At 68.6% G+C, this 56,884-nt stretch carries 53 protein-coding genes (1 of these 53 cut by a window edge); 24 read left to right on the top strand and 29 right to left on the bottom strand.

What is annotated here, in order from left to right; all coding sequences use genetic code 11:
- On the bottom strand, positions 1-1,362 hold the 5' portion of the coding sequence (locus F6W70_RS11035; protein WP_151486735.1) for a beta-galactosidase. The gene continues 753 nt to the left of window position 1, outside the view; 1,362 of the gene's 2,115 nt are visible here — the first part of the coding sequence; it begins with the start codon at positions 1,360-1,362; the stop codon falls past the left edge of the window.
- Between the two features lie 149 nt (positions 1,363-1,511).
- Between F6W70_RS11035 and F6W70_RS11030 the strand changes: the two genes are divergently transcribed.
- Positions 1,512-2,168: a GntR family transcriptional regulator gene (locus F6W70_RS11030; protein ID WP_055869235.1), complete on the top strand. Its 657-nt coding sequence runs from the start codon at positions 1,512-1,514 to the stop codon at positions 2,166-2,168.
- A 17-nt stretch (positions 2,169-2,185) separates the two neighbouring features.
- Here the strand turns inward: F6W70_RS11030 and F6W70_RS11025 are convergent, their stop codons facing one another.
- The 7 genes from F6W70_RS11025 to F6W70_RS10995 form a co-directional block, all read right to left on the bottom strand.
- Positions 2,186-3,082 (bottom strand): carbohydrate ABC transporter permease, encoded by an 897-nt coding sequence (locus tag F6W70_RS11025; RefSeq protein ID WP_127481620.1) that lies wholly within the window; start codon positions 3,080-3,082, stop codon positions 2,186-2,188.
- Positions 3,079-3,972, bottom strand: coding sequence for a carbohydrate ABC transporter permease (locus F6W70_RS11020; protein ID WP_151486734.1), 894 nt, complete (start codon positions 3,970-3,972; stop codon positions 3,079-3,081). Before F6W70_RS11020 ends, F6W70_RS11025 begins: the two co-directional genes overlap by 4 nt.
- Before the next feature lie 2 nt (positions 3,973-3,974).
- On the bottom strand, positions 3,975-5,288 hold the full coding sequence (locus F6W70_RS11015) for an ABC transporter substrate-binding protein (RefSeq protein WP_151486733.1): 1,314 nt from the start codon (positions 5,286-5,288) through the stop codon (positions 3,975-3,977).
- Positions 5,289-5,367: 79 nt separating this feature from the next.
- On the bottom strand, positions 5,368-7,005 hold the full coding sequence (locus tag F6W70_RS11010) for an amylo-alpha-1,6-glucosidase (protein ID WP_151486732.1): 1,638 nt from the start codon (positions 7,003-7,005) through the stop codon (positions 5,368-5,370).
- Positions 7,002-7,946 (bottom strand): carbohydrate ABC transporter permease, encoded by a 945-nt coding sequence (locus F6W70_RS11005; protein ID WP_017831192.1) that lies wholly within the window; start codon positions 7,944-7,946, stop codon positions 7,002-7,004. Before F6W70_RS11005 ends, F6W70_RS11010 begins: the two co-directional genes overlap by 4 nt.
- A complete protein-coding gene (locus F6W70_RS11000) occupies positions 7,943-8,905 on the bottom strand; it encodes a carbohydrate ABC transporter permease (RefSeq protein ID WP_017831191.1) in 963 nt (320 codons plus the stop codon). Before F6W70_RS11000 ends, F6W70_RS11005 begins: the two co-directional genes overlap by 4 nt.
- 5 nt (positions 8,906-8,910) lie before the next feature.
- Positions 8,911-10,224, bottom strand: a complete 1,314-nt coding sequence (locus tag F6W70_RS10995) for an ABC transporter substrate-binding protein (RefSeq protein WP_055869232.1) — start codon at positions 10,222-10,224, stop codon at positions 8,911-8,913.
- 163 nt (positions 10,225-10,387) lie between these two features.
- Between F6W70_RS10995 and F6W70_RS10990 the strand changes: the two genes are divergently transcribed.
- The 8 genes from F6W70_RS10990 to F6W70_RS10955 all read left to right on the top strand — a co-directional run bounded on the left by F6W70_RS10990 (position 10,388) and on the right by F6W70_RS10955 (position 15,124).
- Entirely contained in the window at positions 10,388-10,831 is a 444-nt protein-coding gene (locus tag F6W70_RS10990) for a hypothetical protein (protein ID WP_141387264.1), read from the top strand.
- A 79-nt stretch (positions 10,832-10,910) separates the two neighbouring features.
- Positions 10,911-11,981 (top strand): M4 family metallopeptidase, encoded by a 1,071-nt coding sequence (locus F6W70_RS10985; protein ID WP_151486731.1) that lies wholly within the window; start codon positions 10,911-10,913, stop codon positions 11,979-11,981.
- On the top strand, positions 11,956-12,261 hold the full coding sequence (locus F6W70_RS10980; RefSeq protein WP_151486730.1) for a protealysin inhibitor emfourin: 306 nt from the start codon (positions 11,956-11,958) through the stop codon (positions 12,259-12,261). Before F6W70_RS10985 ends, F6W70_RS10980 begins: the two co-directional genes overlap by 26 nt.
- 56 nt (positions 12,262-12,317) lie before the next feature.
- Positions 12,318-12,653 carry a hypothetical protein gene (locus F6W70_RS10975; RefSeq protein ID WP_151486729.1) on the top strand — a complete coding sequence of 112 codons (336 nt, stop codon included), beginning with the start codon at positions 12,318-12,320 and terminating at the stop codon, positions 12,651-12,653.
- Between the two features lie 83 nt (positions 12,654-12,736).
- A complete protein-coding gene (locus tag F6W70_RS10970; protein ID WP_151486728.1) occupies positions 12,737-12,982 on the top strand; it encodes a hypothetical protein in 246 nt (81 codons plus the stop codon).
- Positions 12,983-13,093: 111 nt separating this feature from the next.
- Positions 13,094-13,876, top strand: a complete 783-nt coding sequence (locus F6W70_RS10965; protein ID WP_151486727.1) for a ribonuclease H family protein — start codon at positions 13,094-13,096, stop codon at positions 13,874-13,876.
- Positions 13,877-13,905: 29 nt separating this feature from the next.
- Positions 13,906-14,295: a DoxX family protein gene (locus F6W70_RS10960; protein WP_151486726.1), complete on the top strand. Its 390-nt coding sequence runs from the start codon at positions 13,906-13,908 to the stop codon at positions 14,293-14,295.
- 121 nt (positions 14,296-14,416) lie between these two features.
- Positions 14,417-15,124: a Pr6Pr family membrane protein gene (locus F6W70_RS10955; protein WP_318278871.1), complete on the top strand. Its 708-nt coding sequence runs from the start codon at positions 14,417-14,419 to the stop codon at positions 15,122-15,124.
- Here the strand turns inward: F6W70_RS10955 and F6W70_RS10950 are convergent.
- From F6W70_RS10950 to F6W70_RS10915, 8 genes are all read right to left on the bottom strand, one after another.
- Positions 15,115-16,467, bottom strand: a complete 1,353-nt coding sequence (locus F6W70_RS10950; RefSeq protein WP_151486725.1) for a flavin monoamine oxidase family protein — start codon at positions 16,465-16,467, stop codon at positions 15,115-15,117. The two genes, F6W70_RS10955 and F6W70_RS10950, sit on opposite strands and share 10 nt — an antisense overlap.
- 146 nt (positions 16,468-16,613) lie before the next feature.
- The gene (locus F6W70_RS10945) at positions 16,614-17,591 is read right to left on the bottom strand and encodes an SRPBCC family protein (RefSeq protein ID WP_151486724.1); all 978 of its coding nucleotides are present in this window, start codon (positions 17,589-17,591) and stop codon (positions 16,614-16,616) included.
- A gap of 2 nt (positions 17,592-17,593) precedes the next feature.
- A complete protein-coding gene (locus tag F6W70_RS10940) occupies positions 17,594-17,983 on the bottom strand; it encodes an ArsR/SmtB family transcription factor (protein ID WP_151486723.1) in 390 nt (129 codons plus the stop codon).
- Positions 17,984-18,065: 82 nt separating this feature from the next.
- Positions 18,066-19,004: a carbohydrate kinase family protein gene (locus F6W70_RS10935; protein ID WP_151486722.1), complete on the bottom strand. Its 939-nt coding sequence runs from the start codon at positions 19,002-19,004 to the stop codon at positions 18,066-18,068.
- A complete protein-coding gene (locus F6W70_RS10930) occupies positions 18,998-20,509 on the bottom strand; it encodes a glycoside hydrolase family 32 protein (RefSeq protein ID WP_318278870.1) in 1,512 nt (503 codons plus the stop codon). The genes F6W70_RS10935 and F6W70_RS10930 overlap by 7 nt, the downstream gene beginning before the upstream one ends.
- A 36-nt stretch (positions 20,510-20,545) precedes the next feature.
- On the bottom strand, positions 20,546-21,379 hold the full coding sequence (locus F6W70_RS10925; RefSeq protein WP_055876214.1) for a carbohydrate ABC transporter permease: 834 nt from the start codon (positions 21,377-21,379) through the stop codon (positions 20,546-20,548).
- Positions 21,380-21,386: 7 nt separating this feature from the next.
- Positions 21,387-22,322 carry a carbohydrate ABC transporter permease gene (locus F6W70_RS10920; RefSeq protein WP_318278869.1) on the bottom strand — a complete coding sequence of 312 codons (936 nt, stop codon included), beginning with the start codon at positions 22,320-22,322 and terminating at the stop codon, positions 21,387-21,389.
- Positions 22,322-23,704, bottom strand: coding sequence for an extracellular solute-binding protein (locus tag F6W70_RS10915; RefSeq protein WP_151486721.1), 1,383 nt, complete (start codon positions 23,702-23,704; stop codon positions 22,322-22,324). The genes F6W70_RS10920 and F6W70_RS10915 overlap by 1 nt, the downstream gene beginning before the upstream one ends.
- 195 nt (positions 23,705-23,899) lie before the next feature.
- Between F6W70_RS10915 and F6W70_RS10910 the strand changes: the two genes are divergently transcribed.
- Positions 23,900-24,925 carry a LacI family DNA-binding transcriptional regulator gene (locus F6W70_RS10910; RefSeq protein WP_151486720.1) on the top strand — a complete coding sequence of 342 codons (1,026 nt, stop codon included), beginning with the start codon at positions 23,900-23,902 and terminating at the stop codon, positions 24,923-24,925.
- A 130-nt stretch (positions 24,926-25,055) separates the two neighbouring features.
- On the top strand, positions 25,056-25,808 hold the full coding sequence (locus tag F6W70_RS10905) for an SDR family NAD(P)-dependent oxidoreductase (RefSeq protein ID WP_055869213.1): 753 nt from the start codon (positions 25,056-25,058) through the stop codon (positions 25,806-25,808).
- 3 nt (positions 25,809-25,811) lie between these two features.
- Here F6W70_RS10905 and F6W70_RS10900 read toward each other — a convergent pair whose 3' ends face one another.
- A complete protein-coding gene (locus tag F6W70_RS10900; RefSeq protein ID WP_318278868.1) occupies positions 25,812-25,964 on the bottom strand; it encodes a hypothetical protein in 153 nt (50 codons plus the stop codon).
- 381 nt (positions 25,965-26,345) lie between these two features.
- On the opposite strand from F6W70_RS10900, the gene F6W70_RS10895 reads away from it, so the two are divergent.
- Positions 26,346-27,890: an SDR family oxidoreductase gene (locus F6W70_RS10895; protein ID WP_151486719.1), complete on the top strand. Its 1,545-nt coding sequence runs from the start codon at positions 26,346-26,348 to the stop codon at positions 27,888-27,890.
- Between the two features lie 3 nt (positions 27,891-27,893).
- On the opposite strand, the gene F6W70_RS10890 is transcribed toward F6W70_RS10895, so the two are convergent.
- The 3 genes from F6W70_RS10890 to F6W70_RS10880 form a co-directional block, all read right to left on the bottom strand.
- On the bottom strand, positions 27,894-29,894 hold the full coding sequence (locus tag F6W70_RS10890; RefSeq protein WP_151486718.1) for a BCCT family transporter: 2,001 nt from the start codon (positions 29,892-29,894) through the stop codon (positions 27,894-27,896).
- A 135-nt stretch (positions 29,895-30,029) separates the two neighbouring features.
- Positions 30,030-31,745: an ABC1 kinase family protein gene (locus F6W70_RS10885; protein WP_151486717.1), complete on the bottom strand. Its 1,716-nt coding sequence runs from the start codon at positions 31,743-31,745 to the stop codon at positions 30,030-30,032.
- A gap of 48 nt (positions 31,746-31,793) precedes the next feature.
- Complete coding sequence (locus F6W70_RS10880; protein ID WP_127481584.1) at positions 31,794-32,429, bottom strand: PadR family transcriptional regulator; 636 nt, start codon at positions 32,427-32,429, stop codon at positions 31,794-31,796.
- A gap of 225 nt (positions 32,430-32,654) precedes the next feature.
- Between F6W70_RS10880 and F6W70_RS10875 the strand changes: the two genes are divergently transcribed.
- The 3 genes from F6W70_RS10875 to F6W70_RS10865 all read left to right on the top strand — a co-directional run bounded on the left by F6W70_RS10875 (position 32,655) and on the right by F6W70_RS10865 (position 35,140).
- Positions 32,655-34,310, top strand: coding sequence for a glycosyltransferase family 2 protein (locus F6W70_RS10875; RefSeq protein WP_170287900.1), 1,656 nt, complete (start codon positions 32,655-32,657; stop codon positions 34,308-34,310).
- Between the two features lie 114 nt (positions 34,311-34,424).
- Positions 34,425-34,913, top strand: coding sequence for a DUF2975 domain-containing protein (locus F6W70_RS10870; protein ID WP_055869207.1), 489 nt, complete (start codon positions 34,425-34,427; stop codon positions 34,911-34,913).
- The gene (locus F6W70_RS10865; RefSeq protein ID WP_151486715.1) at positions 34,913-35,140 is read left to right on the top strand and encodes a helix-turn-helix domain-containing protein; all 228 of its coding nucleotides are present in this window, start codon (positions 34,913-34,915) and stop codon (positions 35,138-35,140) included. The genes F6W70_RS10870 and F6W70_RS10865 overlap by 1 nt, the downstream gene beginning before the upstream one ends.
- Positions 35,141-35,211: 71 nt before the next feature.
- Here the strand turns inward: F6W70_RS10865 and F6W70_RS10860 are convergent, their stop codons facing one another.
- From F6W70_RS10860 to F6W70_RS10835, 6 genes are all read right to left on the bottom strand, one after another.
- Complete coding sequence (locus F6W70_RS10860) at positions 35,212-36,468, bottom strand: hypothetical protein (RefSeq protein WP_151486714.1); 1,257 nt, start codon at positions 36,466-36,468, stop codon at positions 35,212-35,214.
- 187 nt (positions 36,469-36,655) lie between these two features.
- Positions 36,656-38,863, bottom strand: coding sequence for a chitobiase/beta-hexosaminidase C-terminal domain-containing protein (locus tag F6W70_RS10855; RefSeq protein ID WP_151486713.1), 2,208 nt, complete (start codon positions 38,861-38,863; stop codon positions 36,656-36,658).
- Positions 38,864-39,032: 169 nt separating this feature from the next.
- Entirely contained in the window at positions 39,033-39,902 is an 870-nt protein-coding gene (panB, locus tag F6W70_RS10850; RefSeq protein ID WP_151486712.1) for a 3-methyl-2-oxobutanoate hydroxymethyltransferase, read from the bottom strand.
- Complete coding sequence (gene panC, locus F6W70_RS10845) at positions 39,899-40,783, bottom strand: pantoate--beta-alanine ligase (protein ID WP_151486711.1); 885 nt, start codon at positions 40,781-40,783, stop codon at positions 39,899-39,901. The genes panB and panC overlap by 4 nt, the downstream gene beginning before the upstream one ends.
- Positions 40,780-41,541, bottom strand: coding sequence for a Rossmann-like and DUF2520 domain-containing protein (locus F6W70_RS10840; protein ID WP_151486710.1), 762 nt, complete (start codon positions 41,539-41,541; stop codon positions 40,780-40,782). Before F6W70_RS10840 ends, panC begins: the two co-directional genes overlap by 4 nt.
- A 197-nt stretch (positions 41,542-41,738) precedes the next feature.
- The gene (locus F6W70_RS10835) at positions 41,739-42,743 is read right to left on the bottom strand and encodes a LacI family DNA-binding transcriptional regulator (RefSeq protein ID WP_151486709.1); all 1,005 of its coding nucleotides are present in this window, start codon (positions 42,741-42,743) and stop codon (positions 41,739-41,741) included.
- Positions 42,744-42,896: 153 nt separating this feature from the next.
- Between F6W70_RS10835 and F6W70_RS10830 the strand changes: the two genes are divergently transcribed.
- From F6W70_RS10830 to F6W70_RS10815, 4 genes are read left to right on the top strand one after another with little or no spacing between them, the layout of a single operon-like run.
- Positions 42,897-44,147, top strand: coding sequence for a sugar ABC transporter substrate-binding protein (locus tag F6W70_RS10830; protein WP_151486708.1), 1,251 nt, complete (start codon positions 42,897-42,899; stop codon positions 44,145-44,147).
- 2 nt (positions 44,148-44,149) lie between these two features.
- Positions 44,150-45,247 carry a carbohydrate ABC transporter permease gene (locus F6W70_RS10825; protein ID WP_127481575.1) on the top strand — a complete coding sequence of 366 codons (1,098 nt, stop codon included), beginning with the start codon at positions 44,150-44,152 and terminating at the stop codon, positions 45,245-45,247.
- Positions 45,244-46,086, top strand: a complete 843-nt coding sequence (locus tag F6W70_RS10820; protein ID WP_017831150.1) for a carbohydrate ABC transporter permease — start codon at positions 45,244-45,246, stop codon at positions 46,084-46,086. Before F6W70_RS10825 ends, F6W70_RS10820 begins: the two co-directional genes overlap by 4 nt.
- Entirely contained in the window at positions 46,083-47,948 is a 1,866-nt protein-coding gene (locus F6W70_RS10815; protein ID WP_151486707.1) for a glycogen debranching N-terminal domain-containing protein, read from the top strand. Before F6W70_RS10820 ends, F6W70_RS10815 begins: the two co-directional genes overlap by 4 nt.
- 31 nt (positions 47,949-47,979) lie before the next feature.
- On the opposite strand, the gene hutI is transcribed toward F6W70_RS10815, so the two are convergent.
- The 3 genes from hutI to hutH are packed head-to-tail and all read right to left on the bottom strand — an operon-like array spanning position 47,980 to position 52,354.
- The gene (hutI, locus tag F6W70_RS10810; RefSeq protein WP_151486706.1) at positions 47,980-49,143 is read right to left on the bottom strand and encodes an imidazolonepropionase; all 1,164 of its coding nucleotides are present in this window, start codon (positions 49,141-49,143) and stop codon (positions 47,980-47,982) included.
- Positions 49,144-49,155: 12 nt separating this feature from the next.
- On the bottom strand, positions 49,156-50,820 hold the full coding sequence (gene hutU, locus F6W70_RS10805) for a urocanate hydratase (protein WP_055869199.1): 1,665 nt from the start codon (positions 50,818-50,820) through the stop codon (positions 49,156-49,158).
- Positions 50,813-52,354: a histidine ammonia-lyase gene (hutH, locus tag F6W70_RS10800; RefSeq protein ID WP_151486705.1), complete on the bottom strand. Its 1,542-nt coding sequence runs from the start codon at positions 52,352-52,354 to the stop codon at positions 50,813-50,815. The genes hutU and hutH overlap by 8 nt, the downstream gene beginning before the upstream one ends.
- A 58-nt stretch (positions 52,355-52,412) precedes the next feature.
- Here hutH and F6W70_RS10795 point away from each other — a divergent pair, with 58 nt between their 5' ends.
- The 5 genes from F6W70_RS10795 (at position 52,413) to F6W70_RS10775 (ending at position 56,684) form a co-directional block, all read left to right on the top strand.
- A complete protein-coding gene (locus tag F6W70_RS10795) occupies positions 52,413-53,195 on the top strand; it encodes an IclR family transcriptional regulator (protein ID WP_151486704.1) in 783 nt (260 codons plus the stop codon).
- 68 nt (positions 53,196-53,263) lie between these two features.
- Complete coding sequence (locus tag F6W70_RS10790) at positions 53,264-54,472, top strand: OmpA family protein (protein WP_151486703.1); 1,209 nt, start codon at positions 53,264-53,266, stop codon at positions 54,470-54,472.
- Positions 54,473-54,490: 18 nt separating this feature from the next.
- Positions 54,491-55,027, top strand: a complete 537-nt coding sequence (locus tag F6W70_RS10785) for a DUF3060 domain-containing protein (RefSeq protein WP_151486702.1) — start codon at positions 54,491-54,493, stop codon at positions 55,025-55,027.
- Complete coding sequence (locus F6W70_RS10780) at positions 55,027-55,752, top strand: response regulator transcription factor (protein ID WP_151486701.1); 726 nt, start codon at positions 55,027-55,029, stop codon at positions 55,750-55,752. The genes F6W70_RS10785 and F6W70_RS10780 overlap by 1 nt, the downstream gene beginning before the upstream one ends.
- Positions 55,749-56,684 (top strand): sensor histidine kinase, encoded by a 936-nt coding sequence (locus F6W70_RS10775; protein ID WP_151486700.1) that lies wholly within the window; start codon positions 55,749-55,751, stop codon positions 56,682-56,684. The genes F6W70_RS10780 and F6W70_RS10775 overlap by 4 nt, the downstream gene beginning before the upstream one ends.
- The last annotated feature ends 200 nt before the right edge of the window (positions 56,685-56,884 follow it).

Raw genomic sequence — 56,884 nt, 5'->3', positions numbered from 1 at the left:
GGTCGCCCTGACGGCGTCCACCGGCTGGCCGAGCGTGTACAGCGCCCGGTGCCAGGCTCGGGCCTGCTGCGCCCACTGCAGACGCTGCGAGGGCAGCGACTCGACGGCGCTGGTGCCCCACCACGAGTCCCAGTCCACCACCAGCGCCACGCGCGAGCGCACCCGGGTGCCGCGCACGGGTTCGAGCTTCTTCAGCTCGTTGCCCAGCGCCTTGGTCTCCCGGAAGCTGCGCGAGCGCTCTCCGCGATGACCGAGCATCGAGGAGTGGAACTTCTCCTGGCCGTACTTGGCCTGACGCCACTGGAAGAACATCACGGCGTCGGAGCCGTGCGCGACCGCCTGCAGGCTCTCGATGCGGATCTTGCCCGGCGCCTTGGGCACGTTCACGTCGCGCCAGCTGGTCGCACTGGCCGAGGATTCCAGCAGCAGCCACGGCTGCCCGCCCTTGAGCGAGCGCATGAGGCCGTAGTTGAGGGCCGCGCCGACGTGCGAGGTCGGGTCGGCGGGCTCGGGGTAGGCGTCATCGGTCACGACGTCTTCGACAGCGGCGAAGTCCCAGTAGTCCAGGTCGCGGAACATGCTCATGAAGTTCGTGGTCACCGCGATGTCGGGTGTGACCTCGCGCAGCACGTCGATCTCGACCTGGAAGAGCTCCAGCAGGGCGTCGGACGAGAAGCGCTCGAAGTCGAGCAGCTTGGTGGGGTTGACCGGCCCCGGCGCCTTCTTCGGCGTCTCGATGTGCTCCCACGACGTGTAGCGCTGACCCCACACGTTCACGCCCCACGCCTCGTTCAGTCCGTCGAGGTCGCCGTAGCGGTCCTGCAGCCAGCGACGGAAGTGCCGTGCCGACTCGGGGCACCAGCAGCGCGAGGTGTGATCGCCGTACTCGTTGGAGATGTGCCACATGGCGAGACCCGGATGGTCTCCGTACCGTTCTGCCATCGCCCGGGTCATCCGCGCGACGTTCTCACGCCAGATCGGCGACGACGGGCAGTAGGTCTGACGGGATCCGAACTCCAGGCGGTGACCGTCGGCATCCCACGGTGCCATCTCGGGATGAGCGCGCAGCAGCCACGACGGCGGGGTCGCGGTCGCTGTGGCGAGGTCGATCGCGATGCCCGCCTTCCAGAGCAGCTCGATGATGCGGTCGAGCCACGCCCAGTCGTAGACGCCGGGCTCCGGTTCCAGCTGGGGCCAGCTGAAGATCGGCAGGCTCACCATGTTCACGCCGGCTTCGCGCATCAGACGGATGTCTTCGTGCCAGGTCTCTTCCGACCACTGGTCGGGGTTGTAGTCGCCACCGTAGGCGAGGGCATCGAGGCGGACGCGTCGGGTGGGCTGGTCGCCATCGGGTGCGGGCACGAAGTCTCCTCTCTGAGTCGTCACCGGCCGATCCGGCGGTGCACTGGTGCGAATCCCGGATCAGCTGTATTCTGTATACAACACACTAGGACGTCGTCCGAGGCCCGTCAACCCATAGGCTGACGGGCAGGCGGCAGAAGAGGGGACGCATGGCGATCGAACGCAAGAACCTGCGCTCGCAGGTTCGGCAGGAGCTGCTGAACCGCATGCGCGCCGGACTCGTGCAGCCCGGCGAGGGCATCAACGAGGTCCAGCTCGCCACCGAACTCGGCGTGAGCCGCACGCCCCTGCGTGAGGCGCTCATCGCCCTCGAGTCGGAGGGGCAGATCGAGAGCGAGAACGGCAAGGGCTTCCGGTTCGTGCCGCTCAGCGCCTCCGAGTTCCGCGATCTGGCTCCTGTCCTGGCGGCGCTCGAGAGCCTCGCGATCGAGCTCAGCCCGCCCGACGAGCTGCGTCGCATCGGCGGACGGCTCAAGGAGATGGCCGACGCCTTCGCCGATGAGCTCGTGGAGCATCAGCTCGTCATCACCAAGGACGACGAGTGGCACAGCGTGATGCTGTCGGCCTGCCCGAACGCCCGGCTCCTGGCGGTGATCGACAACGTGCGCAGCTCGTTCCACCGCTACGAGTCGCTGCTCGTGCCCGAAGACGTCAAGGTCGAACGCGTCGCCGCCGAGCACGTCGAGATCGCCCGCCACCTCGCCGACGGCGACATCCCCGGCGCCGTCGAGGCCCTCAAGCTGAACTGGATGCACGGCATGCAGCGCATCCTCGACAACGCCACGAGCTCGTACTTCACGGCGTAGACCGCCCCCGTATCCCCTCACCCCTTCACCGCGCCACCGAGGAGACCTGCGACGAACTGCTTCTGGAAGATCAGGAACAGCAGGAGCAGAGGCAGGGTGGCCAGCAGCGACCCCAGCATCAGACCCGAGTAGTCGACGCGGCTCATGCCGATCATCGTGTTCAGCGCGACCGGAACCGTGTAGTTCGCCTCGGTGTTGAGCATGAGCAGCGGCCAGATGAACGCGTTCCACTGGCTGATGAACGTGTAGATCACGAGCGCCGCGATCTGCGGCTTCGCGACTGGCAGCACGATCCGATAGAACGTGCGCAGCTCGCTCGCGCCGTCGATCCTGGCCGCCTCGATCAGGCTCGGCGGGAAGTCGAGGAAGCCCTGGCGCATCAGGAAGATCCCGAACGCGTTCGCCAGGAACGGCAGGATCACGGCCTGATAGGTGTCGATCCACCCCATGCCGGCCATGATCTGGAACAGCGGCACCAGCAGCACCTGCATCGGGATCATCATCGTCACGAGCACGAGAGCGAGCAGCACGCCGCGGCCACGGAATCGATAGGTGGCGAGCCCATAGCCGCACATGATGCTGACGATCGAGCTGAAGACCGTGTAGATCACCGCGATCAGGAGGCTGTTGAGCATCACGCGACTGAAGCCGATGCTCTCCTCCAGGCGGGCGAGGTTCTCCCACAGTGCGTCGCCGGGGAGCACCGGGAGCGGCGTGCCGAACAGCTCAGAACTCGGATGGGTGGAGGCGATGACCATCCACAGGAACGGGATGATCGACACCACCGAGGCGGCGATCAGCAGCAGGTAGAGCGGCAGCCGCAGCATGCGCGAACGGGCGCCGCGCTCCCCCGCGCCGAGGCTGCGGGTTTCGCGGCCGGAGGTGACCAGGGTGCGGGTGGCGAGATCTGTCATGGCTTCTCCCTCATGACCCGGAATTGCACGACGGCGATGATCGCGGTGATCAGCACCAGCATCCAGGCGATGGCTGATGCATAGCCGAAGTCGAACTGTCGGAACCCGACCTTGTACAGGTAGAGCACCGGGGTGAGCGTGGCGTCGTTGGGGCCGCCGCCGGTGAGGATGAAGTTCTCGTCGAACAGCTGCAGTGCGCCGATCGTCGAGGTGATCCCCGTGAAGATCAGCACCGGTCGCAGCTGCGGCAGCACGACGCTCCAGAACGTCTGCCAGCGTCCGGCGCCGTCGACCTTGGCCGCCTCGTAGAGCTCCGGGGGGATCGACTGCAGGCCGGCGAGGATGATGACCATGTTGTAGCCGGTCCACCGCCAGGTCACCGCCGCGATCACCGAGACCCGTGCCCACCACTCGTTGTTCAGCCAGTCGATCGGGGCGACGCCGAGCACACCCAGCATCTGGTTCACGGCGCCGCCGTCGGTGGCGAGCAGCACCCGGAACACCACCGCGTACGCGACGAGAGTGGTCACCGCCGGGAGGAACGTGAGAAGACGGAATCCCGATCGCCAGCGCAGCCACGACTGGTTGAGCAGGTAGGCGAGACCCACGGCGAGCGCCATCATCAGCGGCACCTGGACGATGAGGATCAGTCCGGCGTTGAGCAGGCTCTTCGCGATCAGCGGATCGGAGAACAGCCGCTCGTACTGACCCAGTCCGACGAAGCTCGTGACGCCGCCCTCGGTGCGGAACAGGCTCTGCCAGAGCGAGGCGCCCAGCGGATAGGCGAAGAAGAACAGGAGCAGGGCGGCAGCCGGCAGCACGAACCAGCGTCCGGCCCTACCCGGGTCCAGCCGTCGACGGCCGGACCCGGGCGAGGTCCGAGAGGCCATGGTTACTCCGCGACCTCTCGACCGGTGGAGGTGGCGAGCTGCGCGGCCGCGTCGGCGAGCACGGTGGCGGGGTCGGCGCCGTTCAGCACGGCGGCGGCGACGGCGTTGGCGACGATGTCCGAGGCCTCTGCACTGTCCGAGGTGTAGACGATCGGCGGGATCTGGCCCGTGAGCTCGGCGAAGGTCTCGTAGACCGGCTGACCGCCGAAGTACTCGACCGGCTTCGAGAAGTATTCCGACTCCAGTGCGGGCAGGTACGACGGGAAGAGCCCCTCGTTCGTCATCATCGACACCTGGTTGTCGGCATCCGCGAGCACGAAGTCGACGAACGCCGCGGCCAGCTGCGGGTTCTTCGCCTGCGCAGGCACCGCGAGGCCGGATCCGCCGTTGTTCGACGTGCGGGCGCCGCCCTCGTCGAACACCGGGAGCGGGAGCACGGCGTACTTGCCGCTCAGCTCGGGGGCATCGCCCTGGAGCGTGCCGATCCACCAGACCGCGTCTGCGGTCACGGCGGAGTCGCCGTCCTTCGCGGACGTGACCCGCCCGTCCCATCCGGTGACGTTCTTGATGAGACCGGCCTCGTTCATCTCCTGCAGCATGGTGAGCACGCGCACGGCTTCCGGCGAGTCGAGCGTGATCTCCCCCGCCTCGTTGAACAACCCCTGCCCGAGCTGCTGCAGCAGCATCTGGAAGCCGCCACCGGCGGAGAGGTCAGTGGACAGCAGCGTGTGTCCGGTCTTCTCCTTGATCACCTTGCCCGCCGCGATCAGATCGTCCCAGGTCTCCGCGGCCTCGATGTCGACGCCCGCCTGCTCGACGATGTCGGTGCGGTAGTACAGCGCGACGGTGCCGGAGTCCCACGGGGCGATGCGCAGCGAGCCCTCGGCATCCGATCCCGCCGACCACTTGAACGGGTCGAAGTCGGCTTCGTCGTCGCCCAGGATCGGGTTCAGATCGAGCATGCCCTTCGGGAACTGCGTGATGTAGCCGGGGGCCGCATCGGTCTCGATCGTGACGACGTCGGGCAGCCCGGTGCCGGCCTGGAAGCCGACCGACATCTTGTCGTACGCGTTGTCGTATCCCACGTCGACCACCTTCACGGTGGTGCCATCGTGAGCCTTCTCGAAGTCGGCGGCCAGACGCTCGAGCGCGACGGCGCCCACGTCCCAGGACCAGACCGTGATCTCGCCGTCGAGCGTCGCATCGGGGTCGAGCGCGACGCCGGATCCGCCGCCGGGCACTCCTCCGGCCGCACATCCGGCGAGGCCGACTCCCACTGCCACGAGCGCGGCGATTCCGGTGAGCTTCTTCTTCATGACTGACTCCTTCGTCCGTGAAATGAATATTGAATACAACAGGAGGGCGCAGAGCCCCGCGGTGTTCCGCGACGCGGGGTCAGCTGAGCTGCACCGCGAGGTCGACGAACAGCGCGGCCGACCAGCCGAATGCCGTGGTGGCGGTGCGGGCCTTCTCGCCCGTCTGCGGATTGAAGTACTCGTGCGGGCCCCCGCCGTGGATCACCAGGGCCACGGTCTGCTCACGCAGCTCCCGCGCGCGCTCGGGATACCCCGACGCCTCCAGCCCCTCGGCGACGAGCATGCTCGTGTTGACCCACACCGGTCCGCGCCACATGCGCTCCTCCGAGAAATCGGGATCGGAGGCCGCGACGGTCGGCAGCCCCCAGGGCAGGGCGAAGCGCTCGGGGTCGTCGACGGCCTGACGCAGCGCCGCGGCGATCGGAGCCGGCAGCGTGCCCGTGAGCAGCGGCATCAGCCCGACGACGGTGTCGCTGAGCTGCGGCTCTCCGCCGCCGAAGGCGAGGAACCGGCTCCGCTCGGGATCCCACGTGCGCAGCAGCAGCTCCTGCGTGGTCTCGGCCCGCGCACGAAACCGCTCCACGTCGGCATCCGGCTCGTACTTCACCAGCAGGGAGGCGAGCTCCCGATCCTGCTGCACGAGGTAGGCACCGAGGTCGGGAGCCGCGGTCGGCAGGGGACCGTCGAAGATCGGGCTGTCGTCGAGCCCAGAGGAGTACGGATGCCCGTACTCGGGCATCCCGTCGTGGTCGAGGTCGCTCCCGGCGAACCACCAGTCCTGCGAGCGCACGATGCGGGCCAGCTGCGTGCGCGCATAGTCGGGAGCATCCTCGACCTCGAGCACTTTGCGCAACGCCCACGCGGCGAGCGGCGGCTTGGTCAGGGGCACGGGCGCACTCGGATCGGCGATCTGCGATCCGGCACGACGCAAGTTCGCGCGGTCGCTCTCGGGAAGGTCGTCGCTGGTCGCCAGCACTCCAAGCTCGTGCACGACATCGGGCAGCTGCCCGTCGGGCTGCGGGAACCGGAAGGCGATATCGAGCTGCTCACGAGCGAGCTCGGGGTCGCCGTGCCGCAGGCCGACGGCGATGAAGTAGGCATCCCACTGCCAGAGACCGACGTAGCCGATCTTCGACGGCACGATCGCCCTGGCATCGCCCAGCGACGGCAGCTCGACGATGTTCGCACCGAGCACCCACCAGCAAAACGCCGCCATCTCCTGCAGATCGTCGCGCACGCTCGGGCACTTCGCGAACCACTCGGCCCAGATCGCCTCGGTCGCGGCGAGCGCTGCGCAGTGGTCTCCGCTCTCCACCGCGACGGCACGATCCGCGGCGACGCGCAACCGGATGCCGCCGCCGAGCAGATGCTCCTCGACATGACCGTCCGGACGCCGCAGCCGCACCCGCGCCCCCGGTTCTCCCCCGAGGCTCAGCGTCGACGGATCGGCGAAGGTCAGCGTCGCCGCAGCAGCGCCGAACGTCACTCGCGCAGGATGCACGTCGGTCACCGGAAGCACCTCGCCCCCGGCGCCGATCACGGTCAGCGCATCCAGCACCCGGCAGTCCGACAGCCGCCGCTCGTACTCCGAGGTGTGCACGCGCACGCCCTCGCCGTCGTCGGCGCGGAACACCAGCACGCGCGAGCGCGGCAACGTGAAGGGCGCGGACACCAGGTCGAGGCGGCGCCCGGCGAGCGCGGCGGCATCCGTCATCATCGCCCTCCGAGTCCCGAGGCGGCCATGCTGTTGAGGATCTTGCGCTGACCGATCACGAACACGATCAGCATCGGCACGGTCGCGATCGCGGAAGCCGCCATCACGAGTCCGTAATTGATGGATCCCTGCTGGCCCTCGAAAGCGTTCAGCAGGAGCGGCACCGTGAACAGGTCGGGCGAGTTCAGCAGCACGAGCGGGAACAGGAAGGCGTTCCAGACGTCGAGTGCGACGATGATGCTGAGTGCCGCGAGACCGGGCTTGAGGTTCGGGAGCACGACACTCCAGAAGATGCGCCAGCGGCCGGCGCCGTCGACGATGGCCGCCTCTTCCAGTTCCCGCGGCAGGGCGAGCACGAACTGCCGCATCAGGAACACCGCGAAGGGGTTCGCCATGATGCCGGGCACGATCAGCGCGAGATGCGAGTCGACCCAGCCGAGGTTCGACATCAGCAGGTAGAACGGGATCAGCGTCACCTGCTTCGGGATCATCTGCGTCGCGAGGAAGACGATGAAGAGCACCTTGCTGCCGCGGAACCGGATCCGCGCGAACGCATATCCCGCCATCGACGCCGTGAGCAGCGTGCCGACCACCACGAGGATCGCGATGTACGCGCTGTTCAGGTACGCCTGACCGAACGGGACCGCGTTCCAGGCCTGCGTGTAGTTCTCGAAGGTCCAGGGATCAGGAAGGAACTGCAGCGGGTTCTTCAGCAGCTGCGGCAGGGTCTTGAACGAGGTCAGCAGCATCCAGACGAACGGGAACACCATGCCGATCCCGGCCACCACGAGCACCACGTGCAGCAGGGTCGACCCGAACCGGCGGCGCGCGCGATCGACGGAGGGGCCTCCACGCCCGCGCGAGCGGTATCCGGGCGCGGTGATGGCGATGGTGGAGTCGGTCGCCGGAGCGGGGCCGGTCAGCGGAGGAGTCTGAATGCTCATGCGGGGTCATCCTCGTAGTGGACGAACTTCTTCTGCGCGCCGAACTGCACCGCGGTGATGACGAGCGTCAGCAGCAGCAGGATGATGCTCGCGGCACTCGACGGACCGAACTCGAAGCGCCCGAAGCCCAGATCGAAGATGTGATACACGATGGTGCGGGTCGCGTTGTCGGGGCCGGCGTCCTGCACCAGCACGTAGACCGTGTCGAACGTCTGCAGGGAAGAGATGAAGGCGACCACCGACGAGAAGAACACGATCGGGGAGAGCAACGGCAGGCGGATGCTCGTGAACAGCCTCCAGGGCCCTGCGCCGTCGATGCGGGCGGCCTCGATCACCGAGGGGGAGATGTTCTGCAGCCCGGCGAGGAAGATCACGACGTTGAGGCCCATCGACGACCAGATGGTGACGATGCAGACGGCGAGGAGGGCGAGCTTCGGGTCCTGCAGCCAATCGGGCGGGGTGACCCCGAAGACCTTCGAGATCGTCGTGGACAGCAGCCCGTCGGAGCGGAACATCTGCTGCCAGATCATCGCCACCGCGACCGTGGAGGTCACGACCGGGGCGAAGAACAGGATCAGGTAGAGCGTGCGCGTCTTGAGCTTCTCGAGCGCGACGGCGACGATCACCGAGAGTCCGAGGCCGATCGGCACCGTGACGATCGCGATGATGAGCGTGTTGAGGATCGCGCGACCGAGGAGCGGGTCGGTCAGCTGATCGGCGAAGTTGGCGAAACCCACCCAGGTGAGGTCGGTCAGACCGTCCCAGTCCGCGAACGCGAGCACCAGGCTGGCGGCGAACGGCAGCACGACGAACAGCCCCATGCCGATCATCTGAGGGCCGACGAAGACGTAGCCCCACAGGCGGTCGCGGCGACGCCAGAGCGCCTCCTTGCGCAGGGGCGGGGCGGATGCCGCAGGGGTGACCTGCGGCATCCGCCCGTTCTCGGTGAGAGTGCTCACTCGTTCTACTCCGACCGTTCCTTGACCAGGTCGGCGATGGTGTCGAGCGTCTCCTGTGCGTCGGCCTTGCCCTGGTAGAGCTTCAGGAACTCATCGGCGATGGCGGTCGGCAGGCCGGGCACGCGTGCCTCGGCGGGGTAGTCCTCGAAACCGATGTCGCGCATGTCGAGGAAGGTCTGGGCGTGTGCGGGATAGTCGCCCTCGAGCACGACCTCGTCGGCGCCCTTGATCGAGGGGACCGCGTTGCCGCCGCCCTGCAGACGGAAGGTCTGCCCCTCGGCGGAGAGGAACTCGGTCCAGAACGTGAAGGCCGCGTCCTTCACCTTGGTCTTGCCGTTGATCGCGAGGAAGCTGGTCGCCACGCCCGTGGGAGCGGCTTCGCCGTCAGGGGTCGGCCACTGCACGATGTCGTAGCTGTCCTGCTCGCCCGTCGCATCGACCGTGCCGATCGTGTAGCGGCCCTGCACGAAGAAGCCGGCCTTGTGCGTGACGAACACGCTGTCGGCGCCGGCGCCGTCAGGGAGCGTGTCGGCGACGACGAAGGTGCCGTCCTCGAACAGGTCGCCGAGCTGCTGCACCGACTCGACGGTGTCGGCATCCTTGTTCGCGACGAAGGCTCCGGAATCGTCATAGGGAGCATCGAGGCCCTGCGACGAGAGCCAGCTCCAGTGCGTCGCCCAGTAGTTCCAGTACATGGTGCCGGTGAGACCCGCGTCGTGGAGCTTCTTGTTCATCTCCAGGAACTTGTCGGTGGTCCACTCGCCGTTCTCGGCCAGGGTCGCGGGGTCCTCGGTGATCCCGGCGGTCGCCAGCGCCTGCTTGTCGTACCAGAACACGTCGGGATTGGAGTCGTTCGGAGCAGCGTAGACCTCTCCGTCGTTCTCGGCGGCGCCGAAGAGACCGGGGAAGAAGTCGTCCTTCTTTGTCTTGCTGTCCTTCGAGTCCATCAGCTCGCTGAGCGGCATCAGGCGCTTCGAGTCGACGAACTGACCGATCTTGTCGTCACCGACGTAGAACACGTCGGGCGCGGTGTTGCTGGTGAGCTGCGCGAGCAGCTTGGAGTGGTAGTCGCCGTAGTCGGCGACGGGCTGCAGCTTGACGGTGATGTCGGGGTGGCGCTTCATGAAGTCCTTGTTGAACTCCTCGTAGCGGGTGAGCTCGTCGGCCGTGCCCCAGGTGGACCAGACGACCGTGGCCTTGCCGTCGGCGTCGACGCCCCCTCCGCCTCCTCCGCCCCCACCGCTGCACGCGGCGAGTCCGAGTGCCAGAGCGCCGGCGGCACCCAGTGCCAGATACCGCGTCACGTTCGCACGTGCCATCTCGCTACCTCTTTCATCATTGGAAGATCTAGGTCGGGATCACCCCTTCGGGCGTACTGGTATTCTGTATACAGAACGCAATCCTGTCAAGGATCGCCGGTCCGGATCGCTCCATCGAGACCATCCCGTGACGTGCCGGTCACCCGTGGCGCAGACTGGATGCATGACCGATTCCGATCCGCACCTGCTCGGCCCCGGACTCCTGCCGACGCCGTTCACCGCCGCCGAGATCCGCGACGCCACCGGAACAGGCACCGTGATCCGGCTTCTGCTGGAAGGCCCCGACGGCCCGATGGCCGAGCACGTCAACCGCTTCCACGACACCGATGACGAGGGAGCGACCCTCGACCGCTGGGCCGCGGAGGACCCCAAGGCCGTCGTCTCGAACCGGGTGACCTGGGCCGAGCTGCAGGGCCATGCCGCCTTCGACGCCGGCACCACGAGCGTGTCGACCGTGAGCCTGTCGACACCGCTCGGCGCGCTCACCTGCCGCCGGTACGACACCGACGACGGCATCTTCTGGTTCTCGATCGACCACCCGGGCATGCCCGTGCAGTACGAGTCCGGCGGACTGCGTACGACCGTTCTGAGCATCGAGCGCGACTGACCGCGGCGTCGACCGGAGAAGTTCCCCGGAACGCGGGCGAGACCGCTCGAACGTCGGCCCTCCGGCGTAGGGTCGCAGCATGAGCAGCACAGCATCCGCACAACATCATGGAGTGGTCCCCTCCTACCTGCTCGCGCGCCTGGCCGAGTCGGGTCGCTTCCCGAAGGCCGCGGCCGCCGCACGGCAGACGCTCACGGCCGGCCGCCCGCCGTTCCGCGCGCGCATCGACCTCTCGATCGACGAGAACGGCGACCTCGTGGCCCAGCTGTCCGAGGCCCCGAACCGCACGATCAGCGATGCGGGCAACACGCAGCAGCTGCCGGGCGCGATCGTGCGCGGCGAAGACGACGGGCCCGTCGAAGACCCCGCGGTCAACGAGGCCTTCGACGGACTCGGCGCCACGTTCGAGATGCTCCTGGCCGCTTTCGATCGCAACTCGCTCGACGATGCCGGGGCGCCGCTCGATGCGACCGTGCACTACGGCGTCGACTACGACAACGCGTTCTGGGACGGCGAGCGCATGGTGTTCGGCGACGGCGACGGCGAGGTGTTCCAGCACTTCACCGGCTCGCTCACCGTCATCGGACACGAACTCGCGCACGGCGTCGTGCAGCACACCGCGAACCTCGAGTACCAGGGCCAGCCCGGCGCACTGAACGAGTCGATCGCCGATGTGTTCGGCGCCCTGACCGAGCAGTACGCCCTCGGCCAGACGGCCGACCAGGCGACGTGGCTGATCGGCGCCGAGATCTTCACCGACGCCGTCGAGGGCGCGGCTCTGCGTTCGATGATCGCGCCGGGCACCGCCTACGACGACGACGAGCTCGGCAAAGACCCGCAGCCCGACCACATGAGCGGCTTCGTGCGCACCACGGAAGACAACGGCGGAGTGCACATCAACTCCGGAATCCCCAACCGCGCGTTCGCCCTCTTCTCGATCGACCTCGGTGGCAAGGCGTGGGAGCGCGCGGGCACCGTCTGGTATCGCGCGCTCACGGGCGGCCTGTCGAGCACCGCGACCTTCACGCAGTTCGCCGATGCCACCGTCGCCGCGGCCGCAGCCGTCGACGCCGCCACAGCCGCAGCGGCTCGACGCGCGTGGACGACCGTGGGAGTCTATGGAGATGAGCGAGTCCTCTCCACCGACTGACGCGCAGGTCGCGATCGCGGTGGTGCGCACCGGCGGTATCGCCGGCATCCGCCGGCAATGGCGGGTGGAGGCCGCGCCCGACGATGCGGTGCACTGGATCGACCTGATCGACCGCTGCCCGTGGGACCAGGAGACGGACGCCGGATCCGGCGCCGACCGGTTCGTGTGGAGCATCCGGGCCCGCACACCGTCGGAGCGCCGCGAACGGGAGCTGCCCGACTCGGAGCTCGACGGCCCCTGGCGCGCGCTCGTCGAAGCCGTGCGTGCGGCCTCAGCCTGAGGCCCCGACGTACGCTCTCAGATGAGCCGTGACCGACGGCGCATCGAAGGGGGATCATGCTGACGACAGACGAAGCCGAACGACTGCTCGGCGCGGCACGCGAGGCACACACCCGCGGCGACCCCCTGCTGCACCTGCACGTCGAGGTCAGCCGTCTCACCGGAGCCCCGTCATCGTGGGGTTCGGCGGCGAACGAGTGCCACCAGAACGAGAGCGTCGGCTACTTCCTCGGCGAGGTCGAGCGCGTCGGCTGGCGACTCGAGCACACCGGATACGCCTTCGTCGACTCGGGCGCGACCACATCCGATCGGGTGATGAGCACCGGAACGGGCGTGGTGAATCACGGTGCCGTCTCGGGATACTTCACCTTCCGCCGCGCGGCCACGGCCTGACGTCGTCACCCGCGCGGGCCGCATCCGATCAATCCTGTGTGAGTCCGGCCTCTTCGCCGCGATGCGGGTTCACAATGGAACCCATGGGACTGTTTCAGCAGAAGCCTGAAGAGCAAGAGAACCAGTGGGTGCTGCCCTCGGAGCCGCTCGAGCGCTCCGAGACGGATGTGCTCGACTCGGCGCCGGTCGTCGATCCGCTGTCGATCGGCCTCGGCGCGGAGGCCAGCGGCGACCTGAGCTCTGTCCTGTTCCCGGTCGCACCTCCCGTCCCCGAGGCCGCCTCGACCGAGAACGCCGAGCCGCTGAGCGAAGATCCCGAAGAGGACTGACGCCTCGCGGCAGGATCGCCGGATCGGCGAGGCTCCTCCGCGACGCGCGTGGCGTCCGATCCCTGCGGCCCGAGTGCGAATGAAGGACGGGCGCGCGGCTACGGTTGAGGGATGACGATCACCGCCGCCGCAGACGGCTCCGCCCTGGGTAACCCCGGCCCCAACGGCTGGGCCTGGTACATCGACGACGAGAACTGGGCGGCCGGCGGATCCCCGCACGGCACCAACAACCAGGGCGAGCTGCGGGCCGTGCTCGAGCTGCTGCTCGCGACGGCGGGCACCGACGAGAAGCTGCTGATCGAATGCGACAGCCGTTACGTGATCGACTCCGTGACCAAGTGGATGCCGGGGTGGAAGCGCAAGGGCTGGCGCAAGTCCGACGGCGGGCCCGTGCTCAACCGCGACCTGCTGGAGGGCATCGATGAGGCCATCCGTGGCCGGAACGTCGAGTTCTCCTGGGTCAAGGGCCACGCAGGACACCCGCTGAACGAAGCCGCCGACGAGCGCGCGAACGCCGCGGCCAAGGCCTACCAGGCGAAGCAGGAACCGCGACGAGGGCCCGGCTTCACCCGCGCGGCAGACGCCGGAGCCGCCGTCGCCGCGTCGGCACCGGTCGCCGCTTCCTCGTCCGCCGCGCCGTCATCAGCCGCATCGTCATCCGCATCGTCGAGCACGTCGGCTGCCGCAGCACTCGCGCCCTCCCCCGCGGCCCCGACGTCGGTCGCTGAGCCGCTCTGGGCCGAGGCCGCCGACCTCCTCGACGGGTGGGACGCACCGGCGGACGACCCGATCGAGCTGCGCATCCCCCTCTCCTCCGACGAGCACGCACGGCTGCGCGACCGGGCCGAGGCTCAGGGCATCTCGCTCGAAGAGGCGCTCCGCCGCCTGATCTGAGCGCAGCGACCGCGGCGTACACTCGCACCATGTCGACTCCCACCCGCACCATCGGCCGTATCTTCCTCGGCGCCTCCCTCGTCTTCGCGGGCGTCTCGCACCTCACGGTGGCGCGCGAGGAGTTCCAGGCGCAGGTCCCCGAGTCGCTGCCGCTGGATCCTGACACCACGGTGCTCGCCTCCGGCGTGGCCGAGATCGCACTCGGATCCGCCCTGCTGCTGACACGACGCCGTCGGCGCACGGTCGGCACGATCGCCGCTCTGTTCTTCGTCGCCGTGTTCCCCGGCAACGTGGCGCAGTGGATGCACCACCGCGACGGCTTCGGTCTCGACACGGACATGAAGCGCTTCGTGCGGCTGTTCTTCCAGCCCGTGCTCGTCGCGCTGGCGCTGTGGTCGACCCGCGAACCCCGACGCTGACGGGCCGGACCACCCGCACGGACTCACCACTGTCAGGGACGCGTGCCCTCTGCGGCACAACGGGTCCTCCGAGCTGAGGTCCGTAGACTCGGCAGATGAAGGAATCGCGGGTGACGCAGCGGTGAAGGCGCGTACCGTCTTCGGCCTGCTCCGCCTCAGCGCGGCCGCCGTCTGTCTCGTGGCGCTCATCCACCGGCTCGCCTGGGGTCTCGCATCGAACACGATCGCGAGCCAGAACTTCTTCGCCTATCTGACGAACCAGTCGAACATCGCTTTCGTGGTGCTGCTCACCGTCGCCGGCATCCTCGCGCTGCGCCGCGCGAAGGATCCTCGCTGGCTCACCGTCGCCCTGGCACTCGTTCTGACCTGGACGATCACGGCCGGACTCGTGTTCGCCATCCTGGTCTGGCAGGCCGGCATCCGCGGCATCCGCATCGACGTGCCCTGGTCGGATCAGGTGCTGCACTTCTGGCTCCCCGCAGTGACCGTGGCGGCCTGGGCACTCGCACCCGGTCACCGCTCCGTCCCGTGGCGCGTGATCCCGGTGTCGCTGGCGTACCCGGTGATCTGGGGCGTCGCCACCATGATCCGCGGCCCGCTGATCGGCTGGTACCCGTACTACTTCCTCGATCCGCGGCAGGTGAGCGGTCCGATGGAGTTCCTGATCTCATCGGCGATCGCGCTCGGCACGTTCGCCGCCGTCGCCACCCTCCTCGTGCTCATCAGCCGCATGCCGGTACCGAAACGGCTGCGCGGGAAAACCGAGGGCACTGCGCAGGCATCGACGCCGGAGCAGGCGAGAGCCGGCGAACGGGTCGGTCAGACGTAGAGGGCGAGCGAGGCGAGGGCCGCTTCGATCGCCTCGTCTTCGTCGAGCTTCGCGAACTCCGCTGCCGCCGCGCCGCCGACGATCCCGACGAGCACGTTCTCGCCGGTCGCGGGTCGCAGATTGATCCAGGTCGCGATGGCCACGTCGGCGCCGACGGAGTGCCAGATGGCCTCGTCGTTCTCCCAGAACGGCTCGTCCCACCGCAGCCAGACCGTCTCGATCGCGCCCATGCCGAGTGCCGAGATCGCCCCGCGATTGGAGAATGGCAGGGGCGGGTCGAACTCGATGCTGCGGTCTTGGAGCACTCCGAGTGGAACCGTCACGATGACCCGATCGAATGACAGCGCCTCACCGGTGCCGAGGCGCACGCTCACCCCGGAATCGTCGTAGGCGAGGCGGGCGACCGGAGAGTTGAGCCCCACCTTGACCCCGTCGAGGGCCTGCTCGATGAACGGTGCGACGTCGCCGGTCGCGGCCTTCGGGTCTCCCGTGGGCAGGGGAGGCGCGAACCAGCTCGACAGTTCGTCGGCGCCGGCACCGGTGCGGGCGGCGAGGATCGCGAGCAGGGCCGCGGTCGCCGGATCACTCGGATCGATACCCGCGGCGGTCAACGCATCGGTGACCGAGGAGTCTTCGGGGGCGGCCTGCGCCGCTGTGATCGCCGCGTCGAAAGGCTGGGGGTCGATCGGGTCGAGGTCGCCCTCGGGCCCGTGCCAGAGCTGACCCGCCAGTTCGACGACGCCGACGTCTCCGCTGCTCATCAGGTCGAGCACCTCGGCGTCGTCCGTGCCGAAGAGCCAGGCGCCGAGCTGCACCGGCAGGGGCCACGAGTCGTCGACGCGGGAGTGCATGCGCCCGCCGACCCGGTCCCTCGCCTCGAAGACGGTGACCTCCATGCCGCCCTCGGCGAGCACAGCGGCAGCGGTGGCGCCGGCGAGCCCCGCCCCCACGACCGCGACGCGCTCCCCTGAGGTCGCCGGGACCAGAAGCTCTTCTGCCGCGCGCGTGCCCGAGCTGATCGCGCCGCGCACCGTGCCGGGAGCGTCCTCATCCGTCGCCTCGCCCGCGAAGAACAGGCGTGCGTCCACGGGGGCGCCCAGCGCGAGGCGCGTGCCGGCGAGCACGCCGACGGGTGTGAAACTGGCGGCGCCGAGGGCGTAGGGATCGGTGGTCCAGGTGCTGCGGATGCTGCCGGCTGCGGCGGGGACGCCGGGCGGCGGCTCCGGCTCGCGGGTGCGAGTGGGCGTCGGCGTGGGTGTCGGTTCCGGGGTGCAGGAGGCGAGAAGAACCGAAGCGACACCGGCTCCGGCGCCGAGGAGCAGAGTGCGGCGCGTGATCCTCATCGTGTCGCCACTTTATCCCGAGCGGCCGGGTTCCGCCTGTCGGCGTCCGCCTGCCGCGTTCACAACTCAGGAAGAGGGGTGCCCGCAGACGGCGAAACCGGCCGGATCCTGGCGGATCCGGCCGGTTCGTCCGGAGTTGTGCGCGCTCAGACGGAGAGCAGCTCCCGCTCCAGGCGGGCGAACGACGACTCCATGCCGTCGGCCATGCCGGTGGCGAGGATCATGTCGCGCGTCTCCTTGTCGGGGTACTCGATGAGCAGCGTGACCAGGGTCGCACCGTCCTCCTCGTACAGGTTCAGGTCGTTGAGCGTCTCGACAGGCATGCCCTGCATCCGCTCGGTGCTGACGGCGCGGCGCGGGGCGTCGATCAGGAGCGCCTGCCCCTCGAAGCCGAACGGCTCCCCTTCGGTGTCGCCGACCGGCGCCCACGAGTTGCGGTAGGACTGGCCCACCTCGGTGGCGGCGACGCATTCCGTCATCTCCCAGCCGTCGGGTCCGAGCATCCACTTGCGGATGAGCTCGGGCTCGAAGTGGGCACGCCACACCAGCTCGCGCGGCCCCTCGACCAGACGAGTGATGCGCACGTGCGTGTCGTCGAGCAGCTCGACGCGCGTGCCCTTGCCCTGTGCGTAGTCGCGGAGGTCCTGCAGCACGGTGTCGAGCTGCGCCATCGCCATCTTGAGGCCCTCGACCTGACCCATCTCGACGACCTGCTCGAGCGCATCGACCGAGTCGAAGTGGCTCGTGGTGACCATGCGGGTGCCTTCGGCGGTGGGCTCGAAGACGAACGACATCCGCTGCGCGGGGAAGCCGTCGAGCGGCTTACCGCTCTCATCGACGAACGAGTCGATGACCTCGAAGCTCTTCGGCGCGTCGATCGACACGAACTCCCACGCCCCTGACGACTTCTCCCCGCGCGGACCACTCATCGAGTAGACCGCACGCCCGCCGACGGTGTGGTCCCAGGCGGTGAAGGTGGCCGGCCACCCGGGAGGACCCCAGAAGCGCTCGAGCTGACGCGGGTCGGAGTACGCGCTCCACACTCGCTCGATGGGGGCTGCGAAGTCGGCGACCACGGTCATGGTCAGGTTCTCGGCATCGGTGGTGACGTCGGTGACAGGCATGTTCAGTCTCCTTGCTCGTTCTTGTAGTTGTCGCTGGTGTCGGATGAGCCGGACCGAGGCGTCTCGGCCAGCAGGTCGTCGAGTCGGGCGATGCGCGACCGCCACAACTCTTCGTATCGGGCGAGGAGCGCCTTGGCGCGGGCGATCATCTCGGGGTTCGCGCGGACGAGCCGCTCGCGTCCCTCGGCGCGCTTGACGATGAGGTTCGCGGCCTCGAGCACGGCGACGTGCTTCTGCACCGCGGCGAACGACATCTCGTATTCTGCGGCGAGGGTCGAGACCGACTGCTCGCGCTCGATCGTCCGGCGCAGGATGTCGCGCCGGGTCGACGCGGCCAGTGCGTGGAAGACACGGTCGACCTCCGCTTCGCTCAGTTCTCTTTGTGCAACCATTTGGTTGTACGTTATGCCTGAGCGGATCGGGTGTCAAGCGGTTTCTGCGACACCGACGCTGCCGTCACCGCGCGAGACCGCGTCAGGACACCGAACTGTGCGCCAACTCGCCCAGGTGCGGCGGGGCAGCGCCGGTGCGAGACACCGCGACGGCCGCACTGGCGAGCGCAGTGTCGACGACTCGCTCGAGCGCCCTCAGGAGATCGGCGTCGGGGGCGAAGACCTCGGCGGTGAGCGCCGAAACGAGGCCCCCAGAGACGAGTCCGTAAACGAGGCCGGACATGAAGGCGTCACCGGCACCGATCGTGTCGACCACGCTCACCGGGACCGCCTGCCTCGTCACCGGCCGCCCACCACCCGCGATCGCCAGGGTGCACCCGATCCCGCCCCTCGTGACAACGGCCATCCTGGCACCCCGAGCGAGCAGGTGCGCGAGCACATCATCGACAGCGCGACCGGGGTAGAGCCAGTCGGCATCCTCGTCGCTGAGCTTCACGACGTGCGATGCGGCCATGATCGTTTCGACGCGCGCCACGGCTGCAGCTCGCGGTCGGAGAAGCGCCGGCCGGATGTTCGGGTCGTACGTGCGCAGAGTGCGGCTCGAGACCGTTCGGAGCATCGCGCGGACGGCGGTCGCCCCGGGTTCGAGCGACGCACCGATCGACCCGACGTGGATGACGTCGGCCTCCGCCGCCTCGGCGATCGCGGTCGACTCGGACAAGGTCCATTCGATGTCGAAGTCGTAGACGGCCGCGCCGTCCGTGCCGATCACGGCGGTGGCACGAGAGGTGCACTCCCCGACCCTGAGACTCGCCGCGGTCAGAGCGACGCCCTCACGGACGAGATGCTCGCCAAGCATCCGACCGTACTCGTCGTCTCCGATCCGGGTGAGAAATCTCGTATCGATCCCCAGCCTGGCGAGGCCGATGGCCACGTTCATGGGCGATCCGCCCGGGTGGGGCACGCCGTCGACGACATCGACGAGAGCTTCACCGACGACGAGGCAGCGGGTGGTCAGCATCCCCGCTCCGCGACATCGGCGCGCGCCCCGTGCAGCGTTCCTCCGATGGCTGCCACGGTGTACGTGCGCGGCGACGCGACGGGGACCAGCGCGGTGAGCACCCTCTCGCCGTTCTGGGCGAACAGCTCGATGGACGACACCCGCTCGTTCAGATCGTCGATCCAGAGGTCCCATCCGACCTCGCGTGGCCGGTCGAGACGCATCGACGGAGACCTGTGAAAGCCCAACGGCATCCTCTCGCCGGAGCGGACGAGTTCGATGCGTCCGCTCGTACGGTCCTGACGGATCACGACCCGACCGTCATCCGATGCCGACTCGATGTGCAGCTCGACGCTCTGCGCATCGCCGAACGTCGCGGTGAAGCCGACCCGCGCGGCTCCGGCGACCCCTTCGGCGAGCACGACGCTGCCGGTCACACCGGCGAGGTCGATGCTCTCGCCGGGATCGAGGTCGACCGCCGGGTGCTGCCGCAGGCGTTCGGCCCCCACTTCGTCGCGCGTGAGCGAGAGCCGGCGAGGTAGCGTCATCGCACTGCGGTGTTCGTCGGAGTCCCCACCCGGTATGCGACCGGCATACTCCCAGTTGTCCATCCAGGCGATGAGCGTCCGCTCGTCGCGAGCCAGGCCGTCGAACGTGACACCGGCGTAGCAATCGGGTCCGAAATCGATCCAGCCATAGCGTTCGAGCTCGTCGCGGGACTGACTGCCGTCTCTCAGCAGCTCACGCGGCGGAGCGGGGTGGGGAACGGAGGCGCGGAATGTCGTACCGTCGAAATCGCCCACCACGTAGTGCGTCCCCGAACCGCCTGCGATACCGCCGGGGTTGAGGCTGATCAACAGCACCCAGCGCACATCGTCGTCATCACCGTCGACCGCGAGCGGAAACATGTCAGGACACTCCCACACACCGCCGACTGGGCCCGCGGGACCGTACGACGAGAGGAAGGTCCAGGTCGTGAGGTCGTCGGAGCGGTGGAACAGCACCTGGCGGTCTTCGGCCTCGACCGCGACCATCACCCAGTACCCGTCCCCTCCGTCGTCGTACCGGAACACCTTCGGATCGCGGAAGTCGCTCGTGCCGCGGTCGAGCACCGGATTACCGTCGTACTTCGTCCAGACGTACCCGCCGTCCGTGCTGTGTGCGATAGCCTGCGCCTGGCGTCCAGGCGCAGCTGCCGTGTAGAGCGCCACCAACGCCGGATCCTGGTCGGTGCCGAAGCCGGAGGTGTTGCCGTGATCGACCACGACGGAGCCGGAGTAGATCTGCGCCGTGTCGTCCCACAGGATCGCAGGGTCGTGCTCGGTCCATCGCAGGAGATCGGCGCTCGTCGCATGTCCCCAGCTGAGGTTGGCGTGTTCGACACCCTGCGGGTTGTACTGGAAGTACAGGTGGTACAGGCCGTCGTGGAAGACGAGACCGTTCGGATCGTTCATCCAGTTGTTGCGCGGAGCGAAGTGCATGCGCGGGCTCGTGGTGCGGACCGGGGGAAGGTCAGTAGGGGTCACCGGGGCAGTCGTCTTTCTACTTGATGGGGGCGTGCGTCACTTGCCGACGCCCGCTGTGAGTCCTTCGCGCAGCGGCTTCTGCCCGAAGAAGAACACCAGGAGCGCAGGGATCATCGAGAGGATCACGCCGGCGAGCACCGTCGAGATGCTGCCGGTGCCGAGGTTGCCCTGCAGCGTCACGAGTCCCAGTGGCAGGGTGAAGTTCTGATCGCTGATGGTCATGATGAGCGGTCGGAAGAACTCGTTCCAGTGATAGTTGAAGGCGAGGATGCCGACGATCGCGAGAGCCGGCGTCGCCAGCGGCAGGTACACGCCGAAGAACGTGCGCCAGGGGCCGGCGCCGTCGAGCTGAGCGGCTTCACCCAGTTCGGTCGGGATCCCCATGAAGTACTGCCGCATCAGGAACGTGCCGAATGCGGTGGGCAGGGCGGGCACGATGAGTGCCAGCAGGGTGTCGGCGAGACCCATGCCCCTCACCAGCATGAACACGGGCACGATCGTGACCTGCAGCGGGACCATCATGGTCGCGAGAATCAGGGCGAACAGGATCTTCTTGCTGCGGAACTCGAACTTGGCGAAGACGTAGCCCGCCATCGCGGCAGAGAGCATCTGCCCCGCTGCGACGAGCATCACCACGAGCGCGCTGTTCCAGGCATACAGCCAGAGCGGGATCTTGGTGAAGACGTCGGCGAACGCACCGAATCCGACCGTGACCTCTTGTGTGACGCTGTCGGTGGGCGAGAGCGCCGTGACGAGGGTCCACACGACGGGCCCGAGAGTGAGGAAGGCCGCCAACCCGAGGATGACGAACTTGCCACCCGTGCCGAGGCTGTGTGCCCACGAGCGCTTCGTGATGATTGTCGTAGTCATGATGGCCTCACCCGTAGAAGACGAATCGGCGGCTCAGCCGGAACTGGATGGCCGTGACGAGCATGATGAGAAGCGTCAGCACGATTCCGATGGCGGAGGCGCCACCGAAGTCGAGCTCCCGGAAGGCGGACTCGTAGATCACCATCACGGCGGTTCGGGTCTCATCGCCGGGCCCGCCGCGGGTGAGCACCCACGGCTGATCGAAGATCTGCAGCGCGTTGATGATGGCCATGACCGATGCGACCAGCAGGGTCGGGCTCACCAGGGGCAGTGTGATCATACGGAACTGCGTCCACCCGGCCGCGCCGTCGAGCGACGACGCCTCGTAGACCTCGCTCGGGATCGCGGCGAGCCCTCCGATGAAGAGCAGGAACGTGAAGCCGAAGTTCTGCCACACGTAGACCAGCAGCACCACGACCTTCGCCCCGAAGCCGGTCGTCAGCCACCCGACGTCGGCGATGCCGAGCAGGTTGAGCGTCTGGTTCACGAGCCCGAACTCCTGATTGAACAGATAGGCCATGATCAGGGAGACAGATGCGGCCGACAGGATCAGCGGGAAGAACAGCGACGACCGGAAGAAGGTGCGCAACCACGTCGGCATCTTCGATTGCACGAGGATGGCGAGCACCAATGCGACCGTGAGCTGCAGGATGACCGCCACGATGACGAAGCCGATGGTGTTCAGGAACGACACGCGCACCGTCGGGTTCATCGCGAGGTCGACGAAGTTGTCGACTCCGACGAACACCGGATCGGAGATGATGTCCCAGCGGAAGAACGCCAGGACGAACGATCCGACGATCGGTACGAGGTTGAACAGCCCGAGGCCGATCAGGGTGGGTGCCAGGAAGATCCACACGATCGCTCGCCCGGATCGAGCTGCGGTGCCGGTCTCGCCGCGTGCTCCCGGCGGGACGGTGAGGGTGCGAGTGCTCTCCGACATCATCGTCCTCCCAGCGCGATCTCGAGATCTCGCTGCATCGTCTCAAGGCCCCGGCGTACGCCGGAAGGACCGTTGGTGATGGTCGACACCACGTTCTTGAGCAGGGCCGACTCGACTGCGGCCTGCTGCGGCGGGGCCGGCATCGGGCCGGTGTCGGGGAACTTGTCGAGGGTGTCGTAGAAGACTTCCCAGTGGGCAGGTCCCACCCCCGCGCCGTACAGCTCGGCGTTGAGCGAGCGGCGGGGCAGAGAAGAGTCGGGTCGCGGGTGGGCGATCTTCATCCCCTCCACCGAGACGCAGTACTTGAGCCACTCCCAGGCCTCGTCCTTGCGCGGCGAGGTCTCCATGATCGCGTAGCCGCCCGCACCGAACTGATGCCGCTGTCCCGACATCCGCGGGAAGTAGGTGACGTCATACGCGTCGTTCGCGACGCCGGCCTCTTCGAGGCCGCGCACCCAGAATCCTCCTGCGGGTGTCATCCCGACCGAGCCGGTGGAGAACAGCGAGACCAGCTCGTTTCCACCGCCCTGCGCGGGGTTCGCCGCAAGACCCTCCGAGACCATGCGCTCCAGCACGGAGAAGCTCTCGACGGCATGCTCGTTCAGAGCGTCGGCCTGCTTCCACACGTAGCCTCCGCTGCGGGACGGCTGGTCGGGGTAGAAGCGATCCCAGAACCAGTCACCTCCGCCTGCCTTCTCTTCGCGCAGGAAGCTCGTGTTGTTGACGTAGAGCCACGGCACGACACCACCCCAGAGCCGGTTGTTCCAGAAGTACGGGAGGAACTGCTCGGGAGCGCTCTTCTTCATCGAGCGGGCCGTGGTGAGGAACTCCTCCAGAGTCCAGTTGTCGGCGGGGCGTTCGAGCCCCGCGCGCTCCATGGCCTGGGTGCTGTAGAAGACGTTCGCCGCGTTGAAGTTGTCGGGCATCTGAAACAGGCTGCCCTGGTACATGAACGCCTCGATGAGCGTCGGATTCACGTCGTCGAAGTACTCCTGCATCTCGGCCGCGTCCCTGCGCACGAAGTCATCGAGCGGGTGCGCGAGGCGCGAAGCGAAGAGCTGCGAGCCCTCGGTCGCGACCGTGACGACATCCGGGGGCGTGCCCGCCGCGATCATCGTGAGGATCTTCGCGAAGTACTCGCTCCAGTCCTGACCCTGGATGGCGACGATGCGCACCTCGATGCCGGGATGCTTGCGCTGGAATCCGTCGATCAGCGACTGACGCGCCACCGCGTCCTGCGCCGTGCCGAAGAGGGCGACCGTCAGAGTGTCGGTGCCGCGACCCGGGATGTCGGATCCGGTGAGCCGCGGCCACGAGACCACGGTGCCGACGATGCCCAGTCCGATCGCCCCGAACAGCGCCCTGCGAGTGAGATCAACCACGATGTTCTCTCCTGTTTTCGTGACTCCGCAGGCGGGAAGCTGTATCCGCACGGAGATGCTGAATTGATTCAGCACGCCGACATTAGCATCGCGGACCGGGGGCTGCAAGCAGTTTGCTAAATCAATTCAACGCTTGTGGTTCCGCGGGAGCGCCCGCACTGCCTAAGCTGGAGATGTCACGACAGGAGGAAGCCGGTGCCGAAGAACGTCGATCGCAGGCCGACGCTCGCCGATGTCGCCGCGCTCTCGGGCATGTCGAAGACCGCCGTCAGCATGATCCTGAACGATCGGCCGGGTTCGCGCCTCTCCGCCGATGCCGCACGAAGGGTCCGCGCCGCCGCCGAGGAGCTCGGATACCGACCCAATCCCGCAGCTCAGAGCCTGCGGCTCGGCAAGACCAAGACGCTCGGCTTCATCTCCGACCAGATCACGGTGACCCGCTACGCATCCGAGATGATCCGCGGCCTCCTCTCCGCAGCCAAGGAGCACGACTACACCGTTCTGATCGCCGAGACCGAGGGCGATGACGCGAAGATCGCGGATGAGATCCAGGCGATGATCGATCGGCGCGTCGACGGCATCCTGATCGGGTTGCTCGGCGCCCGCATGATCGATGTGCCGCAGACGCCGCACGACGTACCTGTCGTGATCGTGAACGGCACCTCGACGACGGAACATGCCTCGGTGCTCCCCGACGAACGCACCGCCGGGCACGCGATGGCGAAGCTGCTCACCGACGCCGGACACCGACGGATCGGCGTCATCGGCAACAACCCCCGCGCAGTCTCGTCACCGCGCCACTCGGTCACCATCGGCCCCCGATTCGACGGGATCCACGCCGCCTTCGCCGAGGCAGGCATAGAACCGGTCGTCGTCGACGTGTCCGACTGGAACCCCGACGTCGGCTACACGCAGACGATGCGGATGCTCGATGCCCACCCCGATCTCACCGCGATCCTGGCCGGAAACGACGGCGTGGCATTCGGGGCGTATCAGGCGATCGCAGAGCGCGGACTCACGGTGCCGCACGACATCTCGGTCGCGTCGTTCGACGACGAAGAGCTGGCGAGCTTCCAACGACCGGGGCTCACGACCGCGCGCCTGCCCTACGACGTGATCGGGCGCACCGCGGTCGAGATGCTGCTCGGCGACCGCCCTCTGAGCGCGATGCTGATCCCCATGCCCGTCATCGTCCGCGCCTCCATCCGCCACCTGAGCTGACGCACGAGGCGCCGACGTGCGGCATCCATTCACGTGAATCCACCCCGCGTTTCGGGCGTAGGCTGGAGAGAAGGACGGACCGTCCGAGAAGATCTCCCGGCACCGTGCCCGCCCGGAAGTGGAGTCACTCGTGGCTCAGTACGACGTCTCGAACCGCTCGGCGATCGTGACGGGAGCAGGAAGCGGAATCGGTCGCTCGACCGCCCTCCTGCTGGCGAAGAACGGCGCATCGGTCGTGGTCAACGACCTGAATGCGGATCACGCGAATGCGGTCGTCGAGGAGATCCGCGCGGCCGGCGGCACGGCCGAGGCTTCGGTCGGCGACGCGACGGATGCGGCGTGGATCGCGTCTTCCATCGAACTCGCGAACTCGCTCGCACCCCTGCGCATCGGTGTCAACAACGCCGGCATCGGCGGTGCCACCGCTCCGACGGCCGAGTACGAGGACGAGGCCTGGGACAAGGTCATCGCGATCAACCTCAACGCGGTCTTCCGCAACATGAAGGCGCAGATCCCGTCGATCCTCGCGAACGGCGGCGGCTCGGTCGTGAACATCGCCTCGATCCTCGGCAGCGTCGGCTTCGCCGGCTCTCCTGCCTACGTCACGGCCAAGCACGGCGTGGTCGGGATGACCAAGTCGGCGGCGCTCGAGTACTCCGCCAAGGGCGTGCGCGTGAACTCGGTGGGCCCCGGCTTCATCGACACCCCGCTGCTGGCGAACATGGGCGACGAGGCGAAGGAGTTCCTCGTGAGCAAGCACCCGATCGGCCGCCTGGGGCAGGCAGACGAGGTCGCGAACCTCATCGCCTTCCTCGCGAGCGACGCGGCGAGCTTCATCACCGGCAGCTACCACCTGGTCGACGGCGGATACACCGCCCTCTGAGACCTACAGCCCCTCCGCGATTGCCTGGCGAGATACCGGAAGGCGCCCGGCGAGGGCGGATGCCGAAGCATCCCCCTCGCCGAGAGCCGTCAGGATGCTCCAGCGTGTCTCGTCCGCGAGTGCCACGAACATGGGCAGCAGGGCTTCTGAGATCACGCTTCGCCTTCCGCCAGACGCGTACCGGAATCACGTCGTGGTCCGGGAACGTCATCGTGCCGGTCGCACCGACACCGAGGCCGTCGAGCACGGTGCGCCGATCCCCTCGAGTCGCACCACTTGTCGGAGGAAATGACGGATGCAGGAGGAATCGCCGTGCGGGCTCCCTGCATGCGTGCATCCTTCCGACATCTGAACCGTCCGCGTCGGACCGCACGCCCGACGCCTTCCGTCCCCCGCCCTCCCGTCCGACGCCGCCCGTCCGCCCGTCCGCCCCTCCGCCCCTCCGCCCCGCGCCACACCTCACCGCATCCCTTACCGATCGCCGTCACACCCCGCAACCCCGTTCCTCTCGGCGCCCTCCCGGCCTACGCTCGTGGCATGCCCGAACTCACCCAGCCCACCGGCCGCGAAGAGACTCTGCGCGCCGTCCCCCGCGACGACGGATCCGCACCGCTCGCGCTCGTGCTCGGCGCGACCGGATACATCGGCGGTCGGCTGACGCCGCGCCTGCTGAACGCGGGGTACCGGGTGCGGGTGCTGGCACGGGATGCCGCGCGTGCGGCGTCGTTCCCCTGGGGGGCGGACTGCGAGATCGTCGAGGGCTCGGCAGACGATGCGGATGCCGTCGCCGAAGCCATGGACGACGTCGATGTCGTGTACTACCTGATCCACTCGATGTCGGCGGGCAAGGGCTTCGAGGAGAGCGATGAGCGTGCGGCGCAGACCGTCGCCGCCGCCGCGGCCCACGCGGGCGTGCATCGCATCGTCTACCTCGGTGGCCTGCATCCGAACGACGCGAAGCTCTCGCCGCACCTGCGCTCGCGTGTGCATGTGGGTGAGATCTTCCTGCGGTCGGGCGTGCCGACCCTCGTGCTGCAGGCCGGAGTCGTGATCGGATCGGGGTCGGCGTCGTTCGAGATGATCCGCCACCTCACCGACGTGCTGCCCTACATGCCGGCGCCGAAATGGGTGCGCAATCGCATCCAGCCGATCGCCGTGCGCGATGTGCTGCACTACCTGCTCGGGGCGGCGCGAGTCGACGCCGATGTGAACCGCGCCGTCGACATCGGGGGCCCCGACGTGCTGCGTTACGGCCAGATGATGAACGGCTATGCGGTCGAGGCGGGACTCCGCCAGCGCGCGATCGCCGCCCTCCCGGTGCTGACGCCCGGGCTCGCCTCGCACTGGGTCAACCTGGTGACCCCGGTGCCGCGCTCGATCGCGCGCCCTCTCGTGGCGTCGCTGCAGAACGAGTGCATCATGAAGGACCACGAGGTCGACGAGCTCATCCCCCGCCCCGAGAACGGCCTGACACCCTACCGACGCGCTGTGGACCTCGCGCTCGGTCGGGTGCGCGGCGACACCATCGAGACCAGCTGGCAGGATTCCGAGGTCTCCGGAGCGCCCAGCGACCCGCTGCCGAGCGACCCGGAGTGGGCCGGACGCACGGTGTTCACCGACTCCCGCTCCGTGACCACCAGCGCCTCACCCGACGAGCTGTGGCGCGTGATCCTCGGCATCGGCGGGGAGAACGGCTGGTACTCCTCGCCGCTGCTCTGGGCGGTGCGCGGGTGGATGGACCGCATCGTCGGCGGTGTCGGACTCCGCCGCGGCCGCCGCAATCGCACGGCCGCGCGCGTCGGCGATGCGATCGACTTCTGGCGCGTCGAGGCCGTGGAGACGGCGGATGCCGGTTCGCTGCTGCGCCTGCGCGCCGAGATGAAGGTCCCAGGCGAGGCATGGCTCGAACTGCGCGCCCTTCCCGACGAAGAAGGCGCCCGCTACGAGCAGCGCGCGATCTTCTTCCCCCGCGGGCTGACCGGACGGCTGTACTGGCTCGCCGTGCTCCCGTTCCACGGGGCGATCTTCGCCGGCATGGCCGCGCGCATCACCGCCACCGCGGAAGCGGCGAAGGCGAAGTAGCGCTCAGTCGGCGCGAGGACGCTCCGGAGCATCTGCCGCATCCGGTGCGACGGGGCCGTCCTCCAGAGCCGCATCGACCACCGCATCCACGTCGGCCGGCGGGATGATGTCGATCGCCTCGGTCGCCGCTTCGTACACCTCGGCGAGCGAGTCGTCGACGGTCGACTCGTCGATCCAGTCGAGGTCGTCCTCGGAGTGGTCGTACTCGACCGCCACGAGAGCGAAGTCGTCGCCGTACTCCTCGAGCCCTGCCATGACGCTGTGCCGCACCGCGGCCTTGGCGTAGCGCTCGCGAAGGATCAGCGGATCACGCCGCAGGTCCTTCATGAAGGCGACCATCATGAACGCCATGATGATCGCGAACGGCAGCGCGGCGATGATGGTCACGTTCTGCAGAGACTTCAGACCGCTCCCCTCCTCGCCGGTGACGAGCAGCACGGCGGCGATCACACCCACGAGCGATCCCCAAACGATCGTCACCCAGCGGGTCGGCTCGGGTCGCCCCTGCTGCGACAGGGTGCCCATCACGAGGGACGACGAATCCGCACCGGTGATGAAGAAGATCGAGATGAGCAGGATGAGCAGCACGCTCGTGATCAGCGGGAACGGCAGGTTCTCCAGCACACCGAAGAGCACTTCCTCCGGGGGGTCCACCGTGAGCCCCGCTCCATCCATCTGCTGCTGGATGGCTGTCGAGCCGAAGATCGCGAACCAGACGAGGGAGATGGCCGAGGGGACGAGGATCACGACCGACACGAACTGACGGAGCGTGCGTCCGCGTGAGATCTTCGCGATGAACATGCCCACGAACGGAGACCACGAGATCCACCAGGCCCAGTAGAAGATGGTCCAGCTCGACAGGAAGGCCTGAGCTTCCTCACCCTGTGATGCCGAGCGTGCGATCATCTGCGGCAGATCGCCGACGAACTGCACCGCGATGGAGGGGATGATGTTCAGGATGAGCATCGTCGGACCGACGAAGAACACGAAGAAGGCGAGCACGAGCGCCATCACCGCATTGATGTTCGACAGCGCACGGATGCCCTTGGAGACTCCCGACACCGCCGACGCGATGAAGCACGCTGTGAGCAACGCGATGACGGCGATCAGCACACCGTTTCCGAGCTCGCCGATCCCACTGACCAGCTCGACGCCGTGCCCGATCTGCAGAGCACCGAGACCGAGCGAGGCGGCGGTACCGAACAGCGTGACGATGATCGCGAACACGTCGATCGTGCGACCGAGGGGTCCGGCCGTGCGCCCCTCGCCGAGCAACGGCGCGAAGATCGAGGAGATGAGCGGGGTGCGACCGCGGCGGAACGCCCCATACGCGATGGCGCCGCCGACCAGGGCATAGAACGCCCATGCCTGCGGACCCCAGTGGTACAGCACCTGCGCCTGGGCCGTGTGCATGGCCTCGAGGGTGTTCGCCTCGACGGTGCCGGGCGGCGGGCTCTCGAAGAACGTCAGCGGCTCAGCCGCGCCCCAGAAGACGAGTCCGATGCCCATGCCCGCGGCGAAGAGCATCGAGATCCAGGAGAACATCGAGAACTCGGGCTCTTCGTCGTCGCGGCCGAGGGGGATGCGACCGTATCGGCTGAAGCCGACGAAGAGCATGAACACCAACACGATCGTGGCGATGGTGGTGAAGAAGAAACCGAAGTACTCCACGACCCAGCCGAGAACCGCAGAGGTGGTGCCGGAGAGGTTGTCGCCGGCGAAGATGCCCCAGGCGATGAAGGAGACGACGAGGGTGACCGCGACTCCGAACACGAGCGGGTCGGTGCGGTAGGTGCGTCCGGTCTCCTCGACCGAGACGCCGGGCACGAGGGCCGGGTGCACACTGCGCGGGGGGACGGCGGCGATGTCGCGGACGATCTTCCGCGCCGTCGCGGTGGCCTTGGTCGGGAGGCGGTTCGCGCCTGTGCCGACGGCATCCGTGCGAGGACGCGGAGGTGTGTGTCCTGCGGAGCGATCGTCGGGCTTCTCGTCAGGGGTCTCCATGGCATCCCATCCTGTCATGCGAGCCGTGGGCCCGCGAAAGCGGAGGACCGGGACCATCGGCCCGATCCGCCGCGTATCGGGGAACGGCGCGGCGACCCGATGCCGTGTGGTGCGGGTTTCCCGGGCGCGCCGCGGTCAGCGCGGGCCGCGGCGGCCGAACCCTGCGAACAGGGCGTGCAGCAGCGGAAGCGCCGAGACGCAGATCAGCGTGATGCCCAAGGGCGCGATCGACGGGACCAGCAGCGCACCGCCGATGAGCAGGGCCGCGAAGAGCACTCCCGAGGCGATGCGACGAGCGATGCCTTCGAGGCGATCGAGGCGACGTTCCAGACGCGATGTGTCGAAGGAGATGTTGCCGTCGTCGATGCGGGTGATGATCCTGTCGATGCGACCGGGCAGGCTCCAGGTCGTGCTCATCGTGTCCATCGCCTGACTCGCGAAGGCCTGCACGATGTTGCCGCTCTCGTCGCGCAGCAGGCGCCCGGCGTAGGGCTCGGCCGCGTCCCACACGTTGAAGGCCGGGTCGAGCCCGCTGCACATGCCCGAGGTGAGCGACACGGCACGGATGAGCAGCAGCATATTCTCGGGCAGCTGGAGCGGGAGAGAGCGCACCATGTCGCCGAACTCCTCGGCGAAGTCGCGGAACTCGCGCGGATCGACCTTGCTCAGCTCGGCGAAGCCCATGCCGCCGAAGCGGGCGAACAACGCCGTCAGCGCACGTTCGAGCTCGGCGGTGTCGGCGGAGGGCAGCAGCACGCCGATCTCCTGCGCCGCCGCGACGAGGCCGCGGCTGTCGCGCCCGGCGACGGCGATCAGGAGCATGCGCAGCCCGTCGCGAAGACTCGCAGGGATCTCGGCCATCATCCCGAAGTCGATGAAGGTGAGCCGGAAGCCCCGATCAGAGCCCTGCTCGACCGCGCCCTCCGCAGAGGGCGATGGCGTGACGAAGATGTTGCCGGGGTGGGGGTCGGCGTGCACGAAGCTGTGCGTGAAGACCTGATCGAACATGACCTCGGCGAACACGGCGGCGACGTCGGACGGATCGATGCCGGCCGCGCGAAGAGCGTCGGTGTCGTTGATCTTGATGGCCGTGACGTCCGACAGCGTCAGCACCCGACGCGTCGAGCGCTCCCACACGATCTCGGGGGTGCCGACGCGAGGGTCGCCGGCGAAGTTCTCGCGGAACCGTTCGGCGCTGGCAGCCTCATGAAGGTAGTCGATCTCTTCCAGACTGGTCTCGGCGAACTCCTCCACGAGCGCCGGGGCGTCGACGCGGTCGGCGACCAGGCGCACACGGGTCAGCCACCGCGCGACGCGTCGAAGCGCCGCCAGGTCGACAGCGACGATCTCATCGATGCCCGGACGCTGCACCTTCACCACGACGCCGTCGAGGCCGGTGTCGGCGGCGTCGAGCTCCGAGAGACGGGCACGGTGCACCTGACCGAGGGACGCCGCAGCCACCGGCGTCTCGTCGAACCAGGCATACGCCTGCGCGAGCGGTCGGCCCAGCTCCGCCTCGGCAGCGCGGCGGATGTCGGCGAAGGGCACGGCAGGCACCTCGTCCTGCAGCCCCTCCAGCTCGGCGGTGATCTCCGGAGGCAGCACGTCCAGGCGCGACGACATGAACTGCCCGACCTTGATCATGAGACCGCCGAGCTCGATCGCGAGCGCGTGGAAGCGCCGTGCGAACTTCTGCATGCGCGGTCCACGCGTGCGCTCCGCGACAGCACTCATCCCGAACCGCGGGAGGACGAGCTCGAACCACCAGATCTTGACGAGTTCTCGCGCCGCGAACGAGAGGATGCGGCGGTAGCGGGCACGATGGGCGCCCTGCGCCGCGGCATCCTTCATCGCGTCATCCTCTTTTCGCCGCTCCTCACCGGATGCCGCACTGCGCGATCAGTCCTGGGCGAGGATCGAGTACAGCCTACGGCGCGCCTCGTCGAGGATCTCGATGGTCGCCTGCACCTGCTCCGGGCTTCCGCTACGACCGACCTGGGCGGCCGCGGCGGCGAGGTCTACGCCCGCCTTGGGCAGCGCGTGGAAGCGGGCGCTGTCGCGGTTCCCGTCCTTGCTGGACGACGACTCCCACGGAGCCGGGGTCTCGGAGCTCTCGTCGGCGATCGCTCGCCCTGCTTCGGTGAGCGAGTAGGTCTTGCGACCGTTCTGCTCCTCGGCCTCGATGAGTCCTTCATCGGCGAGCAGCTGCAGCGTCGGGTACACGGAGCCGGCGCTCGGCTTCCAGGTGCCGCCGCTGCGCTCGGCGATCTCGTTGATGATCTGGTAGCCGTGCATGGGCTTCTCGGCGAGGAGCGAGAGCACGGCCGTGCGGACGTCGCCGCGGGCCATACGCGAGCCTCCGGAAGGGCGGGACTCGAAGGACTTGCGGAGCTGGTCCATCGCCTCGAAGATCGCGGAGGCCGGACCACCGGGGCCCGCTCCGAAGCCGGAGCCGCCGAAGAGTCCGCCGGGCCCGCCGTTGCTCCCGGAGCCGCCGTTGCCGCCGAACGGGTTGGAGGGGAATGCGTTGTTCATGATGGCCTCCTGCTGTGGTGAACGATACTCAACGATATATCGTTCATGCTGTGTGTGGGGTGGGAGTCTCCGAGCCCGGAGTGCACACGCCCGGGCGTCGCGCAAGCCCGGTGACGCACACAGGAAGTCGTGGTTAGCTCGGTGACTTGTCGACTTGGGGGAGTGAGACGTTTGTCACAGAGTGATCGACCGGAGAACAGCACCAGCACTGGAGACGCCATCCGCGTGAGCGTGGTCGTCCCGGTGTTCCGACCCGGACCCTCGTTCGACGACCTCATCGCTTCGCTCGATCGCCAGACCTTGGGCACCTCGGCCTTCGAGGTGCTCCTGTGCGACGACGGCTCCGGCGAGCCGACCGGCGCACGCCTGGCGGCCATCGCCCGCGATCGCCCCCACGTGCGCGTGCTCTCGCTGGAGCACTCCGGTTGGCCGGGCATGCCCCGCAACCACGGAGTCGATGCCGCCCGCGGAACCTACGTGCAGTTCGTCGACCAGGACGACTACCTGTTCGACGGTGCGCTCGAGAAACTGTGCGACTACGCCGACCTGAACTCGTCCGACGTGATCGTGGGCAAGGAGGTCGGCATCGGTCGTCGCCTCCCGAGCCGGATCTTCAGCCACGACGTCCCTCGCGCGGTGCTCGGGACCGATCCCCTGCTGGAGATGCTCACACCGCACAAGATGTTCCGCACCTCGTTCCTCCGGGCCAACGGCATCCGTTTCCCCGAGGGCAAGGTGCGACTCGAGGATCATCTGTTCGTGATGCAGGCCTACTTCGCCGCATCGACGATCTCGATCCTGGCGAGCGAGCCCTGCTACGCCTGGGTGAAGGAGCCCGGCAGCGCGAGCTCGTCGCGCATCGACCCCGACACGTACTTCCCCCACCTGGAGACGGTGCTCGATCTCGTCGAGGCGCACACCGAACCCGGGAAGCTGCGTGACCGCCTGCTGCGGCACTGGTTCCGCGGGAAGATCCTGAAACGGCTCTCCGGACGACAGATGGTCCGGTATCCCGACGACTACCGCGACCGCCTCCTCGACGTCGTGACCCCGTTGGTGCAGGAGAAGTTCGGCCCGGGAGTCGATGCCGGCCTCGGCTTCCCCCACCGGATCCGCGCGGCCCTGCTCCGTGCCGGCCGTCGCGATGACCTGCTCGGCCTTGCGCGGTTCGAGGCCGAGACCGTGTGCCGGGCCGTCGTGACCGAAGCGCACTGGTCTCGTGGCGGCGGCCTTCACCTGACCCTCCGCGTGACCCTCACGAGAGACGGCCACGACGCCTTCGTCTTCGAGACGTCGCGCTCCGAGGTGACGTCCTCGGCGCCCACCGACGACGGCGGCTCAGATTCCGCACACCAGGACGCCGCGGCGAAGAGCGTCGGTGCGGCGGATGCCGGATCCACGCCCACGCGCTCGAAGAAGATCACCCGGCTCGTCTCCCTCCCCGTCTCCACGATCGAGGGTCTTCCGGACAACTTGCTGGTCGTCGGCCGCGAACTGCGCAACGACCGGGTCGACCTGTTCCTGCGAGATGGAGAGACCGGCGCCGAACGTCACATCGGCGGCCGGCACCCCCGCAATCTCGACGCCGCCCGCGTCGCGATCGATCCGTTGAAGGTGTTCGGCCCGAGCGACGAGTCGCGCGGAGGCGCGCTGACCGTGAAGGTCCGCCGCGCGGGGTGGACGTTCGAGACCCCACTCGAGGCCACCCCCGCCGTGCTCGCCCGCGCCGGGCGGTCACCTCTGCTCGCCGGACGCTCATGCGCTCTCGTGGCGACGGATGACGGCCGCGTCGAGCTCCGCCGCGAATGGCCGGGTGGACGTGTGAAGGACTTCGCCGGACGAACCGCCCGCAGACTCCGCGCGCTCCTGCGGAAGCACTGAGACCCCTCCGAGGTCTCCGTTCGCGGGGTCTCGACCGTCGCTCCGCGTGATCCGACTTGCCAGATCGAACGAATATCGATAGATTTCCCATGTTCTTCGATGAAAGGTCACTCCATGGGAAAACTGACGATCCTCGTGCTGCGCATCGTGATCGCTGTGGCGATGCTCGGCTCCGTGGCGGTACAGGCCCTGATCGTCCCTCTGCTGTGGCTCGACCTCGGCGAGAACGAGCTGTGGGGCCGGATCTTCCTGGTCTCCCTCGTCGTCCTGGGTGTCGGCACACTCCAGGTCTTCGGCGTGTGCGTGTGGATGCTGCTGACCAGGGTGCGCGCCGGCTCGATCTTCTCGGAGTCCTCCTTCCGGTACGTCGACGTGATCATCGGAGCGATCCTGACGGCTGCGCTGCTCACCTGGATCCTGGCGGCCCTGCTCGCACAGGGTTCGATCGCTCCCGGTGTCGTGGCGCTGATCGGGGGCGCAGGAGTGGTGCTCGCCGGAATGGCGCTGCTGGTCGTCGTGATGAAGGCGCTGCTGCGGCAGGCGATCGACCGCGAGGCAGAGGCGCGCTCGTGGCGCTCAGAGCTCGACAACGAGGTGATCTGATGCCCGTCGTGGTCGATATCGATGTGATGATGGCGCGACGGAAGATGAGCGTCGGCGAACTCGCCGACAGGATCGGCATCACCCCGACCAACCTCGCCGTCTTGAAGAATGGTCGCGCGAAGGCCGTGCGGTTCACGACGCTCGACGCGCTGTGCGCCGTGCTCGAATGCCAGCCGGGCGACCTGTTGCGCTGGGAGCCCGATGGGAGCGCGGGCCGCGCAGACTGACATCACAGCGACGGCGCTCCAGCAGCCGTCAGCCGTCAGCCGTCAGCCGTCGACCGCGATCGCCACCGCCCTCACCACAGAGCTGCGCCCGCGACGGCGCGCATCGCTGGAGAGATCGATGCGAATGCTCCGGGCGACGAGAGGGCGCACAGGCTCTCGACCACCCGCCGCACCGCATATCGATCTCCGGATCCGCGCTCCGCGTCGCCCTCCCGATGCGATCGCAGTGACCACTCGGAGAACCTCCCGCCGTGGTCTCGCCCCTCGTCGACCGCAGCCTCACCGCGCGTGACGGTTTCGGGAAGCTCGTCGAACGCCATGACCGACCCGTCGGCGACGGCCAGCAGTGCGAGGGTGACGGCGCGCAGCTGCCCATGCGGGAACAGCCGCTCCTTGCCGTGCGCTCTCACGACGCCGACGACCTGGAGGAAGCCGCGCGCTTCACCGTTCGCCAGCGCGTGCCCGAGGTGCGTGACCACGATGCGACCGCGCAGCCTGCGCACCGCCTTCGTCTGCCGTGCCAGCAATGCCAGGGCATCGACGGGGTCTGGCACGTCGGACGCCTCCGCGTCGTGCCACCCGAGGTCTTCGGCGGCCTCGGCGACGGCCGCGCGGGGCAGCCACCCGGCTACCGGGTCCTGCTCGACGCCGTCGGGGCCGATCCGCGCAACGAGACCCCGCAGTCCTGCGGTCGCCGATTCCACGGTCGCCGAGTCCGCGGCCACCTGGCCGGGCGGAGCGGCGTCGATGAGCCCCGTGCCTTCGAGGTGTGCGAGAAGCGCCAGTCGACGGACGGGCGTCAACGACTCGCACAGCGTCACCAGCGAGGAGGAGGCGCGCAGGCCGTCGCCCCGCTCACTCGCAGTGATCGGGTCGAGTCGCGGCTGCACCAGTCCGAAGCGCTGCGCGAGTTCGAACGCCACATGCTCCGCCCGGAACGGTGGTCGCTGCACCTGCCAGCCCGCGGCCTCCGTCTGCTCTTCCGCCTGAACGCGACCCGCATCGACGACGGTGACGCGCGGCTCCCCCATCCTGGTCTCGAACGGTCCGCTGATCGTCACGTCGACCACGTCAGCGACGCCGGGGATCGACACCCGCTGCGTGTTGCCCCTCCAGGACACGAGATCGATGAGGGGCGAGTGGTCGGGCCCGTCTTCAGAGTCGGGCGTCTCGGGCTCGAGCCCGAGGCTCAGCCGGTAGGCCTCCACGATCCAATAGGAGGGCGCGTCGCGCGGCACACCGATGACCCGGGTGAGGTCAGGCCGATCGGTCACCGACATCTCGACGTGAAGAGCCCAGGTGACGTGGACGTGCTCGGAGAGGTTCATCCGCGCAACGCTAGACCTCTCCCGGCCCTGCTCCCCGCCACGAAAGCACGAACTGTCGAGAACTTTTCGAACCTTCTGGTCGTGCAGGAAGACTCGGAGCATGCACCGGTCCTCCGGCGGACGCCGGGAGGCCCTGCGGTGCGAGAGGACACGGCCTCGCCTCACCACAGGGCCCCACCTCTGCATGTCAGCGCAGCACGAACTCCACCGTCGTGACATTGCCGGCGACGTCGTAGACGAGAAGCGTGTTCTCGCCCTTCACCCCGCCGAAGGTCCCCGGCTTCACGAAGTTGAGGTCGGACCAGGCGTTGTTCGTCAGATCCTTCTCGACGCCGTTGAGCGCGATCCGGTCGACCTTGCCGGCATCGTTGAGCTTGAAGCTGACCTTGTCATATCCCGCTGCATCGCCGACCGTGAACGAGCCGCCGGTCTTCACGGTCACCGTGGGGGCTGTGGCGTCGACGACGACATCGAAGGTCGAGGTCTTCGAGATGTTGCCGGCCGCATCCTGGGCGTTGTACTTGACCGTGTACGCACCGTCGGGAAGCTTGACCGTCGCGACATGCGAGCCGCTCGCACCTGAGACCGCCGACTGCGTGCTCTTGACGAGCTTCCCGCCCTGGTAGATGTTCGCGACGATGCGGGCGAGCCCCACCTCATCGGTCGCATCGACCCGGATGTCGATGGACTTCGAGGGGCCGGCCGACGCCGGACTGACGAGCGTGACCTGCGGGCGCGTGGTGTCCGGCACCTCGCCGGCGACGAATGCGACCGAGGTCTTCTCAGAGCGGTTGCCGTACATGTCGACCGCGGTGACCTCGGCGATGTAGCTCGTCCCCTTCGTGAGGGTGAGGAGCGGAGCATCGGCCTGTCGGCCGTTGCGGATGGCGAGCGGGATCTCGAGCACGCTCGGGCGCGGCGCGATCTGGAAGTCGGCGAGCACCTTCGCCCCGGCCCTGATCGGCAGCGCCTCGGCGCCCGTGACCGCGTCGCGGACCCGCACGTCGTAGCCGTACACCGCTTCGTCATCGGTCGCGGCGGGAAAGCGGAGCACATCGGCCCCGTTCGTCACGATGTGCTCGGGTGCTCCCTGCTGCACCGGAGCGACCGCATCGCGCGCGGCGGCCGTGTAGTCGAAGTTCGCGCGCACCTCTTCGGCGGTGCTGCCGTCGAGGCGGACGGTCCACGTCGGCCCTGCGAGCGTCCCCGCGCTGGCGAACGGGTAGCCGGACTGGTAGCCCCACGCGCCGTTCGTGTAGGTGCGTTCGTCCTCGGCGGCGAAGTTGATCCGGTCGATCTCGGTGCGGTCTGCGTAGACCTCGACGTAGAGGGCCTGCGCGGTGGGGATCGTGAACTCGTCCCAGAGCGCATCGCCGTAGATCTGGTACGCATCGTGGGGAGTCTCGGTGTACGACATGGATCCGTCGTTCACAGCCGTGAAGGCCCCCTGCCAGATGGAGCGCTCGTCGTTCAGGTGCAGGTGCGAATGGCCGGAGAAGTAGACGGCCTGCGGGTACCCGGAGAGGTCGCTCGTGAGCGCGGCGTTCGAGGCCTGGGCCCCGTCGTAGACCGTGTTGGCGGTCGGTCGGTGGCCGACGACGAAGATCGGCGTGTTGAGAGCGCCCGACTCGGCCGAGAGGGCGGCGAGACGACCCTGCAGCCACGTGCGCTGCGCGCCCGAGTACCGCTCGGTGTCGGTCACGAGGAAGGTCTGACCGTCGATCGTCTTCTCGTAGTAGCCGCCGGACGCGTTGGGGAACCAGTCGCCGTAGTACTTGGCCATGTCGGCGTTGCCCACGTCGTGGTTGCCGTGGGACATCAGGATCGGAGTGTCGTCGAGTCCGAGGCGATCGATGTTCTCGTCGAAGATCGTCTTCACGACCTGGTGGTCGGGCGCGGTGTTGTTGTTGTTGTCGTTGATCTGGTCGCCGTTGGAGATGATCAGGTCGGGATCGGGGTTGATCGAGGCCAGGGTGTCGAAGTGGCTGCTCCAGATGCCCCGGTTCTTGTCGTCGAGGGACGACGTGTGCACGTCGCTCATCACGAAGAACGACAGCTGCGGCTCCTCCTCCGTCTTGATGATGTAGCCCTCGATCTCGGCGGGCGATGTGACACCACCCTTGATCGAGACCGCAGCGAGGTTCGACGTCTCCTCGATGACGAGCGGCTTCTTGTAGATCGGGCTCTTCGCGGTCGGCGTCGAGCCGTCGAGCGTGTACCTGATCTCGGCGCCCTGCGGCGCGGTGAGCGCGACGGTGGCCGACTCGGTGAACCGGCCGCCCTCCTGACTGAACGTCGGTGCGGCCAGTCCGTCAGCGGCGTTCGCCGCGAGGGGGAACGCGACGGCTGCGGCGACGGCCGCGAGCGTGCACACTCCTGCGATCTGTCTCTTCACTTGATCCTCTTCCACGTGTATATCTACGACTCACCGAACCGGCGCTGAGATCGACGCTAGGGAGCCGTTCGAGACAGAGAACAGCGAAAGCAGGAACGTTAGGTAAACAACTTGGCCAAGAGGGCCAGGCATGTCGCCGGAAGAAGTAAATACAAGATCACGAAGGCCCTCAACGTCCCGCGAGCAGCTCCTCGAGGCGCACGGCCTCTTCTCGCGGCATGGAGTACCCGTGCTCGGCCGCCGGGTAGGCGCCGGAGCGCACCTCGGCCGCATACGCCTCGACACCCGCGATCGCCGCTGCGCGCAGGTCGGCGTAGCGCTTGACGAACTTGGCGGCTCCGCCGTCGTAGAGCCCGAGCAGATCGTGGAACACGAGCACCTGTCCGTCGGCATCCGCGCCGGCTCCGATGCCGATCACCGGGATGTCGAGCAGCGGCACGAGGGCGGCCGTCACCTCGGCGGGCACCGCCTCGACCACGAGCATCGAGCACCCGGCATCCTGCAACGCCAGCGCATCGTCGATCACGGCGAGAGCGGCCTGGGCGGTGCGCCCCTGCGCGCGGTAGCCGCCGAGCGCGACGGCCGTCTGCGGGGTGAGCCCGACGTGCCCGACGACGGGGATGCCCGCCTGCACGAGCGCTCGCGCGCGGTGGACGGTGGTGCCGCCGCGCTCGATCTTCACCAGGTCGCAGCCGGCTTCCTTCACGAAGCGCTGCGCGGTCGCGATGGCCACCTCGTCGGAGGCTTCGTACGAGCCGAACGGCAGGTCGCCGACGAGCAACGGGGCCGCGAGTCCGCGTCGAACAGCCTTGGTCAGCATGAGCATCTCGTCGATCGTGACAGGCACCGTGCTGTCGTAGCCGAGCACGGTCATCGCGGCCGAGTCACCCACGAGGACGACATCGACACCCGCGGCCTCCGCGATCTGCGCACTCGGATGGTCGTACGCGGTCACCATGACGATCGGCTCTCCGGCCGCCTTCTTCGCGGCGAGGCCGGCGAGTGTGACACGCGTGCGGGGAGAAGCATGAGCGCTCATGCGCCGGCCTCCGTCTCTCTGTCGTTCGGAGCTTCCGCCGCGCGCAGGACGTGGTTGTCGATCAGTCGGGTGGCCCCGACGTGCGCGGCGACGGCGAGCAGGGCGTCGCGGTCGACCCGCGCGAGGGGGCGCAGTGTCTCGGCGTCGCGAAGCTCGAGGTATTCGGGGTCGATCCCGGCGTCGCCGAGCACGTCGCGCGCGGCGGAGAGGATGCTCCCGGCGGCGGCGTCACCCGCCTCGAACACCGCGGCGCCCGCGTCGAGGGCACGGTTGAGCGCGGTCGCCCGCACACGGGCGGCGGGGTCGAGGTACACGTTGCGCGAGCTCATGGCGAGCCCGTCGGCTTCCCGCACGATCGGGCAGGCGACGATCCGCACGTCGAGGTCGAGGTCCCGCACGACACGGCGGACCACGAGCACCTGCTGCGCGTCCTTCTGCCCGAAGTAGGCGGTGTCGGGCCGGACGATGCCGAACAGCTTCGTGACGACCGTGGCGACCCCGTCGAAGTGGTGCGCCCCACGGCTCGCACCGTCGAGCACGTCGGTGAGGCCCGCGACGTGGATGTTCGTCGCGAACCCCTCGGGGTAGATCTCCGACGGTGCGGGAGCGAAGAGGATGTCGACGCCTGCAGCTTCCGCGAGCGCGGCATCGCGCGCCTCATCGCGCGGGTAGGCGCTGAGGTCTTCGTTCGCGCCGAACTGGGTCGGATTGACGAAGAGCGAGACGACGACCAGGTCGGATGCCGCGCGCGCGGCCCGCATCAGCGACAGGTGCCCGTCGTGGAAGGCACCCATCGTGGGCACGAGACCGATCATCGAGCCCCTGACCCTCGCTTCGCGGATAGCGGCTCTGACCTCGGGGATCGTGCGGAGGATTCTCATGTGGAGGGCCCCTCGGTTGCAGGGGCGGGGCGGGCGGCGATCGTGCGCGTGACGGCGGCGAGGGCGTCGAACAGGTCGGACAGCTCGAGCTCCGCCGCGGCGGCACGTTGGCGCGCGACGGTCGCCTCATCGCCCCGGGCGATGGGTCCGGTCAGAACCGCAGGAGCACCACTCGCCTCCCAGTTCTCGACCGTCCGCCGCACGAGCGGCGCCAGGAGCGCCCGCGCGTCGTCGCCGGGAACACCCGCGGCGGAGGCGAGCCTCTCCGCGGAGTCGAGGACGGTGAGGAGGAAGTTCGAGGCGAAGGACGCGGCCGTGTGGTAGCTCGCACGGTAAGCGTCGTCGACCGGGAACGGACGAGCGCCGAGGGCGATGGCGAGCTGTTCCGCGACCTCGCGCGCTGCGGACGTACGGCCGGCGACAGCGGCGCCGATGCCGTGGAACACCTTAGCCGACTCCGCGCCGGTGAAGGTCTGCAACGGGTGGAGGCTGAAATCCACGTCGTCGAGAGGGGTCGCACCGGAGACGTGTCCGAGCACACCGGCATGCGGGCGAGCCGTGAGGGCGGTCTCGGCAATCGCGGCATCCGGCACGCAGAGCACGACGATGTCCGCATCCGGGATTTGCTCCGCGCGGCCGAAAGGGCCGAGCACGTCGAGCCGCGCCGCGCGCAGTGCCTGCGCGAGTACGCGTCCGAGACGCCCGGCGCCGACGATGGCGATGGTCGTTCCTGGTGCGAGAGAAGAGGGTGTCTGCATGGGATGCCCCGGGTCCGGATCACGCGGTTCGGGTGCCAGAAGTATCCGCCCTTCTCGGCGCCTGCTCCAAATCCGAGAGCAGAGCGACAATTCGCAAAGGGCTTTTGTTTCACATGTTGATCAACAAAAGCCCCGGAGAATGATCAGAGAGCATTCCGTCTCCTTCGAGCCCGCAGCTGTCTCCTCCGTGGCGCTCCTCAGCGCACGACCAGTTCCGGCGTGATCAGCGCATGGGCGGAACCCGCCTCCAAGGTGCGCGGAGCGACGATCTCGCCCGTCGGGCCCATGAGCAGTTCGAGGACCGCCGTTGCCACATCCTCCGGCCGCTGCTCGACGCTCGTAAAGCCCAGGGCCTCCGCGGTCGGCGTGTTGTCGAAGCCTGTCACGGGCAAGGAGAGTCCTGCCGAGGCGACGGCCAGCAGCGCACCGACGGCGAGCGAGTCGCTGGCGCACACGAGGGCATCCGGTGCCGGCCCCGCGGCGAGCGCTGCCTCCACGCAGGCCCGCGCGAGCGGAACACCCTCCTCCGCCGTCAGCCGCGCACCGTGCGCTCCGGCCGCAGCCATCGCCTCACGCCAGCCGCGCTCGCGGTCGTCGCCGGTCCCCGAGCCCGCCGGCCATCCGAGGAACATGACGTCGCTGCCGCGGTTCAGCGCGTGCTCGGTCGCGGCGCGCGTGCCTGCGGCGCCGTCGACGTCGACCCAGAGGTGATGCGGATCGGCGATGTCGTCCTCGCCCCACGGCCGGCCGAACGAGATGAAGGGCAGGCCATCCCGATCCAGACTGCGCACGCGCGGGTCGTCGCGCGAGGTGCCGGTGATGATCGCGGCGTCGATCTCCGACCCCTCCCAGAGCTCCGACAGCCGCTGGATCTCCTCTTCGCGCGTACGGGCGGCGTAGACCAGCATCCGCATGCCGCGCTCGCTCGCGCGCTCGGTGATCGCATGCACGAATCGATCGAGGACGACGCCGGAGATCCCGCCGAGATACGGATCGAGGCGGATGCCGATCGTGGAGCTCCGCCGCAGCCGCAGCCGCCGTGCGGCCGCATGACGTCGGTAGCCGAGCTCATGGATCGCCGCGATCACGCGTTCCCTGGTCGCCGGTCGGACGATGTCCGGGGTGTTGAGCACGTTCGAGACCGTCTGTCGCGAGACGCCAGCGCGCTCGGCGACGTCTTCGACGGTCGGCGCCTTCACCATCGAACCTCCTCGCTCGCGCACGGGTTGACACTTCCCGCGACTCGCCCTTAGCCTATTCCACGCAGAGTTTGATCGTTCAAATTTCTGCGCACGATCCCGCACGGTCCTCCCGAGACCGTCGCCCGCAGTGACTCATCAAAGGAGAGAGAGACCATGACACGGCACACCACTCGCGCAGTCTTCGGCACCGGGGCGGTGCTCCTCACCGGCGCGCTCGTGCTCACCGGCTGCGGATCCGGTTTCGCAGGAGACGACACGAAGGCGGACGCCGAGGGCCTCACCTCCTCCGACGACGCGCTCACGGTCCTGATCGGCTCGTCCGGAGACGCCGAGACCGCCGCCGTGCAGTCCGCCGTCGACGCGTGGTCGGCCGATTCCGGGACGAAGGTCACGGTGCAGGTGGCCAGCAACCTCGACCAGGAGCTGTCGCAGGGCTTCGCCGCCGGCGACCCGGCCGATCTCTTCTACCTCTCGACCGACCAGGCCTCCGGCTACGCGGCCAACGGATCGCTCAAGGCCTATGGCGACCAGCTCGCCAACAAGGACGACTTCTATCCCTCGCTCGTGGAGAACTTCACGGTCGACGGCACGTTCTACTGCGCGCCCAAGGACTTCTCGACGCTGTCCCTCATCATCAACACGCAGATGTGGACCGAGGCCGGCCTCACCGACGCCGACCTCCCGAAGACGTGGGACGACCTCGCCGCCGTCGCGCAGAAGCTCACGACCGCCGAGCACGTCGGTCTCGCCTTCGGCGCCGAGTATCAGCGCGTGGGCGTCTTCATGGCACAGGCAGGGGGCGGTCTCGTCAGCGACGGCACGGTCATCGCGGATGACGCCGCCAACGTCGAGGCGCTCGAATACGTGAAGTCGCACCTCGTCGACGGCACGTTCGCGTATGCCAAGGACGTCGGGGCGGGCTGGGGTGGCGAAGCCCTCGGCAAGCAGTCCGCGGCCATGGTGATCGAGGGCAACTGGATCACCGGAGCGCTCTCGAACGACTACAGCACCCTGGAGTACACCGTCGCCGAGCTCCCCGAGGGCGCCGGTGGCAAGGGCACGCTCCAGTTCACGAACTGCTGGGGAATGGCCGCCGACAGCCCGAACCAGCAGGCAGCCCTCGACCTGGTGGAGTACCTCACGAGCGCCGACAGCCAGCTCGCATTCTCGAAGGCCTTCGGCCCGATGCCGTCGATCAAGTCCGCCGCCGCGGACTGGACGTCGGCGAACCCGACCCTGGAGGCCTTCCTCGCCGGCGCGGACTACGCGCAGTTCCCGCCGAACCAGGCCGGAACCGCCGACGTCATCGCGGACTTCAACTCGCAGCTCGAGTCGCTGAAGACCACCGACCCGAAGACGATCCTCGACGGGGTGCAGTCGAACCTCGAAGCGGTCGTCGAGTAACCATGGCGGTCAAGGCAACGCCTCGTCGCGGCAGGGCCTCCGGGCTCCGCCGCGGCGAGGCGGCAGCCGGATGGCTGTTCACGGCGCCGGTGATCGTGATCCTCGGCGTCTTCCTCCTCATCCCCGTCGTGATGGCGCTCTGGGTGAGCGTCTCGGACTGGGCCGGACGCGGCAGCCCCCTCTCCGGATCGGTGTCGTTCGTCGGCGCCGACAACTTCGCCGCCGTGCTCACCGACGGCGGTCTCGCCACGAAGGACTTCGGCACGGCTCTGCGCAACAACGCGTGGTACGTCCTGCTCGTCGTCCCGCTGCAGACCGCCCTCGCCCTGTTCCTCGCCATCCTCGTCAACCGCGCCATGCTCCGCGGCCGCGGGTTCTTCCGCACGGCCTACTACTTCCCGTCCGTGACCAGCTCCGTCGCGATCACCGTGCTGTGGATGTTCCTCTTCACCGCGAGCGGAGCCGTGAACGACGTGCTCTCGTGGTTCGGCATCAACGGTCCCAACTGGTTCAACGATCCGCGCGGCATCCTCCACCTCGCACTCGGCACGGTCGGCGTCGATGCCGGCCCCGCAGCCCTCACGCAGGGCGGCACGCTCGGAGTGTCGTGGTGGGAGTGGCTCGCGGGCCCCTCCGTCGCGATGAGCGCCTACATCCTGATGGCGATCTTCACGACCTCGGGCACGTTCATGCTCATCTTCCTCGCCGGCCTCCAGAACCTCGGCGCCGACGTCGACGAGGCCGCCATGATGGACGGCGCGAACGGTTGGCAGCGCTTCTGGCGCATCACCCTCCCTCAGCTGCGTCCGACGCTCTTCACCGTGCTCACCCTCGGTCTCATCGGCTGCTGGCAGGTGTTCGACCAGATCTACACGGGCACCCGAGGAGCGCCCAGCAAGACCACGCTCACCCCGGCCTATCTGTCGTATCAGACCGCATTCCAGAACCAGGAGTGGGGGCAGGGGGCGGCGATCGCATTCATGCTCTTCGTGATCATCGTGATCTTCACGCTCCTGCAACGGTGGGTGCTGCGCGATCGGCCGGTCTCGAAGCGTCGCATCCGCGCCTACCAGTCCTCCTCGAAGGGAGCATCGTCATGAAACGGCTCTCCCCCAAGCAGTTGACCTGGCAGATCGCGCTCTACGCCCTGCTGATCGTCCTCGCGATCATCTACATCTACCCGTTCCTCATCCAGGTGGCGACGAGCTTCAAGACCGACGAGGATGCCGCCTCCAGCGGAGTCACGCTCATCCCCGAGGTCTGGACGTTCGCGGCGTACGAGCGGCTGTTCCGCAACTCCGACTTCCCGTCGTGGTTCGTCAACAGCGCGATCGTGACGATCTTCGTCACGATCGGCCGCGTGTTCTTCAACTCCCTCGCCGGGTACGCTCTCGCCCGGCTGCGCTTCCGCGGACGCGGTGTCGTCTTCGCGGCGCTGATCGCCGTGATGTCGGTGCCGGCCGTGGTGCTGCTGATCCCCAAGTTCCTCGTGATCAACCAGCTCGGCATCTTCAACTCCTATGCCGGGATGATCCTGCCGCTGCTCGTCGATGCGGCCGGGGTGTTCATCATGAAGAACTTCTTCGAATCGATCCCCGAGTCGGTCGAGGAGCAGGCACGGATCGACGGCGCCGGCACGTTCCGGCTGTTCTGGTCCGTGGTCCTGCCGATGGCGACGCCCGCCCTCGTGACGATCGTCATCCTGTCGTTCCAGGGTTCGTGGAACGAGCTCAGCCACTTCATCGTGTCGACCAACGACCCCGCGCTGACCACCCTGACCAAGGGCGTCGCGTCGCTGGCCAGCGGCGGACTCAGCCAGGGCACCCAGTACCCGCTCAAGCTGGCGGCGGCGCTCATCATGACGATCCCCGTCGCCGTGATGTTCTTCGTCTTCCAGCGCCGCATCATGAACTCCACAGAAGGAGCCGTCAAGGAATGACCCCCTCCCCGCCCCTCCAGCCGCTGCTGGACGACGCCATGATCATGCTCGAGGCGCCGACCCAGGCATGGTCCGACGACGTCGGCCGCATGGGCACCGCGCCGATCCACGGCATCTATCACGGCGACGTGCGACACATCCGGAGCATCGAGATCGAGGTCGACGGCACCGCACTCGAGTCCATCGGCTGCGCCTCGCCGGTGCCGCAGCAGACGGTCCTGACGGATCTGCTCCGAGGGCTCGACGACGGATCGGCCGATCCGAAGGTGCGGATGGACCGCGACCGGCGGGTCGCCGCGGGCTCGTTCACCGAGCGCATCACGGTCGCCTCCCACCTGGTCACCGAGATCCCGGTGGCCATCACGGTGCGCGTCGTCCCCGACTTCGCCCCGATGCAGCAGGTCAAGGCCGGACTCGGCGCCGATGAAACGTGGAGCTGGGACGGATCCGTCTGCCGCGCGGGAGAGGCATCCTTCACGCTCACCGCCCCCGCGGCCACCGTGACGCACGACGCCGGCGCCCTGGTGCTGCGGTGGGACGTGGTGGTGCCCCCGCGGGGATCCGTCGCCGTGGACTGGTCGGCAGACCTCGATGACCCGAGCCTCGTGGTCACGGCCGCGCGGCCATCGCGTGCCCCGAGACTCGAGGCCCCCGCCGACTCACGTGCCGCGCGCTGGATGGAGCAGGCGATCGCCGACCTCTCCGCCCTGCGCCTCGCTCTTCCCGCACATCCGGATGACGCGTTCTATGCCGCCGGTGCGCCCTGGTTCTTCACCCTCTTCGGGCGGGATTCGCTCTGGGCCGCGCGGCTCGCCCTCGCCGTCGACCCCGACATCGCGGCCTCGACGCTGCGGGTGCTGGCCCGGCTCCAGGGCGCCGCGCACGACGCATCGGCCGCCGAGGCGCCGGGCAAGATCGCCCATGAGCTGCGCAGCGGTGTCCTGTCGCTTCCCCACGAGGACGTGCACCTCCCCCCGCTGTACTACGGCACAGTGGATGCGACCCCGCTCTGGATCTGCCTGCTCGCCGACGCCCACGCCGGGGGGATGTCCGAGCGCGAGGTGCGGGCACTGCTTCCCGCGCTGCGTGCGGCATTGACCTGGATGACGGTGCACGGCGACGCCTCGGGCAGCGGATTCATCGACTACGCGGACGAGTCGGGCCACGGGCTCGCGAACCAGGGGTGGAAGGACTCCGGCGACTCGATCCAGTGGCGCGACGGCCGCCTGGCCGAGGGGCCGATCGCCCTGAGCGAGGTGCAGGGCTATGCGTATGAGGCGGCGATCCGCGGCGCAGACCTGCTCGACACCTTCGGCGAACCCGGTGCTGCCGAGCTCCGGGTCTGGGCCGCAGACCTCCGCGAACGCTTCCGCGCCGCGTACTGGGTGACCACGCCCGAGGGCCGCTACCCGGCGATCGCCCTCGACGCGCACGGCGCCCCGGTCGACACGCTCACGAGCAACATCGGCCACCTCATCGGCACCGGCATCCTCGATCCCGAAGAGGAGCAGGCGTGCGCTGCGCTCCTGACGGCACCGAGCATGTCCAGCGGCTACGGCATCCGCACCATGTCGACCGGAGCCGCCGGCTATTGGCCGCTGAGCTATCACGGCGGCAGCGTGTGGGCGCATGACACCGCCATCGCCGTGCACGGCATGATGCGAGCCGGACTCGACTCCGAGGCGAGGATGATTGCGGGGCAGCTGCTCGACCTCGCAGAGGGCTTCGACTACCGCGTGCCCGAGCTGCATTCCGGCGATGCCCTGGTGCCCGGTGGCGCGCCCCTGCCCTACCCCGCGGCCTGTCGCCCGCAGGCGTGGTCGGCCGCCGCAGCCGTCGTCGTCACGCAGGCGCTCGGGTGATCCGGAGCGATCGGCTGAGCGCCCCGTGGCCTCAGCCGATCGCTCGCCCGTCCTTCCAGACCGCCCGCACCAGCGGCACGCCGGGTCGGTAGGCGAGGTGGATGCGGGTCGGCGCGTCGAGCAGCACGAGGTCGGCCCTCGCACCGGGTGCGAGCACGCCCACGTCGTCGCGGCGGAGCGCCTTCGCGCCCCCGGCGGTCGCCGCCCAGACCGCCTCGGCCGGAGTCATCCCCATGTCGCGCACGGCCACGGCGATGCAGAACGGCATCGATGAGGTGAAGCTCGACCCCGGGTTCGTGTCGCAGGCCAGGGCCACGGTCACTCCCGCGTCGATCAGGCGGCGGGCGTCAGGATACGGCTGCCGCGTCGAGAACTCGACCCCCGGCAGCAGCGTGAGCACGGTGTCGGAGCCGGCGAGCGCGTCGACGTCGGCATCCGTCAGATAGGTGCCGTGGTCGATGGATGCCGCACCGAGCTCGACCGCCAGACGCACACCCTCCCCCGGACCGAGCTGGCTCGCATGCACCCGGGGCACGAGGCCGCGCGTGATGCCGGCTTCCAGCACCCGGCGTGACTGCGCCACCGTGAAGGCGCCGGTCTCGCAGAACACGTCGACCCACTTCGCGTGCGGTGCGCAGGCATCGAGCATGGGCCCGGTGACCAGATCGACGTACTCGTCCGGCCGGTCGGCATACTCGGCGGGCACGACGTGCGCTCCGAGGAAGGTCACCTCGGGTGTCACCTCTGCGGCCAGGCGCACGAGGCGCTCCTCGTCGGCGACGCTCAGCCCGTAGCCGCTCTTGATCTCGACGGTCGTCGTGCCCTGCGCGAGCATCTCGTCGAGGAAGCCGCGAAGGCGTGCGCGCAGCTCGTCATCAGTGGCGGCCCGGGTCGCGGCGACGGTCGAGCGGATGCCGCCGGCAGCGTACTTCTGCCCTGCCATGCGGGCCTCGAACTCGGCCGCGCGGTCGCCCGCGAAGACCAGGTGGCTGTGACTGTCGACGAACCCGGGGATCACCGCACGCCCACCGGCGTCGACGACCTCATCGACCTCCGGTGCGTCCGCGGCGGCGCCCACCCAGGCGATCCGCTCGCCCTCGATCAGCACCGCGGCATCGAGAACGGTCCCGGTGAGGTCGCCGCCGGTGGAGACGTTGGTGGTCAGTTCCGCGATGTTCGTGATGAGCGTCGACATGCCCTCACCCTCTCAGAGCATCGGCACGTTGAGGCCGCGCTCGCGCGCCACCTCACGGGCGTGCTCATATCCGGCGTCGACGTGCCGCATCACTCCGGTGCCCGGATCGTTCGTCAGCACGCGTTCGAGCTTCTCCGCCGCGAGGGCGCTGCCGTCGGCGACCGTGACCTGACCGGCGTGGATGGAGCGGCCGATGCCGACGCCGCCGCCATGGTGCAGCGACACCCAGGAGGCGCCGGATGCCGTGTTGAGCAGGGCGTTCAGCAGGGGCCAGTCGGCGATCGCGTCGGAGCCGTCCTTCATGGCCTCGGTCTCGCGGTACGGCGATGCCACGGAGCCTGCGTCGAGGTGGTCGCGACCGATCACGATCGGGGCCGACAGCTCGCCCGAGGCGACCATCTCGTTGAACTTGAGCCCGGCGAGGTGGCGCTCCTTGTAGCCGAGCCAGCAGATGCGGGCGGGCAGCCCCTCGAAGTGCACCTTCTCCCCGGCCTTCTCGAGCCAGCGGTGCAGGGCGGCATCCTCGGGGAAGAGCTCGGCGATGGCCCGGTCGGTCTTGTAGATGTCTTCCGGGTCGCCGGAGAGGGCAGCCCAGCGGAACGGCCCGCGTCCTTCCTCGAACTGCGGGCGGATGTACGCCGGCACGAACCCGGGGAACTCGAACGCCCGGTCGAACCCGCCCAGCTGCGCCTCGGCCCTGATCGAGTTGCCGTAGTCGAACACCGCGGCCCCCGCATCCTGGAAGGCCACCATCGCCGCGACGTGCGCGGCCATCGATTCGCGCGAGCGGCGCGTGAACTCCTCCGGGTCGCGCGCAGCCTCGGCCTTCCAGTCCGCGACCGTGATGCCGAGCGGCAGGTAGGCGAGCGGATCGTGGGCACTGGTCTGATCGGTCACGATGTCGATCGGCACGCCGCGGCGCCGCAGCTCGGGGAAGACCTCGGCCGCGTTGCCGACCACGCCGACCGAGAGGGCTTCGCCCGCCTCCTTGGCGGCGACGACCCGGGCGACGGCCGCATCGAGGTCGGTCGTGTACTCGTCGAGGTAGCCGTGCTCCACGCGACGAGCGAGACGCGACTCATCCACATCGACGATCAGCACCGCTCCGTCGTTCAGAGTCACGGCGAGCGGCTGGGCGCCGCCCATGCCACCGGCTCCACCGGTGAGGGTGAGGGTGCCGCGGAGCGAGTCGCGGCCGAGCGAGCGGGCGACGGCGGCGAACGTCTCGTACGTGCCCTGCAGGATTCCCTGCGTGCCGATGTAGATCCAGGATCCGGCGGTCATCTGCCCGTACATGATGAGGCCGAGCTCTTCGAGCTTGCGGAACTCGGGCCAGTTCGCCCAGTCCCCCACCAGGTTGGAGTTGGCGATCAGCACACGCGGCGCCCACTCGTGGGTGCGGAAGACGCCGACCGGCTTGCCCGACTGCACCAGCAGGGTCTCATCCGGTTCGAGCTCGTCGAGAGTGCGCACGATCGCGTCGTACGCCTCCCAGCTGCGCGCGGCCTTGCCGGTGCCGCCGTAGACGACCAGGTCTTCGGGGTGCTCGGCGACCTCGGGATCGAGGTTGTTCATCAGCATGCGCTTGGCGGCTTCGGCGCCCCAGCTCTTCGCGGTGCGCTGGTTGCCGCGGGCGGCGCGGACGACGCGGGGCCCGGATACGGGGGACTCAGCCATGGGTGTGCTCCTTTGCGATGCGGGCGACGGCGCCCGACTGGACGAGTGCGGTGACGGCTTCCATCTCGGGCGAGAGGAAGCGGTCGGGGCCGGGACCGGCGGCTACGGTGCGCACCAGGTCGCGCACGGCACCGGTCGCGGGTCCGGCCTGCAGCGGGGCGCGCAGGTCGAGGGCGCGGGCGCCGGTGAGGATCTCGATCGCGAGCACGCGTCCGAGTCCGTCGATCGCGCGTCGCAGCTTGCGCGCAGCGGCCCACCCCATCGACACGTGGTCCTCCTGCATGGCGGACGACGGGATCGAGTCGACGGATGCTGGCACCGCGAGGCGCTTGAGCTCGGAGACGATTCCGGCGGCCGCGTACTGCGCGATCATGAGACCGGAGTCGACGCCCACCTCATCGGCCAGGAACGGCGGGAGTCCGTGGCTGCGGGCCGGATCCAGCGCGCGGTCCGTACGACGCTCGGAAACCGAGGCGACGTCGGCGACCGAGATCGCGAGGAAGTCGAGGACGGCCGCGACGGGAGCGCCGTGGAAGTTGCCGTTGGACTCGATGCGGCCGTCGAGGGTGATGACGGGGTTGTCGATCACGCTGGCGAGCTCGCGCCCGGCGATCAGCGTCGCATGGGCGAGGGTGTCGCGCGCGGCGCCGTGCACCTGGGGCGAGCAGCGCAGCGAGTAGGCATCCTGCACGCGGCCGTCGTCCGGTCCCTTGTGGCTCGCGACCATGGGGGAGTCGCCAAGGAACGCGCGCAGGTTCGCCGCCGATTCGGACTGTCCCGTCTGGGCGCGCAGCGCCATCAGGTCGGCGGCGAACACGGCGTCGGTGCCGAGCTGCGATTCGACCGACATCGCCGCGGCGATGTCGGCGGTGAGCAGAAGGGTCTCCAGGTCGTGGAGTGCGAGCACCAGCATGCCGAGCATGCCGTCGGTGCCGTTGATGAGTGCCAGCCCCTCCTTCTCGACGAGGGTGAGCGGCTCGATGCCCGCGGCGGCGAGGGCGTCGGATGCGGGAACCAGCGCGCCGGAGGCATCGCGCACGTCGCCTTCGCCCATCGTGGCCAGGGCGATGTGGGCGAGAGGCGCGAGGTCGCCCGAGCAGCCGAGCGAGCCGTACTCGCGCACCACGGGCGTGATGCCGGAGTTGAGCAGGGCTGCGTAGGTCTCGACGACGACCGCGCGGACACCCGTGCGCCCGGAGGCGAGCGTCTGCAGGCGCAGGAGCTGAAGACCGCGGACGACCTCGCGCTCGACCTCGGCGCCCGTGCCGGCGGCGTGCGAGCGGATCAGGCTGGCCTGCAGCTGCAGGCGGCGGTCGGGAGCGATGAACGTGGTCGCGAGGGCCCCGAAGCCGGTGGAGACGCCGTAGTGCGGGTTCGGATCAGCCGCGAGGCCGTCGATCACGCGGCGGGTGTCGGCGACGCGTGCGAGTGCCTCCGCGTCGATCTGCACGGGCGCATCGTGGCGGACGACGGCGACGACATCGGCGGGAGACAGCGGGGCTGCTCCGACCAGCACGGGGGCAAGTTCGGTCATGTTCTGATTCCACACCCGCAGTGTCGACGGGGATACCCGTTCGTGCGATGCTGTGTCTGTGATCCCAGACAGGAGTGCGGCCTCTCGCGCAGCCGAACCGCAGGTCCCGGCGGCCGAGAACACCCTCCGCATCCTCAGCTACCTCGCCGGACGCCCGGCTCCTGTGGCGGCATCCGCGATCGCGCGCGAGCTCGACCTGCCGCGCTCCACGGTCTATCACCTGCTCACCACGTTGGCTGCGCACGGCTTCGTGCTTCATCTCCGCGAGGAGCAGAGATGGGGTCTGGGCACTTCCGCGTTCGAGCTGGCCGGCGGCTACACCCGCCAGCAGCCGCTCGCCCGACTCGGCCGACCGCTGATCGCCGCGTTGTCCGACCGCCTGGGCGAGAGCGCCCACCTCGCCGTGATGAGCGGTGGCGACGTGCTCTACATCGTCGAGGAGCGCGCACCCCGCCGCCCCGCCCTCGTGACGGATGTCGGCGTACGCCTTCCTGCGCACCTCACCGCGAGCGGACGGGCGATGCTGGCCGCCCTGCCCCGGGAACAGGTGCGCGCGCTGTATCCGAGCGCGTCGTCGTTCCCCGACCGCACAGGGCTGGGGCCGCGTCGCCCCGCAGAGCTGCGCGAACTCCTGCGGGAGGTACGAGCACGCGGCTATGCGGTCGAGGATAGCGAGGTGGCAGACGGGCTCCGATCGGTCGGAGCCGTCGTGCGCGACCACACCGGCTGGCCGGTCGCCGCAGTGGCTGTCACGTGGGGCGGCGAAGGACTTGATGAGCGGACGCTCGCGGATGCCGTCATCGACACCGCAGGGGTTCTGGAGTCGCGGGTCAAACGGTGAGCGGACGTGTCGCAGGCTTGCGACAACTCCGCGACAGTATCGCCACACCGGCTGGATACGCTCGATCCATGACCACCGCCGCACGCACCGCCTCGTCTGCCTCCCGCCGTCGCCGCCAGGGCGTCGCACTCGGACTCCTGGCCTCCCTCGTCGTCACCGGGTGTGCCGCGACGCCGCCGAGCGCCCCGAAGCCGAGCGGCGCCCCGACGTCGCCCGATGCCCCGATTTCCGCCGTCGCCACGGTTCCCGGATACGACGTGGGCCAGTTCCCGCCCGTGCCGCTGTTCGTGCTCCCCGACCTGTCACTGCTGGACTCGTCGGCATCCGCCTTCGCGATCGAGGTCAACGATGCGCTCGCCGACATCCCCGGGGTCACGGCGACACCGGCGCACTGCGATGCGACCGGGAATGTGGTCTCCGGCAACGGCACCGCGCTGCTGTACGGCGACGGATCCGGCACCTTCACGGGGCCGGACGGAACCGTGCAGAACTTCGGCGACGGATCGGGTACCTCCACGATCAACGGCGTCACGATCCAGAACTTCGGCGACGGGTCGGGCAACTACACCGATGGCGCGGTCACGATCCAGAACTTCGGCGACGGGTCCGGCAACTACACCGATGCGACCAAGACCGTGCAGATCTTCGGCGACGGCTCCGGCAACTACTCCGACGGCGACGTGACCATCCAGAACTTCGGCGACGGATCGGGCAACTACGAGGCCGGGGCTGTGACCATCCAGAACTTCGGTGACGGCTCTGGCAACTACACCAGCCGCGACATCACCATCCAGAACTTCGGAGACGGCACGGCACAGGTGAACGGCGAGCGGGTGAAGGCCGAGCCGTTGCCGGTCGTCCCCACGCTCGGGGTGTTCCCGCCGCTGGGCACGCTCGCCCCGTTGGAGTCCTGCGGCACGACCCTCACATTCGAGGACGGGGTGCTGTTCGACTTCGACAAGAGCGACATCCGCGACGATGCGGCCACCACGCTGGATGCCGTGGCCGACGCGCTCACCGCGCTCGAGGTCGCGCAGGCCTCGGTGTCGGGCCACACGGACGCCATCGGATCGGATGCCGAGAACCAGACGCTGTCGGAGGATCGCGCGGATGCGGTGGTCGATGGCCTCCAGGACCGCGGGGTCGGCACCGCGCTCACCGCCGAGGGCTTCGGGGAGTCCCGCCCTGTCGCCGCGAACGAGATCGATGGCGTCGACAACCCCGCGGGGCGCCAGCTCAACCGACGCGTCGAGATCTTCATCCCGGCGACCTTCTGACACGAGAAGATGGATGCCATGCGCGCTGCACGCCGGCACATCGCCGCGATCACTCCCGTGGTGATCGCGGCGCTGCTGCTCACCGGATGCACGGTCCGCATCATCGATCCCTCCGCAGACGATGCCCGCTCGCCTGCGCCACAGGAGGCCGGCCCCGCACCGCAGGATGAGACCACGCCGCGCGCGACCTCGTCACCGGACGAGGAGGATGCCGACGCGACGCCACCGGCGCTCTCCGCACCGAACGCGGCCGAACGCGAGCGGCTGATCGCCGCGGCCACGATCACGATGACCTGCCCGAGCGGGCCGCTGGACCACGATGGCGCCGTGGTGCGCGTCGAGGGGTCGTGCGCGAATCTGGTGATCGACATCGATGCGGGCGTCGTGATCGCCGACGACGTCGATGAGCTCCTGCTCCGCGGCTCCGGCACCGTCGTCTATGCCGGGACGATAGGCACGGCGACCGTGTCGGGGAGCGCCAACGAGGTGTACTGGACGGGGCCGACACCGACGCTGGAAGACGACGGCAGCGCGAACTCCCTCGGGCGGGGCTGATGATCACCGAACAGACTGAGCGCCCCCGGATCCTGCTCGTCGACGACGACGAGGCGATCACCGGGGCGCTGGCCGCGTTCCTGGGAAGGAGCGGCTTCGATGTGCGCGTCGCCGAAGACGGGCGCGCAGGTCTGGCCGAGGTGGAGCGCGAGGTGCCCGACCTGGTGGTGTGCGATGTGATCATGCCCCACGTCGACGGACGCGAGTTCGTCCGTCGCATCCGGGGCCGGCAGCTCTGGCTCCCCATCATCCTGCTCACCCAGGTCGGCGAGTCGTGGGAGCGCAGCGCGGCCCTCGACGAGGGCGCGGACGACTACCTGAACAAGCCCTTCGATCCGCACGAACTGATCTCGCGCATCCGCGCCGTGCTGCGTCGAAGCTCGCAGGGCGCCGGTGCCCTCCGGGGCTCGCAACGGCTGCAGGCCCTGGACATCACGCTGGATCGCACCGCGCGTCGCGTGTGGCGGGGCGACACCGAACTCACCCTCACCCCGAAAGCACTCACGCTGCTCGAGTACTTGATGCTGCATCCGCAGGAGGTGCACACGCGAGAGCGGCTCCTGTCAGCGCTGTGGGGCTTCGACTTCGCCTCATCGAGCCGTGCCGTCGACCACCGCATCGCCGAGCTGCGCCGGGTGCTCGGCGACTCCGCAGGGGAAGCGCGCCTCATCGAGACCGCGCAGAGCATGGGCTACCTGTTCGTTCCGCGGGTGGTGGGCGCATGACCGACCGCAGGGGCGTGGCACTCGGGGTGGCGTCGGCCGTGCCGGTCGGGGTGTGCGCTTTCGCCGCGGGGGTGATGACTGCAGCGGGGGACCAGCGCCTTCTCGCGATCGACCTCGCGCTGCCCGGTGCCGTGGCGCTCGCGGGTGCACTCGTCTCCGCCGTTCCGGCGATCATGCTGGTCATTCATCGCACGCGGCGTCGTGAGCGCACCAGGATGCAGACGGCCGTGGCCGATGCCGCCGCGCAGGCGACACAGACCGAGCACGCGAATCACCAACGGTTCCTTGCGCGGCTCGATCATGAGCTGAAGAACCCGTTGACCGCCATTCGGGCGACGGCGGCCGCAGCTGCGGCGCAGGATGGATCCTCACTCGACGAGTGGCGGGTGGTGGACACTCAGGCGACGAAGCTGAGCGCTCTGGTGCGGGACCTGCGCAAACTGGCGGAGCTGGAGACGCGCCCCTTGGAGCTCGAGATGGTCGATCTCGAGCAGGTCCTCAGCGAGGCGGTGGCGGCGTTGGCTGCCCAGAACCCTGCGGCAGGCGCACGGATGTCGTTGACGGTCACCCGAGTGCCGTGGCCCGTGCCACCGCTGCATGCAGACCTCGACCTGCTGTCGCTCGCGATCGACAACGTGCTGTCGAACGCCGCCAAGTACTCGGCGCAGGGTCCGATCGAGGTGCGGCTGCGTGAACAAGACGGCTGGGCTGTCATCGACGTCGCGGATGCCGGTCGGGGAATCCCTGCGGGAGACCTGCCGACGGTCTTCGATGAGCTCGCGCGGGCCCAGAACGCACGGGACGTCACGGGTTCAGGCATCGGGCTCACGCTCGTCGCCACGGTGATGCGGCATCACGGCGGGGATGTGTCGATCCGCTCCGCCGAGGGCGCCGGCACCGTTCTCACGCTGCGTCTTCCGATCCGCCGTTGAACTGAACACTCCCTCGACGTGCGACGTTAACGAAGAAGAGCCACCCCTTGCGGGATGGCTCTTGCTTCTGTTTCGTACGCACTCGCGTGTAAACGCAAAATGGCCACCCAACGATGGGTGGCCATTTTGACTAAAAGGAGTCCGGCGGTGTCCTACTCTCCCACAGGGTCCCCCCTGCAGTACCATCGGCGCTGTGAGGC

The sequence above is a fragment of the Microbacterium maritypicum genome, from assembly GCF_008868125.1.
In the GTDB taxonomy this organism is placed as follows: Bacteria; Actinomycetota; Actinomycetes; order Actinomycetales; family Microbacteriaceae; genus Microbacterium; species Microbacterium maritypicum.
The sequence above is the reverse complement of the archived record's forward strand: the minus strand, read 5'-3'. Positions and strand labels throughout refer to the sequence as shown.

Bases quoted from the DNA above. Each gene is read 5' to 3' on its own strand.
- F6W70_RS11030 (WP_055869235.1), top strand. From the start codon at position 1,512: ATGGCGATCGAACGCAAGAACCTGCGCTCGCAGGTTCGGCAGGAGCTG.
- F6W70_RS11025 (WP_127481620.1), bottom strand. From the start codon at position 3,082: ATGACAGATCTCGCCACCCGCACCCTGGTCACCTCCGGCCGCGAAACC.
- F6W70_RS11020 (WP_151486734.1), bottom strand. From the start codon at position 3,972: ATGGCCTCTCGGACCTCGCCCGGGTCCGGCCGTCGACGGCTGGACCCG.
- F6W70_RS11015 (WP_151486733.1), bottom strand. From the start codon at position 5,288: ATGAAGAAGAAGCTCACCGGAATCGCCGCGCTCGTGGCAGTGGGAGTC.
- F6W70_RS11010 (WP_151486732.1), bottom strand. From the start codon at position 7,005: ATGATGACGGATGCCGCCGCGCTCGCCGGGCGCCGCCTCGACCTGGTG.
- F6W70_RS11005 (WP_017831192.1), bottom strand. From the start codon at position 7,946: ATGAGCATTCAGACTCCTCCGCTGACCGGCCCCGCTCCGGCGACCGAC.
- F6W70_RS10995 (WP_055869232.1), bottom strand. From the start codon at position 10,224: ATGGCACGTGCGAACGTGACGCGGTATCTGGCACTGGGTGCCGCCGGC.
- F6W70_RS10990 (WP_141387264.1), top strand. From the start codon at position 10,388: ATGACCGATTCCGATCCGCACCTGCTCGGCCCCGGACTCCTGCCGACG.
- F6W70_RS10985 (WP_151486731.1), top strand. From the start codon at position 10,911: ATGAGCAGCACAGCATCCGCACAACATCATGGAGTGGTCCCCTCCTAC.
- F6W70_RS10980 (WP_151486730.1), top strand. From the start codon at position 11,956: ATGAGCGAGTCCTCTCCACCGACTGACGCGCAGGTCGCGATCGCGGTG.
- F6W70_RS10975 (WP_151486729.1), top strand. From the start codon at position 12,318: ATGCTGACGACAGACGAAGCCGAACGACTGCTCGGCGCGGCACGCGAG.
- F6W70_RS10970 (WP_151486728.1), top strand. From the start codon at position 12,737: ATGGGACTGTTTCAGCAGAAGCCTGAAGAGCAAGAGAACCAGTGGGTG.
- F6W70_RS10965 (WP_151486727.1), top strand. From the start codon at position 13,094: ATGACGATCACCGCCGCCGCAGACGGCTCCGCCCTGGGTAACCCCGGC.
- F6W70_RS10960 (WP_151486726.1), top strand. From the start codon at position 13,906: ATGTCGACTCCCACCCGCACCATCGGCCGTATCTTCCTCGGCGCCTCC.
- F6W70_RS10950 (WP_151486725.1), bottom strand. From the start codon at position 16,467: ATGAGGATCACGCGCCGCACTCTGCTCCTCGGCGCCGGAGCCGGTGTC.
- F6W70_RS10945 (WP_151486724.1), bottom strand. From the start codon at position 17,591: ATGCCTGTCACCGACGTCACCACCGATGCCGAGAACCTGACCATGACC.
- F6W70_RS10940 (WP_151486723.1), bottom strand. From the start codon at position 17,983: ATGGTTGCACAAAGAGAACTGAGCGAAGCGGAGGTCGACCGTGTCTTC.
- F6W70_RS10935 (WP_151486722.1), bottom strand. From the start codon at position 19,004: ATGCTGACCACCCGCTGCCTCGTCGTCGGTGAAGCTCTCGTCGATGTC.
- F6W70_RS10925 (WP_055876214.1), bottom strand. From the start codon at position 21,379: ATGACTACGACAATCATCACGAAGCGCTCGTGGGCACACAGCCTCGGC.
- F6W70_RS10920 (WP_318278869.1), bottom strand. From the start codon at position 22,322: ATGTCGGAGAGCACTCGCACCCTCACCGTCCCGCCGGGAGCACGCGGC.
- F6W70_RS10895 (WP_151486719.1), top strand. From the start codon at position 26,346: ATGCCCGAACTCACCCAGCCCACCGGCCGCGAAGAGACTCTGCGCGCC.
- F6W70_RS10890 (WP_151486718.1), bottom strand. From the start codon at position 29,894: ATGGAGACCCCTGACGAGAAGCCCGACGATCGCTCCGCAGGACACACA.
- F6W70_RS10885 (WP_151486717.1), bottom strand. From the start codon at position 31,745: ATGAAGGATGCCGCGGCGCAGGGCGCCCATCGTGCCCGCTACCGCCGC.
- F6W70_RS10880 (WP_127481584.1), bottom strand. From the start codon at position 32,429: ATGAACAACGCATTCCCCTCCAACCCGTTCGGCGGCAACGGCGGCTCC.
- F6W70_RS10870 (WP_055869207.1), top strand. From the start codon at position 34,425: ATGGGAAAACTGACGATCCTCGTGCTGCGCATCGTGATCGCTGTGGCG.
- F6W70_RS10865 (WP_151486715.1), top strand. From the start codon at position 34,913: ATGCCCGTCGTGGTCGATATCGATGTGATGATGGCGCGACGGAAGATG.
- F6W70_RS10860 (WP_151486714.1), bottom strand. From the start codon at position 36,468: ATGAACCTCTCCGAGCACGTCCACGTCACCTGGGCTCTTCACGTCGAG.
- panB (WP_151486712.1), bottom strand. From the start codon at position 39,902: ATGAGCGCTCATGCTTCTCCCCGCACGCGTGTCACACTCGCCGGCCTC.
- panC (WP_151486711.1), bottom strand. From the start codon at position 40,783: ATGAGAATCCTCCGCACGATCCCCGAGGTCAGAGCCGCTATCCGCGAA.
- F6W70_RS10840 (WP_151486710.1), bottom strand. From the start codon at position 41,541: ATGCAGACACCCTCTTCTCTCGCACCAGGAACGACCATCGCCATCGTC.
- F6W70_RS10835 (WP_151486709.1), bottom strand. From the start codon at position 42,743: ATGGTGAAGGCGCCGACCGTCGAAGACGTCGCCGAGCGCGCTGGCGTC.
- F6W70_RS10830 (WP_151486708.1), top strand. From the start codon at position 42,897: ATGACACGGCACACCACTCGCGCAGTCTTCGGCACCGGGGCGGTGCTC.
- F6W70_RS10825 (WP_127481575.1), top strand. From the start codon at position 44,150: ATGGCGGTCAAGGCAACGCCTCGTCGCGGCAGGGCCTCCGGGCTCCGC.
- F6W70_RS10820 (WP_017831150.1), top strand. From the start codon at position 45,244: ATGAAACGGCTCTCCCCCAAGCAGTTGACCTGGCAGATCGCGCTCTAC.
- F6W70_RS10815 (WP_151486707.1), top strand. From the start codon at position 46,083: ATGACCCCCTCCCCGCCCCTCCAGCCGCTGCTGGACGACGCCATGATC.
- hutI (WP_151486706.1), bottom strand. From the start codon at position 49,143: ATGTCGACGCTCATCACGAACATCGCGGAACTGACCACCAACGTCTCC.
- hutU (WP_055869199.1), bottom strand. From the start codon at position 50,820: ATGGCTGAGTCCCCCGTATCCGGGCCCCGCGTCGTCCGCGCCGCCCGC.
- hutH (WP_151486705.1), bottom strand. From the start codon at position 52,354: ATGACCGAACTTGCCCCCGTGCTGGTCGGAGCAGCCCCGCTGTCTCCC.
- F6W70_RS10790 (WP_151486703.1), top strand. From the start codon at position 53,264: ATGACCACCGCCGCACGCACCGCCTCGTCTGCCTCCCGCCGTCGCCGC.
- F6W70_RS10785 (WP_151486702.1), top strand. From the start codon at position 54,491: ATGCGCGCTGCACGCCGGCACATCGCCGCGATCACTCCCGTGGTGATC.
- F6W70_RS10780 (WP_151486701.1), top strand. From the start codon at position 55,027: ATGATCACCGAACAGACTGAGCGCCCCCGGATCCTGCTCGTCGACGAC.
- F6W70_RS10775 (WP_151486700.1), top strand. From the start codon at position 55,749: ATGACCGACCGCAGGGGCGTGGCACTCGGGGTGGCGTCGGCCGTGCCG.